The sequence below is a fragment of the Noviherbaspirillum denitrificans genome, assembly GCF_002211445.1.
GTDB classification, from domain to species: domain Bacteria; phylum Pseudomonadota; class Gammaproteobacteria; order Burkholderiales; family Burkholderiaceae_D; genus Noviherbaspirillum; species Noviherbaspirillum denitrificans.
Genome location: NZ_LSTO01000001.1, coordinates 3,211,419 through 3,260,195 on the forward strand (window position 1 = coordinate 3,211,419; position 48,777 = coordinate 3,260,195).

General features: G+C 62.4%; 40 protein-coding genes. 14 read left to right on the forward strand and 26 right to left on the reverse strand.

All coding sequences use genetic code 11. The features are described from left to right. The 7 genes from AYR66_RS28420 to purT form a co-directional block, all read right to left on the reverse strand. The coding region (locus AYR66_RS28420; RefSeq protein ID WP_141104251.1) for a DUF3570 domain-containing protein at window positions 1-348 on the reverse strand (348 nt) is incomplete at its 3' end. Beyond that, window positions 348-554, reverse strand: coding sequence for a DUF4266 domain-containing protein (locus AYR66_RS15525; RefSeq protein ID WP_088708250.1), 207 nt, complete (start codon window positions 552-554; stop codon window positions 348-350). The genes AYR66_RS28420 and AYR66_RS15525, both read right to left, overlap by 1 nt. Beyond that, window positions 551-1,039, reverse strand: a complete 489-nt coding sequence (locus AYR66_RS15530) for a TlpA family protein disulfide reductase (protein WP_088708251.1) — start codon at window positions 1,037-1,039, stop codon at window positions 551-553. The genes AYR66_RS15525 and AYR66_RS15530 overlap by 4 nt, the downstream gene beginning before the upstream one ends. Next, complete coding sequence (locus AYR66_RS15535) at window positions 1,036-2,157, reverse strand: DUF4214 domain-containing protein (protein WP_088708252.1); 1,122 nt, start codon at window positions 2,155-2,157, stop codon at window positions 1,036-1,038. The genes AYR66_RS15530 and AYR66_RS15535 overlap by 4 nt, the downstream gene beginning before the upstream one ends. A 154-nt stretch (window positions 2,158-2,311) precedes the next feature. Further along, window positions 2,312-3,892 (reverse strand): alkyl hydroperoxide reductase subunit F, encoded by a 1,581-nt coding sequence (gene ahpF, locus AYR66_RS15540; protein WP_088708253.1) that lies wholly within the window; start codon window positions 3,890-3,892, stop codon window positions 2,312-2,314. 159 nt (window positions 3,893-4,051) lie between these two features. Beyond that, window positions 4,052-4,615, reverse strand: coding sequence for an alkyl hydroperoxide reductase subunit C (gene ahpC, locus AYR66_RS15545; protein ID WP_088708254.1), 564 nt, complete (start codon window positions 4,613-4,615; stop codon window positions 4,052-4,054). 199 nt (window positions 4,616-4,814) lie between these two features. Further along, window positions 4,815-6,029: a formate-dependent phosphoribosylglycinamide formyltransferase gene (gene purT, locus AYR66_RS15550; protein ID WP_088708255.1), complete on the reverse strand. Its 1,215-nt coding sequence runs from the start codon at window positions 6,027-6,029 to the stop codon at window positions 4,815-4,817. A gap of 272 nt (window positions 6,030-6,301) precedes the next feature. On the opposite strand from purT, the gene AYR66_RS15555 reads away from it, so the two are divergent. Continuing rightward, window positions 6,302-7,405 (forward strand): SRPBCC family protein, encoded by a 1,104-nt coding sequence (locus tag AYR66_RS15555; protein ID WP_088708256.1) that lies wholly within the window; start codon window positions 6,302-6,304, stop codon window positions 7,403-7,405. 138 nt (window positions 7,406-7,543) lie between these two features. Beyond that, window positions 7,544-8,581 carry a glycosyltransferase family 9 protein gene (locus AYR66_RS15560; RefSeq protein WP_234814914.1) on the forward strand — a complete coding sequence of 346 codons (1,038 nt, stop codon included), beginning with the start codon at window positions 7,544-7,546 and terminating at the stop codon, window positions 8,579-8,581. Window positions 8,582-8,646: 65 nt separating this feature from the next. Here AYR66_RS15560 and AYR66_RS15565 read toward each other — a convergent pair whose 3' ends face one another. From AYR66_RS15565 to AYR66_RS15595, 7 genes are all read right to left on the reverse strand, one after another. Beyond that, complete coding sequence (locus AYR66_RS15565) at window positions 8,647-9,711, reverse strand: glycosyltransferase family 9 protein (protein WP_088708258.1); 1,065 nt, start codon at window positions 9,709-9,711, stop codon at window positions 8,647-8,649. Then, complete coding sequence (locus AYR66_RS30115; protein ID WP_088708259.1) at window positions 9,708-10,532, reverse strand: glycosyltransferase family A protein; 825 nt, start codon at window positions 10,530-10,532, stop codon at window positions 9,708-9,710. The genes AYR66_RS15565 and AYR66_RS30115 overlap by 4 nt, the downstream gene beginning before the upstream one ends. Then, entirely contained in the window at window positions 10,529-11,161 is a 633-nt protein-coding gene (locus AYR66_RS30120; protein WP_088708260.1) for a DUF4254 domain-containing protein, read from the reverse strand. Before AYR66_RS30120 ends, AYR66_RS30115 begins: the two co-directional genes overlap by 4 nt. Before the next feature lie 133 nt (window positions 11,162-11,294). Next, a complete protein-coding gene (locus AYR66_RS15580; RefSeq protein ID WP_088708261.1) occupies window positions 11,295-13,463 on the reverse strand; it encodes an amylo-alpha-1,6-glucosidase in 2,169 nt (722 codons plus the stop codon). Window positions 13,464-13,498: 35 nt separating this feature from the next. After that, a complete protein-coding gene (locus AYR66_RS15585) occupies window positions 13,499-14,524 on the reverse strand; it encodes a glycosyltransferase family 4 protein (RefSeq protein ID WP_088709839.1) in 1,026 nt (341 codons plus the stop codon). A gap of 240 nt (window positions 14,525-14,764) precedes the next feature. Further along, window positions 14,765-15,538: a ferredoxin--NADP reductase gene (locus tag AYR66_RS15590; protein WP_088708262.1), complete on the reverse strand. Its 774-nt coding sequence runs from the start codon at window positions 15,536-15,538 to the stop codon at window positions 14,765-14,767. Window positions 15,539-15,689: 151 nt separating this feature from the next. After that, complete coding sequence (locus tag AYR66_RS15595) at window positions 15,690-16,460, reverse strand: DeoR/GlpR family DNA-binding transcription regulator (RefSeq protein WP_088708263.1); 771 nt, start codon at window positions 16,458-16,460, stop codon at window positions 15,690-15,692. Window positions 16,461-16,577: 117 nt separating this feature from the next. Here AYR66_RS15595 and AYR66_RS15600 point away from each other — a divergent pair, with 117 nt between their 5' ends. Then, the gene (locus AYR66_RS15600; RefSeq protein WP_088708264.1) at window positions 16,578-17,702 is read left to right on the forward strand and encodes an ABC transporter substrate-binding protein; all 1,125 of its coding nucleotides are present in this window, start codon (window positions 16,578-16,580) and stop codon (window positions 17,700-17,702) included. 44 nt (window positions 17,703-17,746) lie between these two features. Here AYR66_RS15600 and selD read toward each other — a convergent pair whose 3' ends face one another. Then, entirely contained in the window at window positions 17,747-18,802 is a 1,056-nt protein-coding gene (gene selD, locus AYR66_RS15605) for a selenide, water dikinase SelD (protein ID WP_088708265.1), read from the reverse strand. Between the two features lie 141 nt (window positions 18,803-18,943). Here selD and nosP point away from each other — a divergent pair, with 141 nt between their 5' ends. Genes nosP through mnmH form a run of 3 tightly spaced genes read left to right on the forward strand, consistent with a single transcriptional unit; the run spans window position 18,944 to window position 24,054 of the window. Then, a complete protein-coding gene (gene nosP, locus AYR66_RS15610; protein WP_088708266.1) occupies window positions 18,944-20,101 on the forward strand; it encodes a nitric oxide-sensing protein NosP in 1,158 nt (385 codons plus the stop codon). Next, window positions 20,094-22,991: an EAL domain-containing protein gene (locus AYR66_RS15615; RefSeq protein ID WP_088708267.1), complete on the forward strand. Its 2,898-nt coding sequence runs from the start codon at window positions 20,094-20,096 to the stop codon at window positions 22,989-22,991. Before nosP ends, AYR66_RS15615 begins: the two co-directional genes overlap by 8 nt. Window positions 22,992-23,004: 13 nt before the next feature. Then, on the forward strand, window positions 23,005-24,054 hold the full coding sequence (gene mnmH / locus AYR66_RS15620; protein WP_088708268.1) for a tRNA 2-selenouridine(34) synthase MnmH: 1,050 nt from the start codon (window positions 23,005-23,007) through the stop codon (window positions 24,052-24,054). 53 nt (window positions 24,055-24,107) lie between these two features. On the opposite strand, the gene AYR66_RS15625 is transcribed toward mnmH, so the two are convergent. The 3 genes from AYR66_RS15625 to AYR66_RS15635 form a co-directional block, all read right to left on the reverse strand. Then, window positions 24,108-24,485: a hypothetical protein gene (locus AYR66_RS15625; protein WP_206047191.1), complete on the reverse strand. Its 378-nt coding sequence runs from the start codon at window positions 24,483-24,485 to the stop codon at window positions 24,108-24,110. Between the two features lie 242 nt (window positions 24,486-24,727). Then, on the reverse strand, window positions 24,728-26,659 hold the full coding sequence (locus tag AYR66_RS15630) for an AAA family ATPase (protein ID WP_088708269.1): 1,932 nt from the start codon (window positions 26,657-26,659) through the stop codon (window positions 24,728-24,730). 413 nt (window positions 26,660-27,072) lie between these two features. Beyond that, entirely contained in the window at window positions 27,073-27,252 is a 180-nt protein-coding gene (locus tag AYR66_RS15635) for a hypothetical protein (RefSeq protein WP_088708270.1), read from the reverse strand. A 128-nt stretch (window positions 27,253-27,380) separates the two neighbouring features. Between AYR66_RS15635 and AYR66_RS15640 the strand changes: the two genes are divergently transcribed. After that, window positions 27,381-29,867: a sensor domain-containing protein gene (locus AYR66_RS15640; RefSeq protein ID WP_088708271.1), complete on the forward strand. Its 2,487-nt coding sequence runs from the start codon at window positions 27,381-27,383 to the stop codon at window positions 29,865-29,867. Here AYR66_RS15640 and AYR66_RS15645 read toward each other — a convergent pair whose 3' ends face one another. Next, window positions 29,868-31,094: a nucleoside recognition domain-containing protein gene (locus AYR66_RS15645; protein WP_088708272.1), complete on the reverse strand. Its 1,227-nt coding sequence runs from the start codon at window positions 31,092-31,094 to the stop codon at window positions 29,868-29,870. Between the two features lie 156 nt (window positions 31,095-31,250). Between AYR66_RS15645 and AYR66_RS15650 the strand changes: the two genes are divergently transcribed. Both AYR66_RS15650 and AYR66_RS15655 read left to right on the forward strand, forming a co-directional pair. Further along, window positions 31,251-32,387, forward strand: coding sequence for an alanine racemase (locus AYR66_RS15650; RefSeq protein ID WP_234814915.1), 1,137 nt, complete (start codon window positions 31,251-31,253; stop codon window positions 32,385-32,387). Beyond that, entirely contained in the window at window positions 32,377-32,742 is a 366-nt protein-coding gene (locus tag AYR66_RS15655) for a response regulator (protein ID WP_088708274.1), read from the forward strand. Before AYR66_RS15650 ends, AYR66_RS15655 begins: the two co-directional genes overlap by 11 nt. A 1-nt stretch (window position 32,743) precedes the next feature. On the opposite strand, the gene AYR66_RS15660 is transcribed toward AYR66_RS15655, so the two are convergent. The 3 genes from AYR66_RS15660 to AYR66_RS15670 form a co-directional block, all read right to left on the reverse strand. Further along, window positions 32,744-34,906: a putative bifunctional diguanylate cyclase/phosphodiesterase gene (locus tag AYR66_RS15660; protein WP_088708275.1), complete on the reverse strand. Its 2,163-nt coding sequence runs from the start codon at window positions 34,904-34,906 to the stop codon at window positions 32,744-32,746. Continuing rightward, window positions 34,899-35,894: an EAL and HDOD domain-containing protein gene (locus tag AYR66_RS15665; RefSeq protein WP_088708276.1), complete on the reverse strand. Its 996-nt coding sequence runs from the start codon at window positions 35,892-35,894 to the stop codon at window positions 34,899-34,901. The genes AYR66_RS15660 and AYR66_RS15665 overlap by 8 nt, the downstream gene beginning before the upstream one ends. A 98-nt stretch (window positions 35,895-35,992) precedes the next feature. Next, complete coding sequence (locus tag AYR66_RS15670) at window positions 35,993-36,211, reverse strand: hypothetical protein (RefSeq protein ID WP_088708277.1); 219 nt, start codon at window positions 36,209-36,211, stop codon at window positions 35,993-35,995. Between the two features lie 273 nt (window positions 36,212-36,484). On the opposite strand from AYR66_RS15670, the gene AYR66_RS15675 reads away from it, so the two are divergent. The 5 genes from AYR66_RS15675 (at window position 36,485) to AYR66_RS15695 (ending at window position 43,996) form a co-directional block, all read left to right on the forward strand. After that, window positions 36,485-37,561 carry a GGDEF domain-containing protein gene (locus AYR66_RS15675; protein ID WP_088708278.1) on the forward strand — a complete coding sequence of 359 codons (1,077 nt, stop codon included), beginning with the start codon at window positions 36,485-36,487 and terminating at the stop codon, window positions 37,559-37,561. A 183-nt stretch (window positions 37,562-37,744) separates the two neighbouring features. Beyond that, entirely contained in the window at window positions 37,745-38,497 is a 753-nt protein-coding gene (locus AYR66_RS15680) for a peptidylprolyl isomerase (RefSeq protein WP_088708279.1), read from the forward strand. A 9-nt stretch (window positions 38,498-38,506) separates the two neighbouring features. Next, window positions 38,507-41,569, forward strand: a complete 3,063-nt coding sequence (locus AYR66_RS15685; protein ID WP_088708280.1) for a peptidase domain-containing ABC transporter — start codon at window positions 38,507-38,509, stop codon at window positions 41,567-41,569. Next, complete coding sequence (locus AYR66_RS15690; RefSeq protein WP_088708281.1) at window positions 41,566-42,873, forward strand: sigma-54 interaction domain-containing protein; 1,308 nt, start codon at window positions 41,566-41,568, stop codon at window positions 42,871-42,873. Before AYR66_RS15685 ends, AYR66_RS15690 begins: the two co-directional genes overlap by 4 nt. 109 nt (window positions 42,874-42,982) lie before the next feature. Further along, entirely contained in the window at window positions 42,983-43,996 is a 1,014-nt protein-coding gene (locus AYR66_RS15695) for an HDOD domain-containing protein (protein WP_088708282.1), read from the forward strand. A 3-nt stretch (window positions 43,997-43,999) separates the two neighbouring features. Here the strand turns inward: AYR66_RS15695 and AYR66_RS15700 are convergent, their stop codons facing one another. The 4 genes from AYR66_RS15700 to AYR66_RS15715 all read right to left on the reverse strand — a co-directional run. Further along, window positions 44,000-44,593, reverse strand: a complete 594-nt coding sequence (locus AYR66_RS15700) for a pyridoxamine 5'-phosphate oxidase family protein (RefSeq protein WP_088708283.1) — start codon at window positions 44,591-44,593, stop codon at window positions 44,000-44,002. Between the two features lie 110 nt (window positions 44,594-44,703). Then, window positions 44,704-47,274: a serine/threonine-protein kinase gene (locus AYR66_RS15705; RefSeq protein WP_234814916.1), complete on the reverse strand. Its 2,571-nt coding sequence runs from the start codon at window positions 47,272-47,274 to the stop codon at window positions 44,704-44,706. A gap of 359 nt (window positions 47,275-47,633) precedes the next feature. Further along, complete coding sequence (locus AYR66_RS15710; RefSeq protein ID WP_088709841.1) at window positions 47,634-48,404, reverse strand: PP2C family protein-serine/threonine phosphatase; 771 nt, start codon at window positions 48,402-48,404, stop codon at window positions 47,634-47,636. 105 nt (window positions 48,405-48,509) lie between these two features. After that, window positions 48,510-48,777, reverse strand: a 268-nt coding sequence (locus tag AYR66_RS15715) for a hypothetical protein (RefSeq protein WP_337367134.1), incomplete at its 5' end; no start/stop codon positions are given.

Below are 48,777 nucleotides of genomic sequence, written 5' to 3' on the forward strand. Positions count from 1 at the left end.
GACCGTGTGGCTGTTGAAATAGCGCGTCACCTTGACGTCAGCCGCCTTGCGCAGATCGCTCATGCGCGAGGCGCCCGACACAGCGGTGTGATAGCGTGGCGATGCGCCGGATACATCGTCCGCCACGATCGTGCCCTCGACCGACCAGTCGCCCGCCACCGGTGCCATGAACGCCACCGAGGGCGTGTGCACCGAGATGCGCTCCAGGCCGGGCTGCCATTCCTTGTAGTCGAGATAGCGCATGCTGACGTAACCCCGGTCGGGCGCGCTTTCCGCCTGCGCCTGCACACCGGGCAGTGCAAGCGCCGCCGCGAGGAGGGCATCGGTCCTGAATGGGCGGCCTGCCATCAGTTGCACCCGCAACCACCGCCGCCGACCCCGGTGCCGCCGGACGCGCCTTCGCGGCTGGTGTAGGTGTGGTCGCCGTAGCGCGTCTCGAGCGGGGATGTGTCGAAACCCATTTCGGGGAGCGCGAGCATGCCTTTTTCCCATGACTGGACTTCGGCGCATCCCGCGCATGCGGCAACGGCAATCACGAGCAGGATGCGTTTCATTTTGACGTCCCTCCCAGCGCCGCGGCGATCCGGCTTTCCAGCACTGCTTTGTCCGATTCGCGGAATCCTGTGTGGGTCATCAGGATGCGCCCGTCGGGGCCGACCAGCACGCTGCTGGGCATGCCCTTGATGCCATAGCTGCGCGGCGTGGTCCCGGCGGGGTCGAACACGACCGTGAATTGAGCCGGCGTCGCCGCAAGGAAGCGCCTGGCGTCTTCTTCCTTCGTGTCGAGGTTGATGCCGATGACTTGCAAGCCATGTGCCGAAAACCTGGCAGGCAACGCATTCATCCAGGGGAAGGATTGCCGGCACGGGCCGCACCAGGACGCCCAGAAGTCGATGTAGACGGGCTTGCCGCGAAAATCCGCGAGCTTCATGGTTCCGGCCGTGCCGGGCAATTCGAAGGCGGGCGCAATGCTGCCCGTTTCGGCGCCGGCACCAGCGGCAAGCAGCGCGGCGAGGGCTGCGGCCGCAGCGCGCTTCACGGTGTGCCTCCTTCAAACCATGCAGCAACGATGGCGCGTTCGGCGGCCGTCATCTGGGTCGCATTCCCCAACGGCATGCGCTGCAAGACAACGACCTGCTGGTAGATGCGCGCCGCATTGGTGCGCAGCACGGCCTCTGTATCCACCCGGATGCCAGCCGGCGGATTGGGGACGTTATGGCAGAGGAAACAGCGCTGGGTGGTGATGGCGAGGACCTGCGCCGTCGTCGGCACCGAGGGAGCCGGCGCCGGGTTCAGCAGGCTGAAACTGCTGTCGGCCATGTTGATCTGGCTGATCGCGGCCGTTGTCGATTCCGGCGTGACGGCAGCGGCGATGGCCATGGTGTTGGTAATGGAAGCCTCGCTGGTATTGAAGTTCAGGCCGTGCTGCACGGCGAAGTAGCGTGCGACGGTGTTCTTGTTGTCGAGCAAGGCCGGCACCCAGCCCCAGGTCGGGTCGCCGGCGAAGGATCGCGCGGAGTCGAGCATCGTGCTGATCAGGCTGCCCTTGGTCGCGCGCCCGGCTGCCAGTTCGCCGCTCCAGTACTGCACGTCGGCATCCGGCGGCGCGGTTGCTCCGCTCCTGCCGAGGACATTCTTGTAAATGACGCGCACGAATTCGTCATTGGTCATCGTTACCGAGTAGCCTGTCAGCGAGGAAAACTGTATGGCGGCGGCATAAAAGCTTTCGGAAATCTGGACGATGGTCTGGCCGGCCTTGAACTGGTCGATCCAGTAGCTCAGTCCATCCGCGTCCGGAACGCGGTTGAAGAAGGCGACATACAGGTCGATGAGCGTGCGCAGTTCGATCGAGGAAAGCGTCTTCGACTTGTCGCCGATGCCGAGGTTGACGGTGACGTCGTCGAACCGGATGCTGTCGGTGCCCGTGACGCTGGAACTGACGCCGGTGGCCGCGTTGGTGACGCTGTAGCCGGTGCTGGTCCGTGCGAGACGGTAATTGTTCCGGGGGCCGGCGAAGCTGGCAACGATCGGGGCGAACTGTGCGACCGCCAGGCGTTTTTCAGCACCCTGCGACGGCGTACCGGTTTCGGAACCGCCCCCGCATGCGGTCACCGCGGCTGCTGCAGTCATGGCCAGGATAGTTTTGCGCAGCATCATTCCCGCTCCCCCTTTTGTTGTACTTCGTTCGGGTGCCTGTTCCAGGTTAGCCCTGCCGCTTGTTTCGGCAAGGTGTCGGACGGTATACAAGCTGGAGCGTGGTCTTATTCCGCAGGGACGAAAAAAAAGCCGGCGAGGCCGGCTTGAAGGGGTGTCAGGCAGCAACAGGGATTTTTTCGTCCGCCGGCGCCGATGTCCGGATCAGGTGGTCGAAGGCTGACAGTGCCGCTTTCGAACCTTCCCCCATCGCAATGATGATCTGCTTGTACGGCACCGTGGTGGCGTCCCCGGCGGCGAATACGCCCGGCACCGAGGTCTGGCCGCGTGCATCGACTTCAATCTCGCCGCGGTTGGTCAGGGCGACGGTGCCCTTGAGCCAATCGGTGTTGGGCAGCAGGCCGATCTGCACGAAGATGCCTTCGAGTTCGACATGGCGCGATTCGCCCGACTGGCGGTCGGTGTAGCGCAGTCCGTTGACTTTGGCACCGTCGCCGGTCACTTCGGTGGTCTGTGCCTGGGTAACGACGGTCACATTCGGCAAGCTGTGCAGTTTGCGTTGCAACACGGCATCGGCGCGCAGCTTGCTGTCGAATTCAATCAGCGTCACATGGGAAACGATGCCGGCCAGATCGATTGCCGCTTCCACGCCCGAATTGCCGCCGCCGATCACCGCCACGCGCTTGCCCTTGAACAGCGGTCCGTCGCAGTGTGGGCAGTAGGCCACGCCGCGGTTGCGGTATTCCTTCTCGCCCGGCACGTTCATTTCACGCCAGCGGGCGCCGGTGGCCAGCACCACGGTCTTTGCCTTCAGGCTGGCGCCGGAAGTAAGTTTCACTTCGATCACGTCGCCCGGGACCAGTGCTTCGGCGCGCTGCAGGTTCATCACGTCGACGTCATAGTTCTTGACGTGCTGCTCCAGCGCCGTGGCAAGTTTCGGCCCTTCGGTTTCCTTCACCGAGATGAAGTTTTCGATGCCCATGGTGTCCAGCACCTGACCGCCGAAACGCTCGGCAACGACGCCGGTACGGATGCCCTTGCGTGCAGAATAGATCGCTGCCGAGGCGCCTGCGGGACCGCCGCCGACGACCAGCATGTCGAACACGTCTTTCTGCGCCAGCTTGGCGGCTTCGCGGACAGCAGCGCCGGTGTCCAGTTTGGCGAGGATTTCCTCGAGGCCCATGCGGCCCTGGCCGAAGGTTTCGCCATTCAGGAACACGGTCGGCACGGCCATGATCTGGCGCTGGTTGACTTCATCCTGGAACAGCGCGCCGTCGATCATCACATGGGTGACGTTCGGGTTGAGCACGGCCATCAGGTTCAGCGCCTGCACGACATCCGGGCAGTTCTGGCAGGACAGCGAGATATAGGTCTCGAAGCGGAATTCGCCTTCGAGGTTGCGAATCTGCTCGATCACGTCGGCTTCGACCTTGGGCGGGTGGCCGCCGACCTGCAGCAGCGCCAGAACCAGCGAAGTGAACTCGTGGCCCATGGGGATGCCCGCGAAGCGGATGCCCATGTTGCTGCCGGCGCGGTTCAGCGCGAAGGAGGGCGCGCGTTCGCCGTCGCCGCTGCGCTCCGTCAGGGAGATGCGCGGGGACAGTTCCTTGATGTCCTTGAGCAGCGCGAGCATTTCGCGCGACTTGTCGCTATCGTCCAGCGATGCAGTGATCTCGATCGGTTGGGTGACTTTTTCGAGATAGGCCTTGAGTTGGGTCTTCAGGTTGTTGTCCAACATGATGGCTTCCTTTGTAAGGTTGCGAATATTTAGCATGAGCAGTGCCAATTCCGGATCAACCGGATCACTCGGGATGGATCGGGGATTGGCGCTGCCGCCGGGCGCTTGCGCTGCGCCCGGGGAGCGGTTGCGCCGCTGGTGCGGCGCGTGTGAATCGTCTTAGATCTTGCCGACGAGGTCCAGCGACGGAGCCAGGGTTTCTGCGCCCGGGGTCCACTTGGCGGGGCAGACTTCGCCCGGGTGGGAAGCAACGTACTGGGCTGCCTGCACCTTGCGCAGCAGTTCCTTGGCGTCGCGACCGATGCCGTTGTCATGGACTTCGCACAGCTTGATCTGGCCTTCCGGGTTGATCACGAAAGTACCGCGCAGTGCCAGGCCCTCTTCTTCGATCATCACTTCAAAGTTGCGGGTGATGGCGCCGGTTGGGTCGCCGATCAGCGGATAGCGGATCTTGGCGATGGTTTCGGACGTGTCGTGCCATGCCTTGTGGGTGAAGTGGGTGTCGGTCGACACGCCGTAGACTTCCACGCCCAGGGACTTGAAGGTGTCGTAGTTGTCAGCCAGGTCGCCCAGTTCGGTCGGGCAGACGAAGGTGAAGTCAGCCGGGTAGAAGAACACCACGGACCACTTGCCCTTCAGGTCGTTTTCAGTCACGTCGACGAACTTGCCATTGTGGAAAGCGGTTGCTTTGAAGGGCTTGACTTGGGTATTGATCAGGGACATTGCCTACCTCTCTTGGTTGAAAAAAGTGTTGATGAGTGAATGATAGAGATGAACTATTGTTTTGTGAAATCAATAGTTTCTATATATGCGATAGCGTAGCTTTATTGCAGGTCCGTATTCTATTGTTTTATTGGCAATCCTGCAGGCGTGGGTGGTCGTTTTGATCAGATGAACATCGCCTGGATTGGTTCGGCGCGACTCAGCCAGTAGTGACAGGCCTGACGCGGGAGGCGGCTTCCTTTGCCCGGTTGCGCGCGGTCTCGATGTCCGGGGCGGTGGCGAGCGCGACACCCATCCGGCGGCGGGCGAAGGATTCCGGCTTGCCGAACAGGCGAATATCGGCACCTGGCACCTGCAATGCTTCCGCCACGCCCTCGAATGCAATTGCCTTGGCTTCGTGCTTTCCGTAAATGACAGCGGATGCCGCGGGAGAAACCAGCGCGACGTCCACCGGCAGGCCGAGGATGGCCTTGGCATGCAGCTCGAATTCGTTCTGGCGCTGGCTGGCCATGGTCACCATACCTGTGTCATGCGGGCGTGGGCTGACCTCCGAGAACCACACCATGTCGCCCTTGACGAACAGTTCGACGCCGAAGATGCCCAGCCCGCCGAGTTCATCCGTCACCTTCTTCGCGATGTGGCGCGACTTTTCCAGTGCAGCGGACGGCATCGGGTGCGGCTGCCACGACTCGATGTAGTCGCCTTTTTCCTGCACATGCCCGATCGGTTCGCAAAAATGGGTGGTGACAACGCCATCCTTGAGGGCGCGCACGGTGAGCTGGGTGATTTCGTAGTCGAAGTCGATGAAGCCTTCCACGATCACGCGGCCCGCATTGACGCGGCTGCCGGACGCCGCGTAATTCCATGCGGCTTCGATTTCGTCCGGGCCGTCGATTTTCGACTGCCCCTTGCCCGAGGAGGACATGACCGGCTTGATCACGCAAGGAAAGCCGAGGGCGGCGCAGGCGGCCTTCAGTTCGTCCAGGCTGTCGGCGAAGCGATAGGGCGAGGTTGGCAAGCCGAGCTGCTCTGCGGCAAGACAACGAATGCCCTCGCGGTTCATGGTGAGCCAGGCGGCGCGCGCCGTCGGGATGACGGTCGCCGTGCCTTGCCTTTCCAGCTCCACCAGCGCCGTCGTGGCAATGGCTTCGATCTCCGGCACCACGAGGTCCGGCTTTTCCTGTTCGATCAATGCGGTGAGGGTGGCTGCGTCGGTCATGTCGATGACATGGAAGCGATGCGCCACCTGGTGGCCGGGAGCATTCGGATAGCGGTCGACAGCAACTACTTCGACGCCGAGGCGCTGCAGTGAAATGATCACTTCCTTGCCCAGCTCCCCTGAGCCGAGCAGCATGACCTTGGCGGCGGACGGGGAAAGCGGGGTACCGAGGCGGATCGAGCGGGGTGTTGTCATGGTAGTGGAATGGTGTAGTGCAGGGCAGCGGGTAGTGTACTTTCATTCCCGGTTGCACACATCGTATAACCGGAATGCCGCATGCGCATTTCCGACAGGCATTCATGTCCACGCCGATTCGCGCAATCTTTGCGCAAGCCCGCGTGTAGCGACGCAACGATTCTCCCACTATGCCGTCCAACAGGCGGGCAGGCGGCTGTGCTGATTCCCTGAGAAAAGCAATGAAGCAGCGCCTGGACTATCCAACCTGATTTGGCAGAAAGGAGCAGGCAATGAGAGAGGAGTACGAAAGCGAAAGCAACCAATCGCGCCTCGCATGGATGCTGGGAGGATTATCACTGGGCGCCCTCGCCATGTACCTTGCGGATCCGGAACGCGGTCCGCAACGTCGGGCGCAGGCGAGGGATGCAATGCGCGGTGCGTTGTCCAGCACCGGCGACGTGCTGGATGTCGCACGGCGCGACCTTGGAAGCCGTGTCCAGGGCTGGCGGGCCCAGGCCGACACCATGCTGACGCGAGGCAAGGAACAGATCGACGACCAGATGCTGAAGGCACGCGTGCGCCAGAAGCTCATCGGCGCAGCCTCGCAGCCCGGCCAGATCGATATCGAGGTCAACCAGGGAACCGTGACGTTGAGCGGCACCGTGCCAAAACACGAGCGGCAATACGTGCTGGACACGGTCAGGCGTATTGATGGCGTGAACAGCGTGCAGGACTTCCTCGACACGCAGCAGGATACAACGGAGAGCCGCCAACGCTACAGCAGCTATCAGGAAGACACGGCGGAGGAAGGCTGGTCGCCATCCGTCCGGACCATCGTCATGCTTGCGGGCAGCGCGATCGGCCTGTACCTTCTGACCCAGCGCTCGTCCACCTTCAGCAGCGCGCGTGAACCCATCATCCTCAACAAGACCATCCACGTGGATGCGGCGCCGGAACGTGTCTTCGAAATGTGGAGCAACTACGAGAACTTCCCGCGCTTCATGTCCAACGTGCAGGAAGTGCGCGACCTCGGCAACGGCCGTTCGCACTGGGTGGTGAAGGGGCCGGCAGGAACGATGGTGGAGTGGGATGCGCGCCTGACCGATTCGCGCCGCAGCGAAGTGCTCGCCTGGCAGAGCGAAGCGGACGCCGATATCCAGAACAGCGGCCAGGTCCGTTTCGAGCCGGAAGGCAAGGGCACGCGCGTGAGCGTCTACCTGTCCTATACGCCGCCGGGAGGCGGCATCGGCCATGCGATCGCCTCGCTATTCGGATCCAATCCGAAGCAGGAAATGGATGAGGACCTCGCGCGCATGAAGTCTTACATCGAGACCGGCGCCGTCCAGTCGGGCGCCACGCAGCCGACGCAGTCTTCGGCCTCCATCCTGCATTGACCATGGAAGCCTTCCGTGTCCTGACACGGAAGGCTTTCCGGGTTGATGCAGGCAAGGTCCGCGGTTGGGAAGGATCAAGCCCCATGGGCGATGCGTCCCTATCATGAGTGGAAAGGCATATCCCACCGGAGGACACGCGTGACGCTGGCAGGCATCGAGGAAGACACGAGCAAAGCTATTCCGCTGCTGCGGAGGATGACGGTACAACGGATGGCTATCTTTCGCGCGCTGCAGGTGGGCGACATGCTGTGCGCAGTGCCTGCATTGCGGGCGATACGCGCGGCCTTGCCACAGGCGCACATCACGCTGGTCGGCCTGCCGTGGGCGGAACAATTCGCACGGCGTTACAGGCACTACGTGGATGCATTCGCGGCCTTTCCGGGACATCCCGCCTTCCCGGAACAGCCTGTACGCGAAGCAGAGCTCGAAACCTTCTACACCACGATGCGGGCGCAGGAATTCGATCTCGTATTGCAGATGCACGGCAGCGGGCAGGTCAGCAACCGCATCGTTACCGAATTCGGCGCAAAAGCCGTGGCCGGTTCCGTCGTGCCAGGCAGCCATCCGGCGGATCCTGGGTCATTCATGGAATACCCGGAGGAAGGCGCTGAACCCCTGCGCCTGTTACGCCTGGCCGAATTCATCGGCGCACCCTCCGCCGGCAGCCACCTGGAATTTCCGCTGACGAAGGAAGACGAACGCGAACTGGAAGCAAGCGGCCTTGCCGCCGGTCTGGTGCCGCGCGAATACATCTGCATCCATCCCGGAGCGCGCCTGCGGGACAAGTGCTGGCCGCCGCAACGCTTTGCCGAGATTGCGGATGCGCTCGTGGATGAATTCGGCATCAAGGTGGTGTTGACCGGTTCGGCGAAGGAAGCAGACCTTACCGCACAAGTCGCGGCCTGCATGCGCCACGCGGCCATCGACACGGCATCTCCGTTGTCCATTGGCGCCATGGCGGCGCTGATGAGCCGGGCGCGCCTGCTGGTGTGCAACGACACCGGCGTTTCGCATATCGCCGCGGGCCTGTGTTTGCCCAGCGTGGTGGTGTTCAGCAAGGCGGACATGCAACGATGGGCGCCGCTTGACCAGGACAGGCATCGCTGCATCTGGGATCCTGAAGGCGGGCGCGCGGAACTCGTGCTGCAGCATGCGCGTGTGCTGATGAAAATATAAAGAACGGTAGGGTGGGTTTCGCTCCGCTCTACCTCGGCGGCCCCACCCACCCTACGGTTCCTTATTTACTCGCGGTACAGCGACAACGCAAGCTCGCTCACTTCCTCCACCGTCGCCCCGTCGACAAAGCTCTCGTCGTGAGGGCAACGTGTCTTCAGGTTCTCCGCACCGCATACCTGGCAATGCACACGCAATGACATCGCCGCGCGATGATGATCCTGCCGCAGCGGCGCGGATTCCAGCAGGTTGGTCAGCCAGTAGATCCCGACGGCAGGCGTGCCGATGGCGAGCGCGAGGTGCAGCGGGCCGGTGTCGTTGGAAATCACCAGCGATGCACGTTCCAGCAGGCCGCACAGGCCGGACAGCGACAGCTGGCCCGCGAGATTGAGGGCAGGCTGGCGCATGCGTTCGAGGACGGCGGCGACGATGCCGGCTTCCTCGGCGCTGCCGTTGATGGCCACCATCGCGCCTTCACGCGCCAGGATGTCGGCAAGCGCGGCATAACGTTCCGCCGGCCAGCGCCTGCGGGGATCGCTGGCGCCGGGCTGGAGTACAACAAGTGGACGCTTGCCGATGGTATCGAGCACATGAGCTGCTTCCCGCCGGTCTTCCGCGGTCACGTGCAGTTCACGTCCGAACCGTACTGTCGTGGCGCCTGTCAGCGACGCGACTTCAAGCAGTTGCAGCCGCCGGTTCTGCAGCGGGCCATAGGACACCCACCGGTCGAGCGCCGCCGCCTCCGGTGCCCGCATGCCGGCGGTCAAGCGTGCGGCAAATTCCATCAGGAAGGGATTCGAATACAGTCCGCCGCCGTATGCCTGCAGCGCGATATCGTACCGGGCGTCGCGCATACGTTCGATAAAGTGGCGGACAGGCAGCGGATCTACTCGCGCATCGGGCGGAAGGCCGATGCCGGGGATAGGGGGCAGCACCTCGACTTCGTCCACGGGACCGGGACGGTTGGCAAGGAAATCCGCATGCCACTGCCGGCCGATATAGGTGATACGGGCGTCGGGATAGGCGACGCGCAGCGCGTGCAAGCTCGGCAGCGCAAACACGAAGTCGCCGACTGCGCTGGGCCGTAGGAAGGCAATCCGGCGTACGCCGGGCAAAAGAGGGAAATCCGTCATGGCGTGATGGAAAGCGGCAGCACTTTGGGAGCGTCGATGTCGCGGGTGGCGATGGTGGTCGGCAATTCCAGGTGGTAGGCACCGGAGGGAATCATGCCGCAGCCGCCGTAGCGTTCCATCACGCGCAGCTGTGCCAGCACGTCTTCGCCGCAATGCGCTTCCGGCAACTGCTCCCAGAAATCGAATCCGCCCGCGCTGCGCAGCTTTTCCGTGTCGAACAGCACGCAGCCGCCAATCCACGCAACGCGATAGAGACGCGTCGTGGCGCGCGTCAATCCGAGTTTCGCCTGTACATGGAACAGGTTGGCCGCGCTATGCAGGTGGTGCCGTGTCCAGGCGGGGCTGCCCGGTGCCACGCGTTCCGGCTCGACCTTGCCATCCCAGAATTCGATGTGCTGCTGGTGCGGGCGGATATCATCGAGGAAGCTCATGCCATGCAGCGCGCTACCCACGAAACCGCATTGCTGCATGGTGATCGCATGGTGCATGCGCTCGACCATGTCGTTTTCCAGCAGCACGTCATCGTCGAGATAGAGGCAGTGGCGCGCCGTCGCCTGCGCCAGCAGGAAGGCACGCTGCTCCGCCATGCCGCGCCGTGGGAGGTGACGCAGTGCCAGCACATCGATGCCTGTGGCGCGCATCTGCCGCATGACCGCCTGCGCTTCGGGTTTGGAGAACGAAGCCGCGTCATCCGACTGGTCGGAAATGACCACGCGGAAGTCCCTGAATGTCTGCGCCGACAGCGAAGCCAGTGTGACGGCGAGTGCGCAGGGACGGTTGCGGGTGGGAATGAGGATGTCGATGGCCGCGCGGGCGTTCATTGCGCGATGCCTCCCGTCGCTGCGCCTTGCCGTTGCGCTCCGTAGAGATAGGGATTGAGCGAGGGATCGTTGTACATCTTGAACTGGCGATAGACCTTGAAGTACGTGCGTCCCTCGCGTGCTTCGGCGAGCAGCCTGTCGAAGCAGTTGCCGAGGTCCTGCCGCTGGATGAGCAGGCGCTGCAGCTTGCCGCTGCATTTGGCGATGTGGTCCGGGCCGGCATCGACGCGCTGGGTCTGCTCGCGCATGTGGTAGATCTTCAGGCTGAGGATGGAAAGGCGGTCGATCATCGCGCCCGCGGTTTCACTGTTGAGGCGGGCATCCGGCGCGGGCTCGCAGTCTTCGAGTGCCGAGAGGATCGCTTCATCGATGGCTTCGACCGCATCGTTGCGCTTCTGGTTGTACTGGTCGATCAGGCGCTTGCATGCGGCGATTTCACTGGCGCCGACATCCGTGCGCCTGGCCTTGTCTTCCTCGTTCCACAGCAAGGTGTTGTAGCGGTGGTTCGCTTCGATCCAGAACCACGCGCCCGGACGCTCGTCAAGCGACTGTACCGCCGGCCATTGCGGATTGGCCAGCATGTCGTCGTGGAACTGCGTGAGCGAGGAAGCGGTGAGGTCGTTGAGCATAGTTGTCCTTTCGATAGTTCGATCGAAAGGGGCGGGTGCAAGAAGCGTGCTATGGCACCCGGCAGCGCAATACGGTCGCACATGCCGTGGCACGCACGGCAATTTGTACATGTGCCTGTAAAAATGGCGCCGGTCACGCAACCACAACCACTTCCGCCGGCCCTTCCTTGCTGATCACATTCACACCCACATTGTTCGGATAGCGCTGCAGCAAGAGATCGACTGTCGATCCGGCAATCGACAGCCCACGCACCTCGACGCGTTCAAGGAAGGGCGGCAACTGCGGATGGCGGAAACGGATTTCGGGCTTGTGCGGATCGAAGGACAAACCGAGGCAGGCCTGCAGCAGGGAAAACACAGTCGCGGCAGCCCACGCCTGCGGCGAGCAGGCAACCGGGTACAGGGTCGGACCTTCGTCCGGACGTTTTTCGAAGCCGCAGAACAGTTCCGGCATGCGGCTCTGGTCCATGTACAGGCAGGCGTCGCGCAAGGCGCTGAATACCTGCATCGCCTTGTGCGTGAAGCCGTAGCGCGCCATGCCTTCGGCGATCAATGCATTGTCATGCGGCCAGACCGAGCCGTTGTGGTAGGCCATCGGGTTGTAGCGCGACGCGCTCTTCGGGATCGTGCGAATGCCCCAGCCGCAGAAGAAATCGTCGGTCAGCATCTGGTCGGCAATGCGCGCCGCATACTCTTGCGTGGCAATGCCGGACCAGAGGGTATGGCCGGCATTGGACGATGGGACGGAACATTTCTGTTTGTTGCCATCGAGCGCGATGGCATAGGTGCCGATCTCTTCGCACCAGAAGGTGTCGTTGAATTTCTGCTTGAGGGTTTCGGCGGCGTTTTGCAGCTTGTTCGCCAGCGCAGTGTCGCCCAGCAGGTGCGCCAGCTCGGAAGCGCGGACCTTCGCTTCATAGACGTAGCCCTGTACTTCGCACAGCGCGATCGGTGCATCGGCTAGCCGGCCGTCGCTGTGGAAGACTGAGTCGTTCGAATCCTTCCATCCCTGTTGCACAAGACCGCTGTCGCTGTAGCGCGCGTACTCGACAAAGCCGTCGCCGTCACGGTCGCCGTATTCGTCGATCCAGTTGAGCGCCTTGCGAATGTTGCCCCATATGCTGCGAATGAAGTCGAGGTCGCCGGTGCGCTCGTAATACGCGCCGGCGAGTCCGACGAAAAGTGGTGTCGCGTCCACGGTGCCGTAGTAGCGGCCGAAGGGGATTTCATTCAAGGCCGCAAGTTCGCCCTTGCGCGCCTCGTGCAGGATCTTGCCCGGCTCGGCATCTCGCGCGGGATCGAATTCAGTAGCCTGCGTGGCGGCGAGCAGCGCAAGTACGCCTTTCGCCATCTCGGGATCGATCCACAGGTATTCGCGCGCAGTGAGGATGCCGTCGCGGCCGAAGGTCGTCGAATACCATGGCAGTCCGGCATAGGGATAGTCGCCATCCTTCGTATTGGTCGTTAGCATCACGAGGTCGGCAGTCGAGCGGTCCACCCATTTGTTGAACAGCGGATCGGAGGTGGTGATGCTGCAGCGGTTTTTCAGCCGCTCGCTGACGGTACGGTTCAACTCCGTGAAGGCGCCGAAATAATCGGTGCTGTTCTTCACGACGTGGCCGTCGTGTTCGACGCCCATGGTCGCGTAAATATGCGATTCGGCCTTGGGCTCGAGGCGGATGCGATAGTCGGCGCGGCCGGCAGTGAGTTTTTCCGGCACCGGATCGAAGGTGATGCGCGTGCGCCGGATCTGGTTGTCGACGCCTTGGTAGCCGAGCACGAATTCGGTCTTCGATACTTCCGGTTCGAGCATCTTGCCGCGCTGTTCGCGGCTGAAGCCGCGCACCTCGAAGATATCCTTGAAGTCTGCGCCGAACTCCATGGAGATCGTGGCTTCGATCGGCTCGAGGCCATAGTTGACGACGCGCACATGCTCGTAGCAGGCGTTGTTCCACAGCAGCTTGGCACGGAAGATGTGCAGGTCGCCCTTGGCAATGCGGTTCCCGCCATCCGGGTGCAGGTCGGGATTCATCAGTTCGACGATGAACAGCCCGTTGTCGTCCTTCACCGTCGAGTTCAGGTACATCGGCCGCACGCCCTCGATCAGCAGTTCCTGGTGCGAGAGGAAGCAGGTGTCGCCGTGATAGATGCCTTCCTCGCCGAGGCCGATCGGCTGGATGTCGCCGAAGCGGTCGAACATCGCGAACAGGTCATTGTGCTTCAGCACGCGCCGGCGCTCGTCGGCCGGTGAGGAGGTGGCGAGGATGTACCATTGCTCGCCCAAACGAATCTTTTCAACCATGGGATCCTCCGTTTGCGTTGATGTTTCCCGTGGGGCTACGTGGCCAGCAGCCGGCGGTAGGCTTCGAGGTAGTTGGCGGCCATGTGGGGGGCGGTGAACCTGCGCTCGAATGCTGCCCTGCAATTCTCTCGGCTGATGGAATCAATGTGCATCGCCGCGCGCACTGCTTCTTCCTGGTTTGAAACGATGAAGCCCGTCACGCCGTCCTCGACGATCTCAGGTACCGATCCATGTCCGTAGGCGACGACCGGCGTGCCGCACGAAAACGATTCGATCATGACCAGGCCGAATGGTTCGGGCCAGTCGATGGGGAAGAGCAGGGCAGCGGCATTTTCAAGCAGCTCGCGCTTATCCTTGCCGCCGACTTCGCCTACATAGGTGACCAGCGGATGCCGGAGCAAAGGCTTGATGAATTCCTTGAAGTAGGGCTCTTCCGCCTTGTTCAGCTTGGCGCCGATGAAGATGGGGCGGTCGCAGCGCAAGGCGATTTCAATGGCGCGATCGACGCGCTTCTCGGGCGAAATGCGGCCGAGAAAGAGGAAGTAGTCGCCAGGATCCGGGTTGAAGGAATATAAGTCATCCGGAATGCCGTGGTGGACCGTGGCAAGCCAGTTGGCCCAACGCAGCGGTTCACGCTGGCTGTCCGAGATCGACACCAGGTGCTGGCTGTCGAAGTGGCGGTAGAGCGGGACGAGATAGGGCAGGTCGAGCCGCCCGTGCAGCGTCGTGACATGCGGGGTGGAAAAGTATTTTGCTGTCGGAAACTGCAGGAAATCGGTGTGGAAGTGGATGATGTCGAATTCTTCCGCCATCGCTGCCAGGACATCCATCTGGATCAGGTGGTAGCCCATCCACGAATGATCCAGCGCGCTGTCGCGCACGCTTTGCTCGACGGAGGAAATCAGCCTGGCCTTGGTCTCGGAGTCGCCCGATGCAAACAGCGTGACGTCGTGTCCCTGGCGAACCAGTTCTTCCGTCAGGTAGGAAACAACCCGTTCGGTGCCGCCGTAAGCCTTCGGCGGGACGGATTCGAACAGGGGAGATACTTGAGCGATCTTCATGGTCGTGGCACGCCTCGATTCAATCAAGTTGTCGGCTTCTGCGGCCATGCAATCGCAATGGATGTCATGGCTGTACCTGCCCGTGCAGGGCATATCAACAGCCGGGGTCAGTGGAGGATAGAGAGGTGCATGCGTGCACTTGTTCCCGTGATTACACAGGAGACGACGCGGGACTGGCGGGGAGGGGGTCTCGCCGCAGTGCGGCGAGACCGGGAGGCAGGAAATTATTCCCTGAAGGGATTACTGCTCGGCAAACGCGCGTTCGATCACGAAGTCGCCGGGGATGGAGGTGTTGCCTTCCTTGAAGCCGCGCTGTTCGAGCATCACCTTCAGGTCGCGCAGCATCGCCGGGCTGCCGCAGATCATCACGCGGTCGTTGGCCGGATCGATCTGGGGAACGCTGAGGTCGTCGAAAATCTTGCCGTTCTCGATCAGGTTGGTGACACGGCCCATGTTCTTGTAGGCTTCGCGGGTCACGGTCGGGTAGTAACGCAGCTTGCTGGTCACCAGTTCGCCGAGGAATTCATGGTTCGGCAGGTGTTCGACCAGCAGGTCGTGGTAGGCCAGCTCGTCGACCTGGCGCACACCGTGCACGAGGATGACCTGGTCGAATTTTTCGTAGGTTTCCGGATCGCGCACGATGCTCATGAAGGGGGCGAGGCCGGTGCCGGTGGACAGCAAGTACAGGCGCTTGCCGGGCAGCAGGTAGTCGATCAGCAGAGTGCCAGTCGGCTTGCGGCCGACGATGACGGTATCGCCTACCTTGATGTGCTGCAGGCGGGAGGTCAGCGGGCCGTTGGGGACCTTGATGCTCAGGAATTCGAGGTGTTCTTCATAGTTCGCGCTGACGATGCTGTATGCACGCAGCAGCGGCTTGTCGTTCACGCGCAGGCCGATCATGGTGAAGTGGCCGTTGGAAAACCGCAGGGACGGGTCGCGGGTGGTGGTGAAGGTGAACAGCTTGTCGGTCCAGTGATGCACGCTCAGGACGCGCTCTTCGTTGAATGCACTCATGATTGATGACAGTAGGCGGAATGAAACCGGGCTTGCGGACGCGGCGCTGAATGGACGCGTGAAGCGAAACCGGGGATTTTACCATTCTCCGGGGCCGATTGACCCTGAAAAGTATCGGATTTGCATGCAAAACCGTGCTGGATTGCGGGTTTCAGCCCTTCGCTGCCGCAATAACGGCCTCCACGCCGCTGGTCTTCATGATTTTCATGAGGGATTCGGGCGGCCGGATGTTCGTGAACAATTTGTCAACTTGCGAAATGTGGCCCATGCGCACCAGGGCTTCGCGCCCGAATTTGTTGCCGTCCGCGACCAGCCACACCTCGCGCGACTGCTCGATGATGGTCTGCGCCACCCGCACCTCGCGCGGGTCGAAGTCGCGCAGCGTGCCGTCCGGCTCGATGCTGGAAATGCCGATGATGCCGATGTCGACCTTGAACTGGCGGATGAAATCGCTGGTCGCCTCGCCGATGATCGCCCGGTCGCGCTTGCGCACGACACCGCCCGCGAGGATGACTTCCGAGGTCGGGTTGTCACACAAGATGCTGGCGACGTTCAGGTTGTTGGTAATGACGTGCAGGTCCTGGTGGTTGACCAGGGCGCGCGCCACTTCCTCGGTGGTGGTGCCGATGTTGATGAGGAGGGAGCAGCCCGGCTTCACGCGCTTTGCGACTTCCGCTGCGATACCGCGTTTGGCCCCCAGCTGCAGGGACTGGCGCTGCAGGTAATCGATGTTTTCCACCGATGAGGCCAGGCCGACGCCGCCGTGGTAGCGCGACAGCAGCTTCGCTTCTTCCATGGCCTTGATGTCGCGCCGCACGGTCTGGGGCGTGACGTCGAATTTCCTCGCCAGCTCCTCGACCGACACCGTCTCGTGCTGACGGACGAAATCGAGCAATTGCCGCTGCCGGGGATTGAGTGCCAAGGTGTTCTCCGAAAGGTGTGAAAGCGCATGATTTTAGAACAACTGCTCTACCGGAGGCACTTTCTTGCCTCGCGAAAACTCGTTAGATTTGCCTGACAACAACTATCAGGAGACAACATGATCATCAAAACCCTGGCAGCCCTTGCTGCCTGCTCGGCCTTTGGCCTTGCACATGCTGCTGAAGTCAGGATCGGCTCCGTGTTCGGCCTGACCGGCCCTACTGCTGCGACTGCGGCTGAGGGCATGGCGATCGCCAACGGCTACCTCGAGATGATCAATGCGAAGGGCGGCGTCAACGGCAACACGCTCAAGCTCTCGGTGCGGGACGACCAGTACGACCCGCGCAAGACGCCGGCGCTGGTCGAGGAACTCATTGCGAAGGAAAACATCGTCGCGCTGGTCAACGGGCTCGGCACGGCGAATACCGCTGCGCTGATGAAAACCGGCGTCCTGGCGCAGCATCGCGTGCCGCTGGTGGGCGTGTTCAGCGGTTCCGACGTCATCCGCGGCCCTGGCTCGGAACAGATCTTCCACACCCGCGCCAGCTATACCGACGAGGTCATGAAGATCTCGCGCCTGGCCAGCACCCTCGGGCTCAAGCGCGTGGCCGTGCTGTACCAGGAAGATGGCTTCGGCGCCAGCATCAACCAGGCCGTGGCGAAGGCGGCCGAGACCTATGGCTACGAAATCGTGCAAAAGGTGCCGTACAAGCCCGGCGAAACGAATTTTGCGGCGCATGCGAAGCAGATGAGCGATGCGCGGCCGCAGGCGATTTTCCTGATGGGCGTGCCGGAAGCGGTGTCGCATTTCATGCAGGTCTTCGACAAGTCGAAGTCGATGGCGCAGGTCTACGCACTGTCCTTCGTGCCGGCCAAGGCGCTCGCCGATGCGGCCGGCGAACAGCGGGTGCGCGGTGTCGGCATCAGCCAGGTGGTGCCCAACCCGGCATCGACCACGCTGCCGCTGGCCAAGGAGTTCCAGACCTTTTTGAAGTCGCCCTATGGCAAGGGAATCAGTTCCAATCCGCTGAACTTCGAAGTGTTCCTCAACCTGCGGCTGGCAGTGGAGGCCATCCGCATGGCGGGGCCGAAGCCGACACCGGAAAAGGTGACGCAGGCACTGACCTCGATGAGCAGTTTCATGCTGGCGGGCTATCCGATCAGCTTCAGCGAGACTAACCGGCGCGGCGCGCACTACCTCGACATTGCGGTGGTGGGCGCCAACGGCAGGCTTTCTTATTGAACAGGCAACCGGCGCCGCAGCCTGCCAAGCAGTTCGGGAAGGCGTTACTTGACGTGCACCTGCGGTGCTCCGGCAGCAACTTCGCCGATGACTGCCGCATCCGCGAAGCCTTCCCGCTGGAACAGGGCGAGGACTTCCGGCACCGCCGCCGGATCGCAGGAGACGAGCAGGCCGCCGGAGGTCTGCGGGTCGGTCAGCAGGGCTTTCTGCACCGCCGAGACTGATTCGGCGAGGATGATGCTTTCACCATAGCCAGCCCAGTTGCGCGCCGACGCACCCGTGACGAAACCAGCTTCTGCCAGCGCCGATACGCCCGGAAGCACCGGCACACTGGACATGTCGATCTGCACCGAGACGCCTGCGCCGCGCGCCAGTTCGAGCGCATGTCCGAGCAGCCCGAAGCCGGTCACGTCCGTCATGGCATGGACGCCGGGCATGGAGGACAGCAGGCGGCCGGGCTTGTTGAGCCGGGTCGTGTTGACGATCATCGCCTTGTAGCCTTCGGCATCGAGCGCGTTCTTCTTGAGTGCGGCGGACAGCACGCCTACGCCGAGCGGCTTGCCGAGCACCAGCTTGTCTCCGGGGCGCGCGTCGGCATTGCGCTTGACCCTGTCCGGATGGACCAGGCCCATCACCACCAGCCCGTAAATCGGTTCGACGGAATCGATAGTGTGCCCTCCTGCGATCGGTATGCCTGCTTCCGCGCACACCGCTTCGCCACCCTGGATGATCTTGCCGATGACGTCGACCGGGAGCTGGTTGATCGGCATTGCCACTAGCGCAAGCGCCATGATGGGGGTGCCGCCCATCGCGTAGACATCGGAAATCGCGTTCGTCGCCGCAATGCGTCCGAAGTCGTACGGATCGTCGACGATAGGCATGAAGAAATCCGTGGTGGCGATCAGCGCCTGTTCGTCGTTCAGCTTGTAGACGGCGGCATCGTCCGAGGTTTCTATTCCGACAAGCAATTCCTTCGGCACCGGAAAGCCGCTGGAGCGCTTCAGGATATCGGCCAGCACGCCGGGTGCAATCTTGCAGCCACAGCCGCCGCCGTGGGAAAACGAGGTGAGCCGAATCGGGTTGTCGACGGAAGTATTCATTGCTGTGGGAGTGGTCAGGGAAGGGGGCAAGAATACCCCGGAACGCGCCGCGCGTCATATTGGCGTCCCGGAATTTTATTGACTATAGTCAATTGGATACCCACGATAAGCGGGGCGCAGGCCGGGGGGAGGGAGACCGCCATGAGCACGCAGCAACCGATTCGCACGTCCCAGTCCTGCGCTGCGGACGCGCGGGAAGCCGTGCGCGAATTTCACGCCAGCGTGGCACACGCCGAGATGGCGCTGGTGATGTTTTTTTGCTCGATCGACTACGACCTTGATGCCGTGGCCGATGAAATGCGCCGGCTGTTCGGGAATACGCCGGTGGTCGGCTGCACGACGGCGGGTGAAATCGGGCCTGCCGGTTACCGCGGGCAAAGCATTTCGGGGGCGAGCTTTCCGGCCGGCTCCTGTACGGCAGTGACCGGTCACCTGGATTGCTTGCGACAGTTCGAAATGACGCGCGGACAGGCGTTCACCCAATCCCTGCTGCATCGCCTGCAGGCGATGGCGCCGGGCGCCGATCCCCATAACAGCTTCGCCTTCCTGCTGATCGACGGGATGTCGGTGCGCGAGGAGCCGGTCACGCGCTCCCTGCAAATGACGCTCGGGCGCCTGCCAATGTTCGGCGGCTCGGCCGGGGACGGGTTGAAATTCGCGGCCACGCAAGTCTTTCACGACGGCAGCTTCCATGAGGACAGCGCTGTCCTCGTTGTCGCGACCACGGCGCTGCCGTTCCGTATTTTCAAGACGCAGCATTTCATTTCGACCGACGAACGGATGGTCGTGACCGAAGCCGACGCGGACGCCCGCATCGTGCGGGAAATCAACGGCCTGCCGGCGGCGCAGGAGTATGCGCGCATGGTCGGGGTGGACGTTGACGACCTCGATCCGATGCGTTTCGCCGCTTCTCCGGTCGTGGTGCTGATCGATGGAATGGATTACGTTCGCTCGATCCAGAAGGCCAACCCCGACGGCAGCCTCACGTTTTACTGCGCCATCGAGGAGGGCCTGGTGCTCCGTGTGGCGCGCGGCGTCGACCTGGTGGAAAACCTGGTGGAGGCGCTCGAGCGCGTCGAGGCGGAAATCGGCCGGCCGCAAGTCGTCTTCGGCTGCGACTGCATCCTGCGCCAGCTCGAAATTGTGCAGTGCGGACTGCGGGAGCGCGTGTCCGAGGTGCTCGGCAAGTACAACACCGTCGGCTTCAATACCTACGGCGAGCAGTTCGGCGGGGTGCACGTCAACCAGACCTTTACCGGTATTGCCATCGGCAGCCCGAAAGAGGCGGGCAATGGCTGATCCCGCATCAGGGGGACCGTCCGCTAACGAGCAGGGGATGCGCGACGAAATCGTGCGCCTCAAGAAGATGGTCCAGGCGCTCATGAATCGTGCCGAGCGCAGCACCAGCGCGCGCGGGTCCGACTTCAGCCTGTTCCAGACGGCGATCCTGCTGGAAGACCAGGTGCGCCGTCGCACGGAAGACCTCGAAGCCGCGCTTCGAGAGAATGAAAAGATCACCCGCGTGCTGCAGAACACCTCCCTGCAGATGGAGATGGAAATCAGCCAGCGGCGGCGGGTGCAGGATGCGCTGTTCCAGAGCGAGCAGCGCTACCGCACCGCCACTGAAGCGGCACAGGATATTTTCATCACGGTGGACGACGATAACGTCATCGTTTTCGTCAACCCCTCGGTGCAGCGGATACTTGGCTATGCGCCGTCTCAGCTGATCGGCCGCGACTTCGGCACGCTGATGCCGCCGCACCTGCGCACGGCGAAGCGCAACCTGTCCTGGAACGGCGTCCAGGTGCCCTGCCTGCACCAGGACGGCAGCGAGGTGCCGCTCGAGTTTTCGTTTGGCGAATTTGTGCAGAATGGCCGGCGCTACTTCACCGGGATCGCGCGCGACATCACCGAGCGCAAGCGTGCCGAGGCGCTACGTGAAGGCCAATTGCGCGTGCTGGAAATGATCGCACTCGACGCGCCTCTGGAAGAGTCGCTTGCCTCCCTGCAGCAATGCATTGAAGCCCAGTACGAAGGCATGCTCAGCGCGGTCATCCTGCCCGACGAAAGCGCCCGCTTGATGCTTTACTGCATCGCGCCGAGCCTGCCTGCAAGCTTCCGCGAAGCGCTGGTCGGATGCCCCATCGGCCCCGATGCCGGATGCTGCGGCAGCGCCATGTATCGGCGCGAGCCGGTCATCGTGCCTGACGTCATGGTCGATCCGCTGTGCGCCGGCCTGCGTGGCATCGCCGAAGCCAACGGCTTGCGGGCATGCTGGTCGCATCCGATCATTTCCGGGGCCGGCAAGGTGCTTGGCGCGTTCAGCGTCTATTACCGCCACGTGCGGATGCCGGACAAGCCGGAGCTGAAACTCATCGAACTCGCCGTGCGCATCGCCGGAATCGCCATCGAGCGCAAGCAGGACGAGGACTACATCCGGCACATGGCCCATCACGATGCGCTGACCGGCCTGCCCAACCGCCTGCTGCTGGAAGACCGCTTGAGTCAGGCCATCGCGCGCGCCGCCCGTTACCATGCGCTGGTCGCGGTCCTGTTCGTCGATCTCGACCATTTCAAGCACGTCAACGATTCCCTCGGCCACCATATCGGCGACAAGCTGCTGCAGGCGATCGGCGAACGCATGCAGGACTGCCTGCGGGAAGGCGACAGCATCGCGCGCCTGGGCGGCGACGAGTTCGTGATCTGCCTTGCCGAGGTCAGCCGCAACCGCGATGCGGCCGCCGTGGCGCAAAAGATCCAGGCGGCGCTGGCGGAAAGTTTCACTGTCGACGGCAATGTGCTGCAGGTCGGCAGCAGCATCGGCATCAGCCTCTATCCGCTCGATGGTGCCGATGCGGAAGCGCTGCTGCGGGCGGCGGACGCGGCCATGTATGACGCCAAGGCCAAGGGGCGGGGAAACTACCAGTTCTTCACGCCTGCACTCAATATCGCGGCGCAGCAGAGGCTGACGGTGTCGAACCAGCTGCGCCAGGCCTTGGTGCGCGGCGAATTCGTGCTGTACTACCAACCTCAGGTCAGCCTGCGCTCGGGCGCCATTGTCGGCGTGGAAGCCTTGATGCGCTGGAAGCGTTGCCAGCACGGAAAGCATGATCTCGTTTCGCCCACCCATTTCATCCCTATCCTCGAAGAGATCGGGCTGATGGCCGAAGCCGGGAAGTGGGTCCTGCGCGAAGCCTGCATGCAGGCCGCGGCATGGCAAAAGATGGGACTGGCGCCGATCCGGCTGGCGGTCAACCTGTCCGCGCGCCAGTTCGCCGGCGACGACATCGTCCGCACGGTCATCGAGGTGCTGGACGAATCCGGACTCGGGCCGGAATGGCTGGAACTGGAAATCACCGAAAGCCTGATGTTCGACGACTCGGAGCGGATCATCCATGCGATGCATGAACTCAAACGCCTGGGCGTGAGCCTGTCGCTCGACGATTTCGGCACGGGTTACTCCTCCCTGTCCTACCTGCGGCGCTTCCCGGTGGACCGGGTAAAGATCGACCGTTCCTTCGTGCAGGACCTGACCACCAACGCCGGCGGCGCGGATATCGTGCGCAGCATCCTGGCGCTGTCGCAAAAACTCGGCCTGGCCGCCATTGCAGAGGGCGTGGAGACCGAAGCACAGCTCGGTTACCTGCGCCAGCAGGGCTGCGCCGAGATCCAGGGTTACCTGTTCAGCCCGCCTTTCCCGGCAGAAGAAATGACGCTGCTGCTGCGCTCCGACAGGCGCATTCCACTGTTTTCCCATTTGCCGCTGCCCGAGCATACGCTGATGGTCGTGGATGACGACGAGCAGGTCGGCGCCGCGCTGAAGCGTTTGCTGCACAAGGAGGGACTTCACGTGTTGTGCGCGTCACGCGTGGAGGACGCCTTTGAACTGCTGGCGTGCAACAGCGTCGGCGTGATCCTTGCCGACCTCGATATTTCGGGCGACAGCGGGATCGACTTCCTGGCGCGCACCAAGCGCCTGCATCCGGACTCCATCCGCATCCTGCTGACCGGGGAAGCGGAGATTGCGGCGGTCGTCAATGCCATCAACAAGGGCGCGATCTACAAGATCCTCGTCAAGCCATGGGTCGACCAGTTTCTGGTCGAGAATATCCGGGAGGCTTTTGCACTGTACGCCGCACTCAAGGAAGCCTTTGTCCTGCATCCTGTCACTGACTACGGTTCGCTGTAGGTAAAATACGGGGATGCAAAATTTCGATTCCTACGATCTGATCATCGACGCCCGCAGTCCGCGTGAATACGAGGAAGACCATATTCCCGGCGCCATCAACCTGCCTGTCGTCGACAACGCCGAATACGCCGAAGTCGGGACACTCCACCGCACCGACCCGCTTGCCGCCTACCAGCTCGGCGCGCGCTATTCGCTGATGAACATCGCCCGCCACATCGAGCAGCATGTGGCGAAATACCCGGCCAAGAGCCGCATCCTGGTGTACTGCTTCCGTGGCGGAAAACGCAGCAAGGTCTGGTTCGACGTGCTCGACACCATCGGCTACCGGGTGGAGAAACTCAAGGGGGGATGGAAAGCTTACCGGCGCTGGGTGAATGAGGAAATGGCAACATTCCCGGCCGGGTTCCGCTACGTCGTTGTCTCCGGCCCCACCGGCTGCGGCAAGACCCGCCTGCTCGGCGCTCTGCACCAGGCAGGCGCGCAGGTGCTGGACCTGGAAGGCATTGCCACCCATCGCGGCTCAATCATCGGCGCTGTTCCGGGGAAGAACCAGCCGACCCAGAAGATGTTCGACAGCCTGCTGCTGCGCCAGCTCAAGCAGTTCGATCCGGCGCGCCCCGTGTGGGTGGAGTCGGAGAGCAAGAAGATCGGCAAGGTGCAGTTGCCCGATGCGCTGCTGGAGCGCATGCGCGGCGGCTTCACGGTCAGTGTCGACGCGCCGATGCCGCAGCGGGTGCAATTGCTGCGCGAGGATTACGCGCATTTCGAGCAGGACCCGCAATCCATGATCGATCGTCTTGCCTTCCTGCGTCCGCTGATCGGGGGCGAGGAGTTTTCGGCATGGGAGGACCTTGCAGCGCGGCGTGAAGTACCGGCCCTGTTCGAGCGACTGATGCGCAACCATTACGATCCGACATACAGGCGATCGACCTTGCGCAATTATCCGGATATCGACAAATCGCCGAAGGTGATGCTGGAAGACCTGTCTGCTGAAGGATTATTGCCCGTGGCAAGGGAGCTTCGCGCGCAGTTCGATGTCGCCGACGACGCCAAGGCAGCGTAAACAAAAAAAAGGCGGCACGAGGGCCGCCCGGAGAGGGAGGAGAAAGAGGTGCGTTACGGCTTTTCGTTCGTGACGACCACGCGGTTCACGAACATCACGGACGGGAAAGTGCGGTCGAGCAGCTTGCTGCGGAAATTGGTCATCACCGCGCCGTCTTCAAAGCGGACCACGGCGTCTTTTTTTACCGCGACCTTCGGTGCGGCCAGCCACAGGGTTTCCTTGCCCTTGGCAACTTCGATATAGGTGTACTCGCTTGCGTCCAGCGTGCTCAGCACCTTGCCCTTGAGCGGCAGGTCAGCGTCGGGCGTGTTCTTCGGTGCTTTCAACATGTCGGCCGACATGGACGGCGACGGATGCCCGGTCGGTGCAGCCTGCACGGAAACGGAAACAGCCAGTGCGGCGATCGCGAACAGGGCGGAAATGGCTTTCATCGATATTGTCCTTTTGTAGGTGAATGAATGACAGGCTGCCTGTCATTCAGTGAAACGCTTTTTCGTTAAAGCATCTTTCGCGCCAGCAGCACCAGTCTGACGCCACGACTGGGAAAGCGCCGGATTTCAGCTGATTTTCTGGACGAAAAATCCCAAATGCGGGACTGCTTTTTTCTCGAATCCGGGAAGCAGAACGAAAAAAGCCCCGGGGCAACCGGGGCTCGATATGGAACGGCTCGGAATCAGGCCGCTGCTGTCGCCGGTTGCGGCATGGTCATGTCGGACAGCAGTTCGAAGACTTCATCCTTCGACAGGACATAACGCTCGAGCAGCGTATCCTTCAGCGCCCACATGATGTCCTTGTAATCCTTCATCGCCTCCAGCGAACGGGTGTACAGCTCGTCGGCCTTGGCTTCCACCTGGCGGACCGCGTCTTCGCTTGCACCTTCACGCTTGAACTGCGTGTAGTCGACCTTGGAACGTGAATACATCGACAACTGGTTGACCATCAGGTCGAGTTTGGCCGTGATCTTCTGGATGTCGTTCTGGCTGCCGGTCGAGATGCCGCGCGCGCCGTAGAACAGTTCCTCTGCCGCCACGCCACCGTAGAGCTGGATCACGTCCTGTTCCATTTCTTCCAGCGTCTGCAGGGAGACATCCTCGTTCGACGACAGCACATAGCCCAGCGCGCCGACCTTGGATACGGATTCGGTGCTGATCTTGAGCAGCGGCGACTTCGCCTTCACTTCATCCCAGCTCATGCCCTGGCGCAGGAAAGGATCGATCTGCATGAAGAAGTGGCCGAGTTCGTGCAGTGCGACGCGCTCGCGCTTCTTGTCCTGTTCCGCGGTGGTCGCGCGGTCGGTCAGGCCGATCATCGAACGCTCGAAAGCGCGGAACATCACATCGGTGGTGATCAGGAGCTTTTCCTGGATGGCGATCATGCTGGCGCGGTCGACCACGGTTTCCAGCAGCGCGGGACTGAGGTTGGCGGTGATCTCGGCGGCATAGTCGAGATTCAGGTTGGCCCAGTCCACGCATTCCGGATCCTTCTTCGCGAGGAACACGTTCAGCAGTTCACGACGCTCAGCCTTGTTGGGCAGGCGGAAATTGATCTTCACAGCGAAGCGGCGCAGCATCGCCTCGTCCATCTGCGTGGTCGCGTCGTTGAAGTTGGACGCCACGACCCAGATCACGCCCGAGCCCTTGTCGCTCTTGATGCCGTCGAGCAGCGAGAGCAGGGTGTTGGCAGTGTCGTCATCCCACTTCTTGTCGCCGCGGCCGCGCGGCATGAACAGGCTTTGCGCTTCATCCAGGAAGATGATGCAGCGTTCCATCGAGCAAGCCTTTTTGTAGATGGCGTTGAGCGCCTTGGAACCGCCGCCGACGAGGCCGGACTCGAGGCCGGAACCGGACGCCTGGATCAGCGGAATCTCCAGCTTCTTGGCGAGGTAGCCGGCCAGCTTGGTCTTGCCGGTGCCCGCCGGGCCGGTCAGCATGACGTTGAAGGGCTTGTCGATGTTGTGCGAACGATAAAGGTCGCGGTTACGGATCATTTCTTCCAGGTGCGCGACTTCCTGCTTGATGTCTTCCATCCCGATCAGGTCGTCCATGCTGCCTTTCAGGTTTTCCGGCTTGACGACGGACGCGCCGCCACCCAGGCCCATGCCCGGCAAGCCCTTGCGCAGGCCGACGAACAGCAGGACCAGCATGGCGATGCCAATGGCATTGCGCGCGAGGAATCCGCTCGCCTCGCTCAGGGCGCTGGCCTTGGTTTCCTTGTCTTCGAAGATTTCCTTGTGGGCTTCCAGGTATTCGGTATTGGCAATTGCATAAGGAATGCTGTTCTTGAGCAGCACTTCACGTTCGAGGTTGCTGTGCGAGGTGCTCGGCACCTTCACCACATTGATCTGCGCCGCGTCCTTGTACTTGAACACGTAGCGCGGGAAATCCGACAGCGGCTGTGCCACCAGCAAATATTCGAGGCGGCCGGCGTTGTTCGCGAGGCGGGTGATTTCGGAAATATCCTGGGAATGCACGATCGGGTTGGCGTCGCGCAGCGCCAGTGGCTTGAATACGACGGCGGCTACGCTCGCAAAGGCGAGCAGCACCATCAGTACCGCACCGACATAGGCATTGTTGAAGGCGTCATAAAGCTTGGAACATCGTGACATTCGGTCGTCCTCTAGGAAGGTCTGTTGAGAGCGCGAATCCCGGATGCTGTGTCCAGAGCGCGCAACGTTGCTGATCAGAAGCCAATAGGACAGGGCAGGAGCGTTTTGGTTGCCCCGCAAAAAAGAAAAATGCGCAGATTTTTTTTATGGACGCGATAGCGTGCTGCCGATCGTTCCGCAGGGAAAAATTACCGAGCGCAACGTACCGTTGACAATGCGCAAGCGCGAGGGGGAGCGAGGTGCTTAAATGAAGTCATGCGACAGCGCGTCTCAGGAGACAGGGGCGATGGTAACTATAATAATTCTGGCATTGGGATTCCTCACGGCGGCGCTCGTCGTCGGGGTCTTCATTGTGGCGGTCATGGAGCTCAATGAAATTGACAACATAGGCGAGAGCACGCGCGCACCGGAGTTCAGGCACCCTGTTTCTGCTCGCTGAAGTGCCGCTCGATCAGGCGGGCGAACGCAACCAGTTCCTTTTCGGTCGCCATGTCGTTCAGGAAGCAGAGTTCGCCGTCGACGATCATCAACCTGGCCTGATGGGCTAGTTCAAGTATGGCGTCACGCCTCAGTTCGTGATGCAGGTTTTTCATGGCGGTTCCTGGAAGTGGATGGAAAGAAATTCTTTTGAGAAATTCCTCCTGTGACGCCGTTCCTCCTCGCTTAGTTCCGCCGCCGGCTGTCATCTTTAAAACGTATCAAAGTGGTAACATACTGCGCCATGCGCGCAAGTTACCAACCCTCATCATTCCCTCTTGATACAGCGGCCAGCCCGGCCGTTCGGGAAGCCATCCGCCGCCTCGCCGAGGAGGCTTCCATGATCGTATGGGAAGCCGATGCGGATGGGTGTTGCACCTATCTGAATCCTGACGCGGCGCAGGCGTTTTCGTCACCGCGCGAATTGCACATCAACGACTGGTTTTCGCACATTCATCCCGAGGATGCGCCAGCAGCCATCCAGAGCATCCTTGAAGCACGCCGCACCCGCCGCCAATACCGGCTCGAATACCGGATCAGTTGTCGAAACGGCAGCACCCGCTGGATTTCCGATACCGGTGCCCCGCGCCTGGACGCGCAAGGCAAGCTGCTCGGCTATCTCGGTACCCTTCTGGATGTGACGGAAAACCATGAAGTCCGCGCCAGGCTGATGCGCAGTGAAATCGAACACCGCCTGCTGACGGAAAACGCGCGCGACCTGATTTCCTACAGCGACGCCAGCAACATCTACGTGTACGCCTCGCCTTCGCACAAGGACACGCTCGGTTATGAGCTGCATGAACTGGTCGGGACGCATCTGTACGATTACATCCACCCGGACGATGTCGCCGCAGAGCCTCCGGGCCCGCGGTCCAAGCGCCGCGGCCTGGTCAATATCCGTTTCCGCCACAAGAAGGGGCATTGGGTATGGCTGGGCGCGAGTACGCGCACGGTGCGCGATCCTCAGAGCGGGGCGAAGATGGGGATCGTGGCGATTGCACGTGACATTACGACGCAACTGGAGGCCGGCAAGGAACTGGCGCGGCGCGAGGAGCGCTTCCGCAGCCTGACGACCCTGTCGTCGGACTGGTATTGGGAAACCGATGCCCGCATCCGCTTCAGCTTTTTTTCCGAAGGCATCTACCAGCGGCTCGGCCAGCGCACGACCGAGCTGCTCGGTTCCAGCTTCGAAGAGCATATCGCCGATCCCAAGGCCGCCGGATTCATCGTCTGCGCCGAAAGCGTCGCCGCCCGCAAGCCTTTCCACGACCTCATTTACCCGGTCTGGTCGCTTACCAAGCCAGGCGACATCCGTTTCCTGCGCATTTCGGGCGAACCGTTCAGCGAGGACGGCGTTTTCTGCGGTTACCGTGGCGTCAGCCGCGACGTCACCCATGAAGTACGGACCGCCAACGCCCTCGAACAGCTCGCCACCCGCGATACGCTGACCAAGCTGCCGAACCGCGAGCTGTTGCAGCGCCGCCTGCGCCAATGGCTCGAGGAACGGCGGCCTGATGCACAGCTGGCCGTATTCTTCATCGACCTCGACAACTTCAAGGAAGTCAACGACTCGCTCGGGCATGCGGCGGGAGATGCGCTGCTCAAGAATATCGCTGCCAGGCTCCGGCGCTGCATCCGGCCCAGCGATACTGTCGCCCGGCTGGGTGGGGACGAGTTCGTGGTCCTTGCCGAATGCAGGTATGGTGATACCTCCGCCATGCGTCTCGGAGAAAAGCTGTGCCGGGCACTCGACCCGCCGGCGATGATCGAGGGACACGAGGTGCGCGCCTGCGCATCGATCGGCATCAGCATGTTCCCGCAGGACGGCGAAACCAGCGACGTGCTGCTGCAAAATGCGGATACCGCGTTGTACCGCGCCAAGGCGGCCGGCGGTAACTGTTTCCGCTTCTACACGCCCGACATGAGTGCCGAGTCGCGCACCCGCATGATGCGCCACGCCGCCTTGCGCCATGCGCTCGATCGCAACGAATTCGTCGTGTATTACCAGCCGCGCGTCGACCTGAAGACTTCGCGCCTGACTGGCGTCGAAGCCTTGTTGCGCTGGACGCATCCGCAGCTCGGCGAGGTGTCGCCGGTGGATTTCATTCCGCTGGCGGAGGAAAGTGGCCTGATCGACAGCATTACCGACTGGGTGTTACGGCGCGCAACGCAGCAGGTGCAGGAATGGACGCTGCGCCATGGACGCCCATTCACTGTTTCGGTCAACCTCTCCGCGCGCCAGCTGCGCAACGAAAAGATCCTGGCTTCGGTCAGGCAAGCGCTGCGTGCCAGCGGCCTGCATCCCGGGCAGCTGGAACTGGAACTCACCGAATCGGCATTGATGGAAGACGCCGATACTGCGGCCATCCTGCTGAAGGAGCTCAAGCGTCACGGCCTGCGCCTGTCGGTCGACGACTTCGGCACCGGCTATTCATCGCTTGCCTATTTGCGCCGCTTCCCGCTCGATTGCCTGAAGCTGGACCGGTCCTTCCTGCTGCAAAACCATTCTGATGAAGTCAGTCCCTGGAAGCTGGCGGAGGCTGTCATCAACCTGGCGCATACACTGGGCTTGTCGGTGGTGGCGGAAGGTGTGGAGAGCGAGGAGCACCTGGCCTTCCTGCGGACCACCTCCTGCGACGAAATCCAGGGATCGTGCATCAGCGCTCCCATGCCGCCGGAAGACATGGAACGCCTGTTGTGCTCGACGCATTCCGAACAGCTCTTGGCCTGATCAGCCGAAGAACCAGTAACACACCCAGATCGACGCAAGCACGCCTGCGAGGTCGGCGAGCAGCGCGCATCCTACCGCATGCCGCGCCCGCTGGATGCCGACTGCCCCGAAATACACGGCGAGCACGTAGAAAGTGGTCTCGGTGCTGCCCTGGACAGTCGCGGCAACGAGCGCGGGGAAACTGTCGACCCCGCCGCTCTTCATCAGCTCGATCAGCATGGCGCGCGCGGCACTGCCTGAAAACGGTTTGACCAGAGCGGTCGGGAGGGCGTCAACGAAACGTGTATCCCAACCCAGCGTCACGACGACGTAACGAATGCCATCCAGCGCCGCCTCCAGCGCACCGGAAGCGCGCAGCACGCCGACCGCGCAGAGCATGGCGACGAGGTAGGGCAGGAGGTTCTTTGCGACGTCGAAGCCTTCCTTCGCGCCTTCAACGAAGGTCTCATAGACAGGCACGCGCCGCGATGCGCCGACCAGCAGGAAGAGCAGGATCAGTCCGAACAGGACAAGGTTGCCGAGCAGGGAGGAAAGTGCGGCAAGTCCTGCGGTCGACATGCCGCCCAGGGTCGCCATGAAGCCGCCAAGCAGCAGCGCGAACCCGCCCAGCCAGGCGAGGACGACGGGATCCCATATCTTCAGGCGCTGCATCAGTGCGACCGACAGGAAACCGGTGAGGGTAGAGGCGCTGGTGGCAATCAGGATGGGCAGGAAGACCATGGTCGGATCCGGCGCGCCCTGTTGCAGGCGGTACATGAAGATGGATACCGGCAGCAGCGTGAGGGAGGAGGCGTTCAGGACCAGGAACAGGATCTGTGCATTGGTGGCCGTGTCGGGCCGGTCGTTCAGTTCCTGCAACGCGCGCATGGCCTTGAGGCCGATGGGTGTTGCGGCGTTGTCCAAACCAAGACCGTTCGCGGTGAAGTTCAGCGTGATCAATCCCAGAGCGGGATGGCCGGCCGGCACGCCGGGCATGAGGCGCCGGAACAGCGGCGTCAGCACGCGTGCAAGCAATTCCACCAGGCCCGCCTTTTCGGCGATGCGCAGGAATCCCATCCATAGGGTGAGCGTGCCGAACAGGAGGATCATGACTTCGACGGACAGCTTCGCCATCGCAAACAGGCTTTCCACCATCGCGCCGAATACGCCCGGGTCACCCGCCAGCCAGCGGGCCGCTGCGCTGATCGCGGCGACCAGGAAAAATCCGAGCCACAATCCGTTCAGCATGCGCCGGTCCCCGCGCAAGATAGTTGTTTAGAAATTGGTGGAGTGCGCAGACAGGCGGAGGTCATCGAAAATGCGGCGAAGATGTTCGTGTTAACATCAGCATGATACCGGTGGAAATCTCCGCCGGATTGATTTTCAGCCCGGCTTTCGATAAACGTGAACTCTCCCGTATCTCTTTTTTCCACACTGCCCACGCCGGCGATCATCCTCGATCGCCAGCGGCTCGAAGCGAATTGCGCGCGCATGGCGCGACGTGCCGCCGACGCTGGCGTCCGACTCCGGCCCCACCTGAAGACCGCGAAAAGCGCCGAGGTTGCCCGGATCGCAACAGCCGGCCAGTTTGGCGGCATTACCGTATCGACGATAGCGGAGCTCGCCTATTTCTTCGAGGCCGGCTTCCGCGACATCACCTATGCAGTCGGGATCGCGCCTTCGAAGCTGACTGCCATCGAAGCGTATATCGCGCGTGGCGCACGGATCAGCATCGTCCTGGATTCGGTGCGCGCGGCGGAGGCGATCGCCGGCCACGCCGGTGCACCGCTGTCGGTGCTGATCGAAATCGATTGCGGCGGCCATCGCGCCGGCGTCGCTGCCGGCAGCGACGCATTGATTGCCATCGCCAAGCGGATTGCAGACGCCCCCGGATTGCATCTGGAAGGCGTGCTGACCCATGCCGGACACTCCTATCATGCGGCAAGCGAAGCGGCGCGCGCGCAAATTGCCATTGCCGAGCGCGATGCGGCGGTGCTGGCGGCGGAACGCATCCGCGCCGCCGGCATGACATGCGACACAGTGAGCATCGGCTCGACGCCGACCGCACTGACCGACGTGCCGCTCGACGGCGTGACCGAGATCCGGCCTGGCGTGTATGTGTTTTTCGACCTCTCGCAGGCGCGCCTGGGCGTCTGCAATGTGGACGACATCGCGGTCAGCGTGCTGGCGACAGTCATCGGGCATCATCGTGAAGCCGGCCACATGCTGGTCGATGCAGGCGCACTGGCGATTTCAAAGGATGTCAGCGCGAACGAGCATGACCCGCACATCGGCTACGGGCTGGTATGCGACATCGATGGCCGGCCCATCGACGGTTTGTATGTCGCGGATGTGCATCAGGAACATGGATTCGTGCGCAGCACACATGGGACGCCGCCGTTCGAGCGCTTTCCCGTCGGATCGCAGTTGCGCATCCTGCCGAACCACGCGTGCATGACCGTCGCCCCGTATCGCGAGTACCATGTGCTTGACACGGCATCGGACGCGCTGACCAAATGGAGCAAGACGTATGGCTGGTAAACGCCTGTTGGTGATCGAGGATGACCCGGCCAACCTGCGGCTGATGGTCCTGCTGCTGAAAGCCGCAGGACACGAGGTGACGGGTGCGCTGAATGGCGGGGAGGGATTGCTGGCGGCACGTCGTGATTTGCCCGACCTGATCCTGTGCGACGGCCGCATGCCGGACATGACGGGAATCGAGGTATTGCGCAGCCTTCGCGGCGATGCGGCGACGGCAGGAATCCCGATGGTTGCCGTCACCGGGCTGGCGCGGGACGGCGAGGTGCACGAGCTGCTCGACGCAGGCTTCAACGGCTATATCGCGAAGCCCTTCGATATCAAGACGTTTGCGGCGCAGGTAGCGTCTTTTTTATAGGCTATTTCGCCGCGCGCTGTTCTATGGTGACGGTGAGGTTGAGACGCTTCCCGTCACGCACCATACGTTCGAAGTCGCCCGCCACGACTGGTGGGCTGAACAGGTAACCCTGGAGCTGGTCGCAGCCGAGGTCGCGCAGGAAGGCCATCTGTTCCGGCGTCTCGACACCCTCGGCGACAATCTCCTGGCGCAATTGCTGGCCCATCGTCACGATGGCGCGCGCAATCGCGCAATCGTTTTCTTCCTGCGGCAAACCAATCACGAAGGCGCGGTCGATCTTGAGCGTGCTGATCGGGAATTTCTTCAGGTAGGCGAGGCTGGAATAGCCGGTGCCGAAATCGTCGAGCGCCAGCGCCAGGCCGCGCGCCGCCAGTTCGTTCATGATCGGGATGACGGTGTCCGGGCCGCGGACCAGCAGTGTCTCGGTGATTTCCAGCTTGATGCGGTCGGCGGCGATGCCGTGGCGCTCAAGGACTTCCTGGATGCGGTCCGGCAGGTGCCGGTCGAACTGGCGCGATGACAGGTTGACGGCCACGGGCGGCACATCGACGCCCGCATCCTGCCATTGGCGGATCTGGCGGCAGGCTTCGTCCAGCACCCAGGTGCCGAGTTCGAGGATCAGTCCGGTTTCTTCCGCGACCGGAATGAAAATACCGGGCGAGACCATGCCGCGATCGGGATGTTTCCAGCGCAGCAGCGCTTCGGCGCCGACGATGCGGCCGCTGCGCAGGCTGACCTTCGGCTGGTAATGCAGCTGCAGGTGATTGCCGACGAGCGCACGCCGCAATTCGCTTTCGAACCAGAGGTGCTCCTTCGCCCGTTCGTTCATTTCCGGGCTGTAGAACATGTAGCCGTTGGCGCCGTTGTCGTGCACGCGCACCCGCGCCGCATCCGCGTAGCGCAGCAGTGCCGCGGTGTCCATGCCGTCTTCCGGATAGACCGAGATGCCGATGCTGGCGCCGATGCGCAGGTTGTGCTCCTCGATCTCGAAGGGTGCGTCGAGCTTGGAAAGCAGCTTGTTGGCGACGATACCGGCGTGTTCCCGCTTCTGTATCTCGAACAGCGCCACCGCGAACTTGTCGCCGTCGATGCGCGCAAGCACGTCTTCGTCGCGCAGCACATGACGGAATCGCGCGCTCACCTCGCCCAGCAGGGCGTCGCCGACTTCATGGCCAAGGGTGTCGTAGATGGAGTGGAAGCGCTGCAGGTTGATCACCAGCAGGGCACCATGCGACCTGCTACGGCGCGCGGAGGCCAGCGCCTGGCCGACCAGCTGGTTGAGCAGTGCGCGGTTCGGCAGTCCGGTCAGGGTGTCGTAGTTGGCCAGTCGCTGCATGCGCGCTTCAGCTTCCTTGAAGACGCTGATGTCGGAGAAGATCGAGAAGGCGTGGGTGATCTGCCCCTTGTCGTTGCGTACGACACTGATCGTGACCGACTGCGGGAAGACGTCGCCATTCTTGCGCTTGCCGAAAATCTCGCCCTGCCAAGGCCCGGCGCCTTGCATGGCCGACCGCACTTGTGCGCGGAAGTCGGCGGTGTGCTTGCCGGAGCGGAGCAGGTCGGGCGTCTTGCCGATGGCTTCGGCGGCAGAGTAACCGGTGATGCGGGTGAAGGCAGTGTTGACGGAGACGATGCGCTCCTCGCCGTCGGTGATCAGGATGCCCTGGTCGCTGTCTTCGATGATGCGCGCATGCAGGCGCAGCTTGTCTTCATCTGACAGGCGCTCGGTGATTTCGGACATGCGGGCCACCATGCCCGCCGGATGGCCGGCCTCGTCCAAGGTCATCGACAGCGCCAGGCTGGCCCAGAAGATTTCGCCGGATTTCTTGCGGCGCCGAACCTCCATCAGCGACGTGCCTTCTTCCAGGAAGAGTTCGGCGACCTGGTCGTCGTCATCGGCGTACAGGAAGAGCACGTGCTGGCCGACTGCTTCTTCCGGCGTGTAGCCGAACAGGCGCTCGGCGCCGTCGTTCCAGCTGGTGATATAGCCCGCCGGATCCATGCCGATCACCGGCTCGGACAGTTTGGCGCGCGGGGATTGGCCCTTCAGTCCGGCCAGTTCCGCTTCAAGCGCGCTCAAGGCTTGCAGTTGGGCCGCGCCATCGAGTGAACGCGCCTCGCGGCACAATGCAAGGCAGCGCTCGATGGCGTTCTGGTCAGGCATGTTGTCCTCCGGCGCTTTCGCGCACGACGTCCAGCATCCAGTTGTGGGCTTGCACATTCAACAGGTTGAATTCGGCGGCCGCCAGGTGCAGGCCTTGCAGGCAGGCTTCTACTGCTGGCAAGTCGCGGCCTTCGGCCGCTTCGGCCAGTGTCAGGAGCCGCCCGATGTCGCCCTCGCGGCGCAGCAGCGCGCCCAGTAGGGTTTCGCTGATCCTGAGAGGGCGCAGGACTTCCTCCAGCGGCATGCCGAACAGCACACCGAGAAGCGAGAACATGCCGGCCATGAAAGCCGATTCCTGGTTCGACTTGTCGAGGCCGCTGGCCTTCGCGGCCAGCTCCATCAAGCGGGCGCGGACCGCAACGCGCGCCAGCAGCATGGCAGAACCTTCATCGCCGGAGCGCGCGGAAAACAGCATCAGGTTGAGCCAGCGCCGCAGCTGCGCGCGCCCGAGGATCAGGATGGCCTGGGAAAAACTGGTGATTTGCCGGCTCATGCCCATGCCGAGCGAATTGACGAGACGCAGCAGGTGATAGGACAGCGTGGGATCGCGCCTCAGGACGGCTTCGATTTCATGTGTGTCAGCATCGGTGGACACGAGCTGGACCAGCTGCAGCGCCAGCGCGCGGGACGCGGCCTGGCTGCCCGCCGGCTTGGCGCGCGGCGCCATGTACCACGGGCCGGCGATCCAGTCGATCTCGGGCGGAAACGGTTCTTCGGGAAGGCGATCGATGCGTGCAAGCGATCCGGCAGGCACAGGGCGGCAACCCGCCTCCACGACTGCTGGTTCGAGCGATGGTGACATGCCGCCGGTAGTGAACCGGCATGGGAACCGCCCCGCAAGCGCGCGGAAGTCTTCGTGTTGGGCCAGCGGGATGAACGCGTCGTCGGCGCCACTGTTGCTGAACTCAAGCAGCAGCGCGGCCGGTGTACGGTTCCGGTCAGAGAGCAGATCGACCGACAGGAGCGGGGCAGGGGGCAGGACGCTCATGGCGACTTCGGACGGCAAATATCAATCCTGATATGTTACCCCGAAAGACGGCCATGTGTTGACAAAGGGAAATGTAGTTTGAAAAGTGTTGCTCTAGATTAGCCTGTTGACGTATCCGGTTTCGCAGAACGGAACGCAGTCCGGGATTTTCGAATGGCGGATTTCCGTGCATTAACCACCTCGCGCAAGGCAACGGCGAGCATTTCCTGGCGGCGATAGGCCGGAATCATGTGCGCCGTCAGGCTATACGCCCGCACGGTCCGCTCCAGGTTACGCAGTGCGCGCAGTTCTTCGCTGTGTTGCTCGTCAAGCATCATGATGGTCGTTCCTGTCAAAAGCTACTCGGTACTCCCTAGACCGGAGCAGGAGCATTTTTGTTCCCTGCAGGAAAATGTTCGGCGACCTTTCAGGTAAGAATCATCTAGTGGATATCCTCTACAAATAGTATCGAAGCAAGCTGACTCTATAGATATAATAGTTGCCGCAAGGCAATAACAATAACCTGGAGACAACCCGGCATAGCGCGGTGCGGCCACTCGCCTGCACTTCTCTTGCGCGTACCGAGGAGCCCCCGATCCGGACAAGGCGCCATGGATATTCCTGTAACGGCTTCACCGTCTAAAACGCGGCACCTGAACCTTGGCAGCGAAATGGGCCATGCGTGCTTCCGCCTCGCCGGGACCATGGTATTCGTCGCCTATATCGCGATTGCCTGGGGGATGGGGCATATCCTCGACCTGCACGAGGCAGTGGCCGGCATTGCCGCCTTTCTCGGATTCAGCGCGGCGTGGATCGGCGTCGTCGGTTTTTCCCTGCTCAACTTCCGCACACGGCGCATCCTTTCCATCGTCCTCGACCAGGCAGTGTTCGCGTTTGCCTTGTACGAAGCGGGCGACGTGCTTGCGCCGGTCATCTGGGCACCGGTCGTGATGGCTGTCGGCAACGGTTTGCGCAACGGCCCGAGATACGCCCGGCTATCGTCGGTCATCGGCGGCGCATGCGTTGGGGTGGCGCTGGGACTGTCGCCGCACTGGCAGGCAGGCAAACTGGTGACGGAAGGCATCGTGCTGTCCATCCTCGTGCTGCCTTGGTATACATTGAAGCTGTCCGAGCAGATTGCGCAAGCCAAGCGCGAGATGCAGCAGCGCGCCGCGCGTTTCGAATCGGCGTCGCGCACGGATTCGCTGACCGGCCTGATGAACCGGGCGGGTTTCTTCCAATGCCTGCAGAAGCAGCTGCACGATGCAGGGCGGAGCGGCGCGCGCAGCGCAGTGATGCTGCTCGATCTCGATGGCTTCAAGGCAGTCAATGATGTCGGCGGCCATGGTATGGGCGATGAAGTGCTCAAGCACATCGCCAACCGGTTGCACGATTGCGTCGAAGCCAACGACCGCGTGGCGCGGCTGGGCGGTGACGAGTTCGGCATCGTTGTTTCCGACGCCTCGGACCTCACGGAGCTGGAAAGGCTGGCGCAATCGATCGTCGAGACGATCGCGGCTGTCCACGTGCACGGCCAGGGCGATTTGCGCATCGGCGCCAGCGTCGGCATCTGCCTGCTTCCCGACGACGGTTGCCGCGACGAATCGTCCGTGATGGAAACTGCCGACCGCCTGATGTACCAGGCAAAGAAGTCCGGCAAGAACCGCTACTGCATCAATCCTCATTGACGCGCGTTTGACCACGCGCAAACATCCCCGGCGCATGAAATCCTAAGGTTTCTGTAACGCTTGCTGGCGCGCGGCCACGCTTCGAACGCGCGAGCCTTGCGCCAGATCCAATTTCATGCCGGGGAGCAGTGAACCCGCTCTCCATGCCTTGCATCCAACAGGGCTAACCGCAAGGAGGGGACGATGACGGCGATTGTGCGTATTGACGATGAAGTCATCCGTGTCGAGGACTTCGTCAGGACACTGAAGCTCACCGGGCAGTTCGAGGGCCTCATCGAGCAGATTGTCAGGGACAAGCTGACGGTGCGTGCGGCGAAGAAACACGGCATCAAGGTAACGCCGGAAGAGATCCAGGAACGTGCCGACAACTTCCGCCGCGTGCAGGGCCTGCACCGCGCGGCCGACATGAACAACTATCTCAATGCGCTGGGCGTGAGCCTTGACGAATTCGAGACCTTCGTCACCGACAGCCTGTACCAGGAAAAGATGATGGCCGACGTCTGCAGCGACAAGGCCATCGAGCATTACTTCAAGCTCAACTCGCCGAAGTTCGACAGCATCGAAGTCAGCCACATGGTGCTCGACGCCGAAGGCAAGGCCAAGGAAATGGTGTCCTACCTGCGCGATGATCCGGATGCCTTCGGCGACATGGCGCGTGAGCATTCCGTTGCCGATACAAAGGAGCAGGGCGGGCGCATCGGCAAGGTGCTGCGCGGCTCGCTGAAGACCGATATCGAAGCCAAGGTCTTCAATGCATCCGAGGGCGACCTGCTCGGACCGTTTGCGTCGCCGGACAGGTCAGTGTTTGAAATCTTCAAGGTGGATGCCAAGCATCCGGCTCGGCTGGATGACGACACGGCGGCCGAGATCCGCCGCCTGCTGCGAGAGGAATGGCTGTTTGCCCGCGCGCAGGAACACATCATCGAAGCACGGTAATCCCCTTTCATGGACGCGGCGCAGAAACAGCAGCAGCCCCTGGCGGATTTCCTCGCGTCCGTCGAGCTCCTTTCTCCCTTCAGCCGCGACGAGATCGAGCGGCTGGCAGAGCATGCGGAGTCCCGCTTCTTCGCATTCGGCGACACGGTCTGCAATGCCGGTGACCCGGCCGGTGGATTGTTCATCGTCAAGTCCGGTTCGGTGCGCGTCTTTACCGAGGAGAACGGCAAGGAAATCAGCATGGGCGTGCGCAAGGAGCGCGAGGTCATCGCCGAGATCGCGATGCTGCGCGACTACCGGCACGAATCATCGGTGCGCGCGTCGCTCAAGACCGAACTGCTGTTCATCCCGCGCAAGGTCATCGAGCCGATCATCGCGCGCAATCCCGCGGCGCTGGAGTTCATCGCCAGTTATGTGGCGATCAGCTCGGCCGGCGGATTCGTCACGCGGCTGTTCGATCTGCGCGGCAAGGTCAACAAGGCGGAGCTGGAAGAGTTCGTGCGCAGCGTGGGCGTCAAGCGCGTTGCGGCCGGCAGGGACATCCTGAAGCAGGATTCGAAGGAAGACCGGCGCCTTTATGTGATCCGACAGGGGGAAGTCAGGCTGTTGCGCACCGAGGAGGGCACCGAGTATCCGCTCGCTACATTGCACCAGGGCGACATCTTCGGCGAGAAGGCGTGCCTGATGCGGCAGGAACAGATGGTGACGGTGACCGCCGTTACCGACACCACGCTGCTGGTGATCCCGGAAAAGACCATCCACCTGATCCTGGAGCGCAACCCGAAGCTGCGTGAAGTGCTGGAAGACCGCATCCGCATTGTCGAGCGGGAACTGCAGCGGCAGAAGAAGCTCGAGGAGCGGCGCAAGCGCCCGGTGCTGCTCGACCTGCAATCAAAGCCCGCAATGGGCGAGAAGGTCATTCGCCGCTTCCCGCTGGTCGAACAGGCGGAAGAGATGGATTGCGGCGCCGCCTGCCTGGCGATGATCTGCAAGCACTACGGCATCCCGATGACGCTGGGCAAGCTGCGCGAACTGGCCAATGTGACTACGGCCGGCGCCACGCTCGACAGCCTCGCGCGCGTGGGCGACTCGCTTGGATTCTCCACGCGCGGCGTGCAGTGCACCTACGAATCCCTGCTCGGATTCCAGCTGCCGTTCATCGCGCACTGGGAGGGTTACCACTACATCATCGTCTATGGCGTCTCCAAGACCCACGTGTGGGTCGCCGATCCGGCCATCGGCTTCAAGAAAATGGCGGTCGAGGAATTCGAGCGCGGCTGGAGCGGCACCTGCCTCGTCTTCACGCCGGGGCAGGACATGGTGCAGCTCGCGGCGTCGCGCTCACCCTGGATACGTTTCGTCGGCTATCTCAAACCGTACAAGAAGATCCTGCTGCATATCTTCCTTGCCACCTTCGTCATCCAGGTGCTCGGGCTGGTGCCGCCGCTCATCATCCAGAACATCCTCGACGGCGTCATCGTGCACCAGAACTTCAACCTGCTGCACCTGCTGATCGTCGGGCTGGTCATATCAAGCCTGTTCACGCAGCTGATGACGACCATACGTTCCTTCCTCGCCGGGTTCATGGTGCGCAACCTCGACTTCGCAATGATGTCGCACTTCTTCAAGCACACCATGTCGCTGCCGTTTTCCTTCTTCGCCAAGCGCAAGACGGGCGATATCCTCGCGCGCTTCCAGGAAAACCACACCATCCGCGCCTTCCTGACAGAGTCGACGATCACCACCATCCTCAACCTGCTGATGGTATTCATCTACTTCACCATCATGTTCCTGTACAACGTCAAGCTGACGATGGTGCTGATCGCCTTCGTCATACCGATCATTACACTGACGGTGTTGGCGACGCCGAGGGTGAAGAATTTCGCACGCGAGGCATTCGCCGCATCGACCGACGCGCAAGCCTTCCTGATGGAGGCGTTGGGTGGCGTCGAAACCGTGAAGGGCATGGGGACCGAACGCCCGGTGCGCCTCAAGTGGGAAAAAAAATACGTGAAGGCGCTGGAGGTGCAGTACCGCGCGCAGACCTTCAACATCTGCATTTCGCTCGTGGGCCAGATCCTCAATGCCGCGACCACCATTGCGGTGCTCTGGGTCGGCGCGAGCCTGGTGCTCTCGCGCGAGCTGAGCATCGGCCAGCTGATCGCCTTCAACGCCTTGATGGGCAGCGTGCTGGCGCCGCTGATGGGCCTGGTCGGCCTGTGGAATCTGCTCAATGATGCCGGCGTGGCGATGGAGCGGCTGGGCGACGTGCTCGACATGGAACCGGAGCAGAAGCCGCAAGACTTGCCGTCGCGCGTGGTGCTGCCCGACCTGCAGGGCGAGATCAAGCTGGAAGGCCTCTACTTCCGTTATGGCGGCGACGACACGGCCTATGTGTTGGAAAACATCAGCCTCGACATCAAGCCGGGCGAACTGGTTGCCATTGTCGGCCGCAGCGGATCGGGCAAGACCACACTGGCCAAGCTGCTGGTCGGCTTCTACATGCCCACGGAAGGCAAGATCGTGGTCGACGGCTACGACATGAGCGTGATCGACAAGGATTACTACCGCGCGCAGGTCGGCTATGTCATGCAAAGCAATCTGCTGTTCTCGGGCACGATCGCCGAGAACATCGCAAGCGGCGAAGAAAGCCCGGACCGCCGGCGCATCGAGGAAGTGGCAAAGATGGCCGATGCGCACGCCTTCATCAGCAAGCTTCCGCTGGGTTATGAACAGGTGGTCGGCGAGCGAGGCATGGGCTTGTCCGGCGGCCAGATCCAGCGCTTGTGCATCGCCCGCGCGCTCTACCACGACCCGCGGCTGCTGGTGTTCGACGAAGCGACCTCAGCGCTCGACACCCAGTCCGAAAGCAACATCATGGGCAACATGCACGAGATCCTCAAGGGCCGCACCGCGGTCGTCATCGCCCATCGCCTCAGTACCATCATGCGTGCCGACAAGATCCTGGTGCTGTTTGAAGGCGCGGTGGTCGAGCAGGGACGGCACGAGGAACTCGTCGCGCGCCGCGGCATGTACTACGAACTCGTCCAGAAACAATTGAGCGCCGCATGAAACTCTTTGACCAACGGCTGGGCGGCACCAGCGTCACCTACGCCGGCGTGCTGGAAAAAATCGAGATCATGCGCAACACCCTGCGCTGGGCATCGAAGCTGGAGCGAGCGGATATCGAAAAGCTGCTGCGGCACGCCAATACGCTGCGCGACGAAGTGATGCAAATGTCGCACAAGGAGCGTTTCGTGCGTGCGGCCACCGCCGAGGTCGAGCCGCTGGAGCCGATCGAACGTCCGCCGGGTGAGCGGCGCAAGGGCCTGATGGACCGCAGCTTCATCTTTGAAGGCACCTTCGGCGACAACCCCAAGCTGTTGGAATCGCTGGAAATCGCGGAAAAGGCCGCGCCCACCGATCTGCCGGTGCTGATCGACGGCGAAAGCGGCACTGGCAAGGAACTGATGGCCAAGGTCATCCATGCGAACGGCTCGCGCGCGGACAAACCTTACATTTCCGTCAACTGCGGCGCGATCCCTGACAACCTGCTGGAATCGGAACTGTTCGGCCACAAGAAAGGCGCGTTCACCGGCGCGGCCAACGACCGCAAGGGCAAGTTCGAGAGCGCGCACAAGGGCACCATCTTCCTCGACGAGATCGGCGAACTGCCATTGCAGGGGCAAGTGAAGCTGCTGCGCGTGCTGCAGGCGCACGAAATCCAGCGCGTCGGCTCGGACGAGATCATCAACGTCGACACGCGCATTGTCGCCGCCACCAACAAGAACCTGCGCAAACTGATCGAGGAAGGAAGCTTCCGTGAAGACCTGTTTTACCGGCTGAGCGTCATCCACGTCACGCTGCCGCCGCTGCGCGAGCGCAAGGACGAGATTCCGCTGCTGATTTCCTTCTTTTGCGACGAGGCGGCGGAGGCGCTGAAGCGTGCGCCGGTCAAGATGACGCCGCGCCTGCGCGACTTCATGCTCCACTATTCCTATCCCGGCAACATCCGCGAGCTGCGCAACCTGATCTACCGGCTTTCCTGCCTGGCAGGGGACATGGCGGATATCGTGCACCTGCCCGAGGATATCCGGCCCAAGGCGCCGGCGCGTGCGATCACGGCAGGGCCGATGGACATCGAGGCAATGAAGCTGACCTCCCTCAGCGATGCCAAGCGTGCGGCGAGCGACGAAGCCGAGCGGGCCTTCCTCGAGCACGGCCTGAAGGAAGTCGGCGGAACCGTGGCCGAACTGGCAAGACGCTGCGACATGAACCGGTCGCACCTGCAGATGTTGCTGAAGAAGCACGGCATCCGGTCCAAGGATTTCCGGCGGCAGGCGGCGGAGGCGCAGGAGAAGGGCAAGGCGCACTGAATTGGTGTTTTGATAATGCTGCGCATCCGGTTTTTCTTGAGCTGGATGCGTACACCGCAACGGCACGGCACAGTACACTGTCCGCTGCCCGTCGAATTGCCTGCCGCCTATGTTCAAGAAGCTCATCGACCGATTTTTCCACCGCAGCCCCGGGCCATTGGTGCCGGACGAGGACCTTGCGCTCAATCCGCTGACCGTGCTGGCCGTCGAGCCGCCCGAGCCGGTGGAGATGATCGACATCGACAACCTGTTTTTCCCCTGGCTGCTTGGCATGGGCACGGGCGTGGCTGACGGGATGAACGATGCCGAGAACCGCCTGCTGCGCACACTCAAGCGCGTGGCCGACGCCGACGATCCTGCCACCGCGGACCTCGTTCCCCGCATTCCATCGGTGATTCCCCTGCTGCTGCGCAGCCTGCGCGACCGCAATGTCTCCAACAGCCAGCTGGCGGAGCAGGTGTCGCAGGATGCAGTGCTTGTCGCGGCAGTGCTGAAGCAGGTGAACAGTTCCTATTACCGCCGTGCGTCGGCGGTCAAGACCATCGAAGAGGCGATTGCTGTCATTGGCCAGAACGGCCTGCGCATGCTGGTCGCGGGCGTCGCTTTCCAGCCGCTTTTCAACGCGGGTCTCGGCCACTTCACCGGACAAGGCGCGCCGCGCGTCTGGGAACTGTCGGAGCCCTATGGCGTCGCTTGCCGCCATTTTGCAAAAGTGCGCCGGGTGGACGGTTTCGAAGCTTTCCTTGCCGGGCTGCTGCAGGGCGTGGGTGTGATCGTCGCACTGCGCGTGATTGACCAGGCTGGCGGCGCGGCACCCGGCGAGCTGCGTTCGCTCGACTTCCAGTCTTCATTCGCGCATTACGCACGGCGCCTCGCGTGCGTGATCGGCAAGCAGTGGGAATTCCCGGAACAGGCCATCGCGGCGATCGATCGTTCCGGTCCGGCCTCCGCGCTGGCGAGCACCGTGCGCGCAGCCGACCGCGTCGGCAAGATCCGCGTGCTCGTCAGGCATGGCATGCTGCGGACCGACCTTGCGGAAGTCTGCCTTGAAGAGAGCGGTGCCACCGCCTGCTACAAAGAAATCCTCGCAATGGAAGACGCGCAGGAGAGATCGGCTGCCTGAGCCTTATTCGTCCCGATCCCTTGCCGGCAGCGCGTCGCGGAAGGAATCAAATGTCTTCCACGCGGGCACCGGCGGTGTGTAGCCGGGCCGCGGTGCGTACGCAGAGTATTCGGTCAGCTGCATCTTGTGGATATAGCGCGGGCAGTTCGGGAAGATAGCTGCCGCTTCCACGCGCACGATGAACACCGATCCGGGAAAGTCATCGCGCAGGGGATCATCTTCGCTGATGGTAGCCGTCCCGTTGATGCGCAGGCGCTTCGGGCTTTCAAAATCAAGGAACAGCATGCCGACGTTCGCGTTCACGAGCACATTTCCCCACGTGCGATACATGCCGTTGCCGTCGTAGTCGGGAAAGGCGAGGGTGCGCTCGCCGACGACATGCACGAATCCCGGCAGTCCGCCCTTGTAGGAGCAATCCGGCCGACCCTCGGCATCGGCGGTGGCGATGAAGAACATCGGACTGCGTTCGATGAAGGCGCGGTCCTCCTCGGTGAACGCGGTGCGCAATGTCACTTCGCGCAGTCTGTCCGCCAGCCGCCTGGTGTCGCGCGCGTCCTGCAGGCGCCGCATTCCGTCGTGGTAAACGTCGCTAGCCATAAGGCCTCCTCGTGGTCCGGACGCTTTCAGTTTTAGCGTCCTGGCACAGGATTGCAAGCTTGCTACCGCGCCAGGTCTCGGGTTGCGTAGCGTGATACACCGGATAGCTGTCAGTACCCCGACGACTCATTCGCCACGTTCCTGCGCCCGGCATTCTGCGTATTGTTCGCCGGCGTATCCGCCTCGGGATTCTTCTGGGACTGCTCGGCAAACACCATCTTGCCGTTCTCGGTCCGCTTGTCGTCCCTGAACTCGCCTTCCCAGTAGCTGCCGTTGGCCCAGGTATAGCGGCCCTGGCCATGGCTCTTGCCGCGCAGCCAGTTGCCGTCGTAGACGTCACCGCTCTTGAAGCGCGTTGCGCCGCGGCCATTGGGCATGCCGTCGCGCACTTCACCTTCATAGCGGCTGCCGTCCGCGAAGGTGATGGTGCCGCGTCCGTTCGGCATGTCACGCGCCCAGTCGCCGCTGTAGCGCTGGCCGTTGCTCCAGACAAAGCGGCCTTTGCCTTCCTTCATGCCGCGCACGAGCGTGCCTTCGAACTGGTTGCCGTTGGTCCAGGTGATCTTGCCGGTGCCGGACACGGCGCCGGACTTTGGATCGACCGAGAAATTGCCGACCATGGTCTGGTCATCCAGCACCAGCGGCTTGCGGGCTGAAGCGGTGGGTGTCTCGGTGCCGGCGGGCGTCGCCGGCCGCGACTCCAGGGCCGATTTTGGCGGCGGCGTGACGACCCGCTCGGGCGGCTTGATGCTCGCGACCCGATCGGCGGGTTCCGGCGGTTTGTGCTCCGTAACGGCAGGGGCGGACGCCGCCGGAACCGGTGCAGCCTGCGGTGCAGCCGGAGCGGGCGTCGGTGCTGGCGCAGCGGCTATCGGGGGCGGCGTCTCCTTCTTCACGCTCGCTGCCGGTGGCACAGCCGGCACCGGCTCCTCGCGCTCGGTCCTGTCAGGCTGCTTGAAGCTGGCGATCCGGTCCTTCGCCAGTGCGGCGTAGCGGCCCTTCGGATACTTCTTCAGGTAGGTCTCGTAAGAGGTCTGCGTGTGCACTGTGGTCGACGCGGTCCAGAGGTCTTCCTCGGACGAGGACGGCGTTTCCTTCGACTGCTTGATGCTGTCTAGGCGCAGGCGGGCAACCGCAGCGTAACGGCCGCGCGGGAACTCCTTCAGGTACTTTTCATACGCACCGGGCTTGTCCGAACTGCTTGCCTTTTGCCAGGCGTCGTCCTCTCGCGTGGTGGATGGCGCAGGCGGCGCGTCGCCGATGCGGGGAGTTTCCTGCAGGACGGGCGCAGGAGCCGGCACCGGCGCCTTGGCGACAGGCGGAGGCAGGGGCTGCGCGGGCCGGGTTTCGACGGGCTTGAGCGTATAGGAGGGCGGCTTGCGCTCTTCCTTTTCGTCTGGTGTCTCGCTTGCGCCGGAGGACTCCATCGCCGTGCTGCTGCCCGAGCCTGCGCCCAGGCCCCGCCAGGACGAACCTGTTCCGAGATAAATGCCGGATGCAACCCCTGCTGTCAGAAGAATGCCGAGGATGCTCCATTCGCGCTTGCCGTAGGACGAGCCCCGGGTTGGGGGGCGGCCCGCAGGCTGCGGCTGGGAGCGCTGGCGTTCGCTGCGTTGGGTGACCGGCGGCGCGATGCGGGTCCTGACGTCCTGCATCATGTCCAGCGGCATCTGCGTGCGCACCGGATCCATGTCGGGACTGCGGACCATGGTAGTGGTGAAACCGGGATCCGATTGCGGCAGGGTGCGCGGCGGCGCTTCCATGATGTCGAGCGCATGGCGCAGTTCGCCGATGGAGCGGAAGCGCTGTTCCGGCTTGACCGACAGCGCCTTGTCGATGGCGGCCAGGAAGCCTGCGCTGTAGCGGCCCTTGCCGACTTCGCGCGCGGGCACCAGTTCGTCATGCACCATGCGCGCGACAGCAGGCGGCGGCGCCTTGCCGGCGATCAGGTAGTAGACCACGGCAGACAAGGCGTAGATGTCCGTCCATGGCCCCTGGCGCAGGCCGGCGATGTCGGCGTACTGTTCGATCGGCGCATAGCCTGGCTTGAGGATCGCCGTGAGGCACTGCGTCAGGTCGCCGATCACGCGGCGTGCGGCACCGAAGTCGAGCAGTAGCGGACGGCCGTCCTTGAGCAGCAGGATGTTGTCTGGCGCGATATCGCGGTGCAGGCATTGCCCACGGTGGATGATCTCGATGGCATCGAACAGGTCGCCCAGCAGCACGCGCACCCAGGATTCCGAAGGCGTGATGCGGCGCTGCTTGAGCGCCTGCTTCAGCGTGATGCCTTCGTAGAATGGCATCACCATGTAGGCGGTGCCGTTGCCTTCCCAGAAGCGATGCACCTTTACCAGCGAGGGCGAGTCGAACTGCGCCAGCATCTTGGCCTCGTTGATGAAGCTCTTCAAGCCGGCGGTGAAGGTCTCGACGTTGTGTTGCGATCGTACCGTAACGGCCAGGCGCGTGGTGCGCATGGCAAGGCCGGAGGGCATGTATTCCTTCAGCGCGACCTGGCGTTCCAGCGAATGGTCGTAAGCCAGATACACAATGCCGAAGCCGCCCTCGCCGATGAGGTCGAGAACTTCGAACTCGCCCAGGTGCGTGCCGACCGGGAGGACGTTCGCGCTGTGCTCCGCGTCACTTTCCGTCGTCGGCCGGAAGGGCATACGGCGGGTTCGCAATGCGGTCTTCTGATTGAAATCGTTCACCATGGGTATCTACCGAATCTGTTTGGTCAGCCGCCTCGCCAATGCATGAATGCGCAAGGAACATCCGCTTCTAGCACCTTTGGTGCCAGCCTGACGTGTGCGGTGGCTACAGGCGTCGTTGGAAGGATGGATCGGTCAGCGTGCATGGCGTCTGTCGGGGCTTGTCCAACATTTGCTCGCCGGCGCCGCTTCACCTGTTGGCATTCACGCGACACGCCGGCATCACCAGATCATGTGCGCGCCCGGCGCTGCAGACGGGCGCATGATCCCCTGTCCATGATGGTCGTGACGGACGCACAGGGCTTGATCTGAATCGCTATTTGTCGAGATAGTCAGAGCGCGGGATTGAGGACGGTCTTGTCGCTCGTATGCAAGTCGTCAGCGCGTGCGACCACGGCGGAAATGTTGTCGCGTCCGCCGCGCATGAGAGCGATCTCGACCAGTTCATCCGCAGCCTGCGGACAATTGCCGGTCACCAGCGCGGCGCGAATCTCCTGTTCGCTCACTTCATTGCTGACGCCGTCGCTGCATAGCAGGAATATGTCGCCGTCGGCCACTTCAATCATCTCGCCGTCGACTTCAAGTGTTTCAGCCGCGCCGACAGCGCGCGTGATGAGGTTGCGCGCGGGATGGTGGATCGCATCTTCGGCGGTCAGGCTGCCACAGGCAAGCAGTTCCTCGACCTGGCTATGGTCGCGCGTGAGCTGCATGAGGTGACCGTTTCTGCAAAGATAAATGCGGCTGTCGCCCGCCCACAGGTAGGCGCAGCGACGGCCGTGCGCGAGCAGGACGACGACGGTGCTGCCGATGATTTGCGCGCCGCGATTGTGCGCTTCGGCGCGCAGCTGGCGGTTGACGGATTGCAGGCGGGCCTCTGCATCGGTGGCAAAGAGTTCGAGCGCATCGCCTGGTTGCAGGTCCGAGAGCGAGGCGACGATGGCGTTGCTGGCGAAGTCCCCCAGCGTGTGGCCGCCCATGCCGTCCGCCACTGCCCATATGCCGCGGTCGGCCAAGTCGAGCACGGAGTCTTCATTGATCTTGCGAACCAGTCCCGTATGCGTGCGGGAGGACGACGTCCATTTGAATGGCGTGGTTTGCGTCACGTTCACCTCCGACGGCAGGCGGCAATCCGGAATTCTTCCCTGCGATGAGTATAGAGCCCGTAACGCGGATTGCACGCAGTCCCGCGCAGAAGGATTGTCTTGCGTCTAATGCTTGGCGTTTGTGCCGGGCTTGATGTTTGTGCTGGCCTCGTTCAGCCCGACGTTGATGTTCGCGTTCGCGGCGGTGTTGTTGATATCCACCATCTGGACCTGGTTGATCATCTGGTCGGCGTAGTTGTTGATCTGGTAGAAGTTGACCACCGCCGCCCCGCCGAACGGATTGCTATGGCGGTTGTAGGGACGGAACGCGCCAAAGACCCAGGAGCCGTCGCCGCCCCTGATGGACGACATCGCCTTGCGGTCGAGGATGCGG

What these genes read in the sequence shown, in the direction of transcription:
- AYR66_RS15525 (WP_088708250.1), bottom strand. Translation starts at nt 554, where the DNA reads ATGAAACGCATCCTGCTCGTGATTGCCGTTGCCGCATGCGCGGGATGC.
- AYR66_RS15535 (WP_088708252.1), bottom strand. Translation starts at nt 2,157, where the DNA reads ATGATGCTGCGCAAAACTATCCTGGCCATGACTGCAGCAGCCGCGGTG.
- ahpF (WP_088708253.1), bottom strand. Translation starts at nt 3,892, where the DNA reads ATGTTGGACAACAACCTGAAGACCCAACTCAAGGCCTATCTCGAAAAA.
- ahpC (WP_088708254.1), bottom strand. Translation starts at nt 4,615, where the DNA reads ATGTCCCTGATCAATACCCAAGTCAAGCCCTTCAAAGCAACCGCTTTC.
- purT (WP_088708255.1), bottom strand. Translation starts at nt 6,029, where the DNA reads ATGACAACACCCCGCTCGATCCGCCTCGGTACCCCGCTTTCCCCGTCC.
- AYR66_RS15555 (WP_088708256.1), top strand. Translation starts at nt 6,302, where the DNA reads ATGAGAGAGGAGTACGAAAGCGAAAGCAACCAATCGCGCCTCGCATGG.
- AYR66_RS15565 (WP_088708258.1), bottom strand. Translation starts at nt 9,711, where the DNA reads ATGACGGATTTCCCTCTTTTGCCCGGCGTACGCCGGATTGCCTTCCTA.
- AYR66_RS30115 (WP_088708259.1), bottom strand. Translation starts at nt 10,532, where the DNA reads ATGAACGCCCGCGCGGCCATCGACATCCTCATTCCCACCCGCAACCGT.
- AYR66_RS30120 (WP_088708260.1), bottom strand. Translation starts at nt 11,161, where the DNA reads ATGCTCAACGACCTCACCGCTTCCTCGCTCACGCAGTTCCACGACGAC.
- AYR66_RS15580 (WP_088708261.1), bottom strand. Translation starts at nt 13,463, where the DNA reads ATGGTTGAAAAGATTCGTTTGGGCGAGCAATGGTACATCCTCGCCACC.
- AYR66_RS15585 (WP_088709839.1), bottom strand. Translation starts at nt 14,524, where the DNA reads ATGAAGATCGCTCAAGTATCTCCCCTGTTCGAATCCGTCCCGCCGAAG.
- AYR66_RS15590 (WP_088708262.1), bottom strand. Translation starts at nt 15,538, where the DNA reads ATGAGTGCATTCAACGAAGAGCGCGTCCTGAGCGTGCATCACTGGACC.
- AYR66_RS15600 (WP_088708264.1), top strand. Translation starts at nt 16,578, where the DNA reads ATGATCATCAAAACCCTGGCAGCCCTTGCTGCCTGCTCGGCCTTTGGC.
- selD (WP_088708265.1), bottom strand. Translation starts at nt 18,802, where the DNA reads ATGAATACTTCCGTCGACAACCCGATTCGGCTCACCTCGTTTTCCCAC.
- nosP (WP_088708266.1), top strand. Translation starts at nt 18,944, where the DNA reads ATGAGCACGCAGCAACCGATTCGCACGTCCCAGTCCTGCGCTGCGGAC.
- AYR66_RS15615 (WP_088708267.1), top strand. Translation starts at nt 20,094, where the DNA reads ATGGCTGATCCCGCATCAGGGGGACCGTCCGCTAACGAGCAGGGGATG.
- mnmH (WP_088708268.1), top strand. Translation starts at nt 23,005, where the DNA reads ATGCAAAATTTCGATTCCTACGATCTGATCATCGACGCCCGCAGTCCG.
- AYR66_RS15625 (WP_206047191.1), bottom strand. Translation starts at nt 24,485, where the DNA reads ATGAAAGCCATTTCCGCCCTGTTCGCGATCGCCGCACTGGCTGTTTCC.
- AYR66_RS15630 (WP_088708269.1), bottom strand. Translation starts at nt 26,659, where the DNA reads ATGTCACGATGTTCCAAGCTTTATGACGCCTTCAACAATGCCTATGTC.
- AYR66_RS15635 (WP_088708270.1), bottom strand. Translation starts at nt 27,252, where the DNA reads ATGAAAAACCTGCATCACGAACTGAGGCGTGACGCCATACTTGAACTA.
- AYR66_RS15640 (WP_088708271.1), top strand. Translation starts at nt 27,381, where the DNA reads ATGCGCGCAAGTTACCAACCCTCATCATTCCCTCTTGATACAGCGGCC.
- AYR66_RS15645 (WP_088708272.1), bottom strand. Translation starts at nt 31,094, where the DNA reads ATGCTGAACGGATTGTGGCTCGGATTTTTCCTGGTCGCCGCGATCAGC.
- AYR66_RS15655 (WP_088708274.1), top strand. Translation starts at nt 32,377, where the DNA reads ATGGCTGGTAAACGCCTGTTGGTGATCGAGGATGACCCGGCCAACCTG.
- AYR66_RS15660 (WP_088708275.1), bottom strand. Translation starts at nt 34,906, where the DNA reads ATGCCTGACCAGAACGCCATCGAGCGCTGCCTTGCATTGTGCCGCGAG.
- AYR66_RS15665 (WP_088708276.1), bottom strand. Translation starts at nt 35,894, where the DNA reads ATGAGCGTCCTGCCCCCTGCCCCGCTCCTGTCGGTCGATCTGCTCTCT.
- AYR66_RS15670 (WP_088708277.1), bottom strand. Translation starts at nt 36,211, where the DNA reads ATGATGCTTGACGAGCAACACAGCGAAGAACTGCGCGCACTGCGTAAC.
- AYR66_RS15675 (WP_088708278.1), top strand. Translation starts at nt 36,485, where the DNA reads ATGGATATTCCTGTAACGGCTTCACCGTCTAAAACGCGGCACCTGAAC.
- AYR66_RS15680 (WP_088708279.1), top strand. Translation starts at nt 37,745, where the DNA reads ATGACGGCGATTGTGCGTATTGACGATGAAGTCATCCGTGTCGAGGAC.
- AYR66_RS15685 (WP_088708280.1), top strand. Translation starts at nt 38,507, where the DNA reads ATGGACGCGGCGCAGAAACAGCAGCAGCCCCTGGCGGATTTCCTCGCG.
- AYR66_RS15690 (WP_088708281.1), top strand. Translation starts at nt 41,566, where the DNA reads ATGAAACTCTTTGACCAACGGCTGGGCGGCACCAGCGTCACCTACGCC.
- AYR66_RS15695 (WP_088708282.1), top strand. Translation starts at nt 42,983, where the DNA reads ATGTTCAAGAAGCTCATCGACCGATTTTTCCACCGCAGCCCCGGGCCA.
- AYR66_RS15700 (WP_088708283.1), bottom strand. Translation starts at nt 44,593, where the DNA reads ATGGCTAGCGACGTTTACCACGACGGAATGCGGCGCCTGCAGGACGCG.